The organism is Rhodococcus sp. JCM 9793 (assembly GCF_055380405.1).
This window is the reverse complement of sequence record NZ_AP043721.1, coordinates 6028013-6084379: the sequence shown is the minus strand read 5'-3', so window position 1 is coordinate 6084379 and position 56367 is coordinate 6028013. Positions and strand designations below refer to the sequence as shown.

Genomic DNA, 56367 nt, shown 5'->3' with positions numbered 1-56367 from the left:
GACATTCCCTGGGACTCGATCGGGATCTCCAGGTCGTCGTCGGTGACGAGCGCCGTGTAGTGCGAGAACGGATACGGTCCGAACAGTCGCGTGAAGACTTCGATCATCTGCGGCTGACGCCCGAAGTCCTTGTCGAACTTGGCGCGCAACCGCGGAGGATGCACTGCGTACTGCGGCACGGGCGACGACGCGACCTTGCGGACCTCGTAGTTCCCGATCTGCACGCTGGCGAGATAGGTCGACATCGGTTCGGGCTGCTCGTACACCCATGTGGTGCGGCTGGCCTTCGTCGTCTTACGGAGCAACGTGCCGTTGGAGATCGCGTGGAACGGTGCATCCGTAGTGATCGACACGCGGTAGGTGGCCTTCGAGCCGGGATGGTCGTCGCACGGAAACCACGTAGGCGCGCCGTTCGGCTGGCTGGCAACCAGCGAGCCCTCGTCGAGTTCTTCCCAGCCGACCTCACCCCACATGGTCTGCCGCGGGGCCGGCGTTCCGGAGTACTGGATGGCGAACGTGAGAACCGCCCCGACCGGGACGGTCTGCGACGATGTAACCGTCAGCTTGTCGTTGCGGTGGGTGAACTTCGCGGGGCGGCGCCCGTTGATCGCCACCTTCGTCACGCGCATCGCCTGCGTGAGGTCGAGTGTGTACTTCGCGCGCACATCGGTCGTGGTGGCGATGATGGTGGCGCGACCGTCGAGGCGGTTGGCGGTCACCTTGTACGTCAGGTCCAGTTCGTACCGCGACACCCGATACCCACGGTTCCCGCTCTGAGGAAGATAGGGGTCGAGTGGACGATCGGGTCCGGCCGGGGCGACAGGCTTCGCTGCTTTGAGGGGCTTCACCGCGGCGACCAATCGCCTGGTCGGGACCACGGCGCGATCGGATTTCCCTGCCACCGGGTGGAGGCGGGAACCACGTCGCCGCGCATCACGAGGGACGCTGGACCGACTGTGGCGCCGGCGCCGATCCCCGATGCGGGCAACGCGACACATTGCGGGCCGAGCGTGGCGCCGGCATCGAGGGTCACGGTGTCCATGGACATGATCCGATCATGGAACAGGTGGGTCTGAACCACGCACCCCCTCTCCACGGTCGCGCCGGGACCCAAAGTGACGAGGTCGGCCTCCGGCAACCAGTAGCTCTCGCACCACACGCCGCGGCCGATCTTCGCGCCGAGACCACGCAACCACAGGTTCATCACGGCGGTACCGGGAGTCGCCTGGCCGAACCATGGCGCGGCGACCATCTCGACGAAGGTGTCGGACACCTCGTTGCGCCACACGAACGAACTCCACAGCGGGTGCTCTTCGCGTCCGATACGGCCGACGATGAGCCACTTCGCCGCGATGGTGATGATGCACGCGACCGCGCCGGCGATCATCAGCACGAGTCCACTGACCAGTGCGGCAAACCAGTAGCCGAGGTTGACGGCCAGGGCGTTGAGCGAGAACAGCACCAACAGTCCGATGCCGAATGTGACGATCATCGGAACGAGACGGAAGGTTTCGACCACACCACGTGCGATTTTCAGTTTCGAGTTCGGCTCGAACGTCCGGCTCGAATCGCCGTCGCCCGAAGCTCGTCGCAACCGCACCGGGGGGCTACCGAGCCATGACGACCCGGACTTCGCCTTCTCGGGTGCCGCGGACAGAACCGCGACGAGGCCGTGCTTGGGCACCCGACGACCCGGTGCGGCCATGCCCGAATTCCCGAGGAAGGCTCGCTTTCCGATCTTGGCCCGCGAAATGTAGAGCCAGCCGCCGCCCAGTTCGTACGAGGCGACCATGGTGTCGTCGGCGAGGAACGCGCCGTCGGCGACCTTGGTGAACTTGGGAACCATGAGAACCGTGGATGCCTCGACGTCCTTGCCGATGTCGGCGCCGAGCAGCCGCAACCAGATGGGGGTGAGCATCGACGCGTAGAGCGGGAACAGGAACGTGCGCGACGAATCCATCAGGCGTTCGGTGGCCCAGACCTGCCATCCGACACGGCTTCGGACCGGGTGCCATCCTTCGGTCATGCCGATCGACAACAGTCGCACGGTGATCAGGGTGAGGACAGCGAACACGGCCATGGTGAGAATTCCGCCGGCCGGGAGCATCGCAAGAGAACGGACCACGGCCTCGGGCACGCTCGTGGTGTCCTTCACCCACCAGACGAGCAGAGCGACACCGGCGCCGATCGACATGATCGGAAGTCCCGCGAGGAGGATCGACGTCACGCCGAAGACGGGAACCCAACGGGCTCCGCGGGGTGGGTCCTCGGACGGCCACTGGGGTTCGGCCTTTCCCGTCTTCTGCGCGGGTGAACCGGCCCAGTGCTGACTCGCCTTGACCCGGCCGAACACCGCGGAGCCGGCCTCGACCTCGGCGTTCTTGCCGACGCGTGAACCAGGGGCGAGGAACGAGCGCGCACCGATCGACGCACCCGCCCCGATCCGGATACTCCCGATGTGGACGATGTCACCGTCCACCCAGTACCCCGACAGGTCCACTTCGGGTTCGATCGAGCAGCCGTCGCCGAGTTCGAGCATGCCGGTGACCGGGGGGAGGGTGTGCAGGTCGACACCATGACCGATCTTCGCCCCCAGCGCCCGCGCATACTGACGCATCCAGGGCGCTCCTGACAGATTGGTCGCACCGGACGCCTCCGACAGTCGCTGCGCTGTCCACAGACGTAGGTGGATCGAGCCGCCGCGGGGATAGCTGCCCGGTGTCAGCCCGCGGAGGAGGATCCGGGCGCCCAGGACCGCGGTGCTCATCCGGCCGAGCGGAGTAAGGAACACGACGATGCCGACGGCGACCCACCACCATGACAGAGTCGCGGTCCACGGCACATCGGTGACGAGCGCGATGACGTTGTTCAGGATCGCGAGCCACGTGATCCATTGGAGACCGGTCAACGTCGTCAGAGGCACGGTCGCGGCGAGCTGGAGGAACTGCGCCCATCGGGAGACCGGGGCGACCTCGCGTGGGGCTGCGGTCGCGGTGGGGGCCAGTTCGTCGAGGTAGACCGCGAGAGACCCGAGCCGGGGACGGTCGTAGAGCTCCGCGACCGTCATCTCGGGGTACCGCTCACGCAGTGCTGTGACGAGCTGTGCGGCAGAGAGGGAACCGCCGCCGAGTTCGAAGAAGTCGTCGTCGAGCCCCTCGATGTGGGCGCCGAGCAGTGACGACCACAGTCCCGCGACCCATTCCGCCGTCGGGGGCAGCCCGAGCGCTTCGACCGAGTCGGCGTCGGCGCCGGGCAGCGGCCACGGCAGTGCGTTGCGATCGACCTTCCCGGACGTGCGCGTGGGCAGCTCGTCGACGAGAGCGAGACGTGGCACGAGTGCAGCAGGAAGCTGCTCGGACAGCAGGTCGTGTGCCGACGCGACGTCGAAGTCGGGATCGGTAGAGGCGATGTAGCCGACGAGAATCGAGCTCCCGGCGGCGGTCTTGCGGACCGCGCACGCACCCCCGGCGACACCGGGCAGATTCTGCAGTGCGTTGTCGACCTCGCCGAGCTCGATGCGGCGCCCGCCGATCTTGACCTGGTCGTCGGCGCGGCCTTGGAAGAGGAGTCCGGCACTGTCGAGCACGACGAGGTCGCCGCTGCGGTAGGCGCGGTCCCAGCCGAGGGTCGGCATGGGCGCATATTTCTCGGCGTCCTTCGCCGGATCCAGGTAGCGGGCAAGCCCGACACCACCGATCACGAGCTCGCCGGTCTGCCCTTCGGCGACGGGATTGCCCTCGGCGTCGACGACCGCAAGATCCCAGCCGTCGAGTGGGAGGCCGATGCGGATGGGGCCGGTGCCGTCCATGATGGCTGCGCACGCGACCACGGTCGCTTCGGTGGGGCCGTAGGTGTTCCACACTTCGCGGCCGGGCACGGCGAGACGCTCGGCGAGGTCGGGCGGGCATGCTTCACCGCCGAAGATGAGCAGGCGCACCGCTTCGAGGGCTTCGCCGGGCCACATCGCCGCGAGGGTCGGGACCGTGGAGACGACGTTGATGTTGCGGGAGACCAGCCACGGGCCGAGATCCATTCCGGAGCGCACCAGCGAACGCGGCGCCGGAACGAGGCACGCGCCGTGCCGCCAGGCCAGCCACATCTCTTCGCACGACGCGTCGAAGGCGACGGACAGGCCGGCGAGCACCCGGTCGCGGGGGCCGAGCGGTTCGTCCTGGCAGAACAGGTTCGCTTCGGCGTCGACGAAGGCTGCGGCGTTGCGGTGTGTGACGGCGACGCCCTTCGGGGTGCCGGTGGAACCGGAGGTGAAGATGATCCACGCGTCGTCGTCGAGGGCAGGCTCGCGTACCTCCGGTTCGTCGGCCGGTGGTGCGGTGCCGGGACCGATCCCCGCATCGGTGACGATCGCGGTGACTTTCGCCTCGGAGAAGACCAGCTCGGCGCGTTCGTCCGGATCGTCGGCGTCCACAGGGACGTAGGCCGCGCCCGCCGCGAGTACGGACAGGATGGTGACGTAGAGGTTCCTGGACCCGGACGACATGCGCACCCCGACGCGATCGCCGGCGCCCACACCTGCCTCCGCGAGTCCACGGGCTCCCGCGACCACCAGGTCGAGGAGTTCGGAGTATTCGAGCATCGTCGTGCCGTCGTCGATCGCGGGAGCGTGCGGGTGCGCTTCGGCGGTGGCGCGCAGTACGTCGACGAGTGTGCGCGGCGCGGGTGCATGCGATCCGCGCAGAAAGATCTCCGGTACGAGCGACGTGTCGTCGGCTGCGGGTGGGGGTTGAGCAGACAATCCGCTGTCCTTCTACTCGATTGGGCGATCCGGTTTATCTCACGTGAAGGTGGACAGCAGATGAACTTTCGGTGCGTCCGAAATCGGAGATCGTGCGGTGCTGCATCACGCAACAGAGCAAAGCACGACGGCGGCTCCTTTGCAGGTCAGAAGGAGAAATTTGCGTCTGCTCGAGATCGGTGCTCCGGCCTCGATCGGGGCATCGACTTGACACGAAGTGTGCCCGGTGTCATTGTCTTCGACAGGTCATGAGTACCAGCGTCAAGCCCCGGCTCGCTGGTCGGCAACCCTCCACCGCGGTGGGGTGCTCCGGGTGACGACCTGGCTGACGTTCCGAACCTGGGCGCAGCAAGCGCGGACTCCGCCGGCGAACGATTCGCCTCAGTTGTGGCGATCACCGACGGGTCCCTGATATACGAGGGAAATTCGTCATGACTGTTGCCACCGCCACCTGTATCGCTCCCTTTGCTCGCGTGTCGGGCTGTGACGTGCAGGTTCCTCTCGTACAGGGCGGCACCTGCTCCTACGCGAACTTCGATTATGCGGCCAGCGCACCGGCTCTGGCGAGTGTGACGGACCGGATTTCCGAACTGTTGCCGTTCTACGCCAGCGTGCATCGCGGCGCGGGCTATGCATCGCGTATCAGCACCACGAGCTACGAGGACTCTCGCGAGTCGGTCTCCCGGTTCGTCGGTGCCGATGAGGATCAGGTCGTGGTCTTCACCCGGAACACCACGGATTCGATCAATCTGCTCGCCGGTGCGGTCCCCGGTGATGTCGTGGTCCTCGACATCGAGCATCACGCGAACCTGTTGCCGTGGAAGAACACTCGTGTGGTCGAAGCTGCCGACTCGGTTTCGGAGACCGTGTGGCGGATCGCCGTCGAGCTCGAACGTGCACCGGCGGCACTGCTCGCCGTGACCGGAGCCTCCAATGTCACCGGCGAGGTTCTGCCGATCGCCGAACTCGCCGACCTCGCCCACGCGTGCGGTGCGCGGATCTTCGTCGACGGTGCCCAGCTGGTCCCGCATCGCCGCGTCGATCTCGCGGAGCTCGGTGTCGACTATCTCGCGTTCTCGGGCCACAAGTTGTACGCGCCGTTCGGTGCCGGTGTGCTCGTCGGGCGTCGTGACTGGCTCGATGAGGCGGAGCCGTATCTTGCCGGTGGTGGTGCGGTGCGTGAGGTCTCCCTCGATCACACCGAGTGGGCGTGCGCCCCTGCCCGTCACGAGGCCGGGTCCCCGAACGTGCTGGGGGTCGCGGCGATCGCTGCCGCGTGCGACACCCTCGCGTCGCACGACGCCGAGGCCGCGGCACGTCACGAGGAACTGTTGTGCGCGCAACTCGTCGACGGCCTGCGTGACATCCATGGCGTGGAAATTCTTCGCCTGTGGGATGATTCGGCGGACTGCGTCGGTATCGTCACCTTCGGCATCGACGGCTTCGAGCCCGGTGAGATCGCTGCGTACCTTTCGGCCGAACACGGCATCGGGGTTCGCGACGGCCGCTTCTGCGCCCACCCGTTGCTCGCCCGAGTCGGCCTTCCCGGCGGTGCGGTGCGCGCATCCCTGGGCCTGGGAAGTTCCTCTGCGGACGTCGATCGTCTGCTTGCGGCCCTTCGGCAGCTGGTTGCGGATGGGTCGTCGTGGTCCTATTCCAAGGCCGATGGAGCGTGGGGCCCGTCGCCGGAGACCCGGCCCGGTCTCACGCCGTCGGGCGACGGTGCGGCGGAATGCGTCTGATGATCGCGCTCGCGATCGACAATTCCCCACAGGATCAGTAGGATTTCCGGCATGGCAGTGTGGAGTTCGACAGAGGCAGCGGTGCAGTGGTGCCGTCGCCACGTCGATCTGTGCCGCACGGCCTCCTGTATCTGTTCGGACTGACGAGGTTCCCGCTCCCATTTTTCGATGCCTTATCAGGCATATCGAGAGGAATTCTCATGTCCTACAGCAACTTTCCTTCGGGCAGATCCCTGCGTGTCGCGGTCGAGTTCGTGGAGGGATCCGGCCCTGACGTCTGGGCCGATCTCACCGTCGATCGTGACGGCGGAGGGTCGCTCGACCTCAGTGCCGCTCCGCCTACCGTCGTGCGGGTACGCGCAGTCGATCTGCGGGAAGCGCGCAAGATCCGCGATCGGGTACGAGCCGATGCCGTCGCGGAAGTGCGCGATCCCGACACTCTCACCGTGCTGGTCGACCTCGAAGTGATCGTCGACGTCGAAGTGCGTGTGGCTCGTCGCCGCGCACAGGACGCGTGGCGCAGGGACGGTGGGGGAGCGGCCGGCCTCTCCTATGTCGGCACACCGAGCGGACTGGGTGGTCTGATCGCCGACATTCATGCAGTGAAGGTCGCCGACGGTGTCACGTTGATCCCGGTGGCCGGCGGCGCCACGGTCGACAACATCGTCGACGGAGCCCTGCCGTGGCTGCGGTCCCGAGGCCTGATCGAGATTTCACCGTCGTCGGTGGAGATCGGCCGCAGGTTCGCCGAAGGTCGAGGCATCGAGGCCGGCATCGGCCGAGGCGTTGCCCTCGCATCCTGACCTGCCGGGAATCGGTATCAGTCGACCACGACGTCGACCCCCGCGGTCACCCGCAGGAGTTCGGTGAACGATGTGCGGAAGAGGGTGTCCTGGCTCCCGCCCGACGCCCACAGTTCGGGGTACCCCGCCAGCGCACTGTCGACGTAGGTCGGCAGGTTGGTGGGGTGTCCGAGCGGAGCCACGCCGCCGAGTTGTTGCCCGGTGACCTCCTCGGCCAAGTCGTCGGGCGCGGGGGAGAGGATGCCACCCAACCGGCTGCCGGTGAGTTCGAGGGATACCCGATGGGCGCCCGAGACCAGAATCAGGACCGGCTCGTCGTCGAGAAGGAATACGAGAGACTCGACGATGGCGCCGATGTCGACCCGCACGGCCGCTGCCGCCTGTTCGGCGGTGCGCACGGGAGTCGACTGCGTGGTGATCAGGCCGTGATGTCCCCGGGCGATGAGCGTGTCGGCGACTCGAGCGGCATTCGGGTGCAGTGGCCTGGGCATGATGCCACCCTATGAAAACCGGTGACTGCTGTGACGGGAACGCAGGGACCGGATCCACAAGTATCGACGTGATCGGAAGCTCGGTGCGGTTTGCGCTCTCAGATATTACTCTCGAGTAATGACTGATTCATCCAGCTGGAAGGCGTTCACCGTCGAGCGCACCGAGCACGTAGCCCAGGTCACGCTCATCGGCCCGGGCAAAGGCAACGCGATGGGACCGGACTTCTGGTCGGAACTGCCGCAGATCTTCGCGCAACTCGACGCCGATCCCGAGGTGCGCGCCGTCGTCCTCACCGGAGCCGGCAAGCATTTCTCGTACGGCCTCGACCTCCCGGCCATGGCCGGCGATCTGGGGTCGGTGCTGGCCGACAAGGCACAGGCGAAGCCCCGCACCGACTTCCACGCGATGGTCAAGCGCATGCAGGCGGCCATCACGGCGGTCGCCGACTGCCGCAAGCCTGTGGTCGCCGCGATCTCGGGCTGGTGTATCGGCGGCGGCGTCGACCTCATCTCGGCAGCCGACATCCGCTATGCGAGTACCGACGCCCAGTTCAGCGTCCGTGAGGTCAAGGTCGGAATGGTCGCTGACGTCGGTAGCCTCGCTCGCCTTCCCCTGATCATCGGCGACGGTCACCTGCGTGAACTGGCGTTGACCGGCAAGGACATCGATGCCGCACGTGCCGAGAAGATCGGCCTCGTGGGCGACGTCTTCGACGATGCCGCATCTGCACTCGCCGCAGCGCACGCGACCGCCGCCGAGATCGCAGCCAACCCGCCCCTCGTGGTCCACGGCATCAAGGACGTCCTCGACCACACGCGCTCCGCGCAGGTCGACGACAGCCTCCGCTACGTCGCCGCGTGGAACTCGGCCTTCCTGCCGTCCGAAGATCTCACCGAGGCGATCACCGCCGTGATGCAGAAGCGCACACCAGTGTTCAAGGGGCGCTAGCAACGCGCAACCTCGCCTCGGACGAAGATCTCCCGGCCGGTTCGATGACCGGCCGGGAGATCCGTCGTATGCGGGGGACTCAGTGTCCGCCGTTGTCCTTCAGACGCGCGATCGACGCGGTGACCTCGGCCTCGGCGTCGGCCCGGCCGGTCCAATCCGCAGCCTCGACATGCTTGCCCGGCTCGAGGTCCTTGTAGTGCACGAAGAAGTGCTTGATCGCGTCGAGTTCGAACTGCGGCACATCGCTGATGTCCTGGATGTGATCCCACCGCGGATCGCCGGCAGGAACGGCCAGGACCTTGTCGTCGCCGCCGGCCTCGTCGACCATCTTGAACATGCCGACCGGGCGTGCATCGACGATCACGCCGGGGTACACGGACTCGGGCAGCAGGACCAGGCAGTCGAGCGGATCGCCGTCCTCACCGAGAGTGTTCTCGATGTAGCCGTAGTCGGCGGGGTACCCGAAGGAGGTGTAGAGGTAGCGGTCGAGCTTGACGCGGCCGGTCTCGTGATCGACCTCGTACTTGTTGCGCTGCCCCTTGGGGATCTCGATGGTGACCTCGAACTCCACGCCTTGCCTCACTTCGTCGATGTTTTGCCAGTCGATACGACGTCCGTATCTGCGGCGATGGTCCGAAGTGAGGATAACCGTCCCGGCGCTACGCTGTAGGTGCAGGTACCGGACCACCACGCGACCACCAGGGGCGCGAGTGTGTAGGGCCGAATGTGTTGGACACAGCGGAGGCGTGTTGGCGGGGCAAGGTAGGAGCAAGAAACAGGGTGGACTCGAGACCCGCAAGCGTCGGAGCTTTCGGATCCTGCTCGGCATCTGGATCGTGGGGTTCCTCGCGCTCGTGGTCGGTGGCGCCTTCGCGGTGTACGACGTGCGCAGCACCGCATCGGCCGCCGTGGTTCCCGCCCCGGCTCCCGTCATTGCTGCCCCGCAGGTCGCGGCCATCACCGAGTCGGCTCCCGCTCCCACTCCCACCGGGCTCGCCACTGCACTCGGCCCCGCCGTGACGAACCCCGGGCTCGGTGCATTCACCGGCTCGGTCACCGACGCTGCGACGGGCACGGTGCTCTGGTCACACGAGCCCGAACGCCCGATGACACCGGCGTCCACCACGAAACTGCTCACGACGGCGGCCGCCCTGATCGCACTGCCGAGCGACCATCGGGTCACGACGAAGGTGGTCTCCGGTTCTCGGCCCGGGGAGGTCGTGCTGGTCGCCGGCGGAGACCCGACACTGACGGCCCAGCCCGTCGGTCAGGATGGTTTCTATCCTGGAGCACCGCGCATCGCCGACCTCGCCGACCAGATCTCACGTTCCGGCACCGCCGTCGACACCGTGCTCGTCGACATCGGCGCGTACAGCGGGGACCTCCTCGCACCCGGGTGGTTCCCCGAAGATGTCCCCGACGGGTTCGTCACTCCGATGGAACCGGTGATGCTCGACGGTGGGCGATCCGACCCGCTCGAAGACGAATCGCCGCGCAGCACGACACCGGCGCTCGATGCGGGCCGGGCACTGGCCGTCGCGCTCGGTGCCGATCCCGCGTCCGTCGCGCTCGGTTCTGCGGCCCCGGGCGCCACACCCATGGCCTCGGTGCAATCGGCACCCCTGCGCGACCGCCTCGGCCAGATGGTGAGTCACTCCGACAATGTGCTCGCCGAGGCCATCGGCCGCGAGGTCGCCATCGACGCAGGGGCAGGGGCATCCTTCTCCGACGCCACCGGCGCCGTCCTGCGCGTGCTGCAGGGCGCAGGCTTCGACACCTCCGGTGTGACGCTCGCAGACCTCAGCGGCCTGTCGGTCGACGACCGGATCCCCGCCGGCCTGCTCGACTCCATCATGGCGGCCGCAGCGGCACCGGACCGTGAGGAACTGCGCCCGATACTCGACTACCTGCCTGTCGCCGGTGGTACCGGCACCCTCGCGGATCGCTACGGCGCGGTGAATCGCGCCGGAGCCGGGTGGGTTCGCGCCAAGACGGGCACACTGAATCTGGTGAGCGGACTTTCGGGATATGTAGTCGACGTCGACGGTCGCGTGCTCTCGTTTGCGCTGCTGTCCAACGATCGCTCCCCCGGGGAGGCCCGGCCCGCACTCGATGCGGTGGCCGCGGTCCTTCGAGAATGCGGATGCCGATGAGTGGCGCCGACCGCGCACTCGGCGACGCGATCGACTGGTCGTTCGCGGCGGGCGTCGGTGCGCGGCTGGCACGTCCGGCGCCGGCGATGTCGCGCTACACCTACGACACCGCGGCCGCCGAACTGGCGTCGGCCTCCGACCGGGCAGACGGCCCGGTCCGGGATCTGACCGGCCTCGACGCCGGTGCTGCGCCGTTGCCGGCGCTCGTCGTCGATCGTCCGGGGTGGGTACATGCAGCGGCCGCCTCGATGTCCGAACTGGTCGGGGCCGGAGAGAGCCGCTCGTGGGCCGCGAAACCTGCCGGTGCGCAGGCCGGTGCGATGCTCGCCTACCTGTCCTCGGCGGTGCTCGGACAGTACGACCCGTTCTCCCGCACGCTGCTGCTGGTCACCCCGAACGTCGTCGCCGTCGAACGTTCGTTGAAGGTACCCACATCGGACTTCCGACTGTGGGTGTGTCTGCACGAGGTCACGCATCGGGTGCAGTTCGCGGAGGCGCCCTGGATGGCCGACCTCATGCGGGACGCCGCCGGGCAACTGTCGGCCGCCGTCGACGAACCGATCGGTGACATCGCCGGACGCCTCGTCTCGGCAGTCCGAGACCTGCGCGAACCCGAGGGAAAACCGATGTCGCAGCGCGGCATGCTCGGCCTGATGCGTGCGCTTCAGGCCGAACCCCAACGCGAAAGTCTCGATCGCATGCTCGCGCTCGGCACCCTTCTCGAGGGGCACGCCGATCACGTCATGGATGCGGTCGGGCCGTCGGTGGTTCCCTCGGTGGTCCGCATCCGGCGCGCATTCGACAGCCGCCGACGGCGCAGCAGCAATCCGATCCACCGCGTAGTCCGCATACTTCTCGGGATGGACGCGAAGATCGCGCAGTACGTCCACGGCAAGAAATTCGTCGACGCGGTCGTGGCGAAGGTGGGGATGGCGCAGTTCAACGCGGTCTGGTCCGGGCCGGACGCTCTGCCGACGCTCGGCGAGATCGACAAGCCCGACGCCTGGATCGCGCGGGTGCTGGGCTGACCGTGGTCGCGGCATTGCCACCCTTGCTTCCCGAGACTCCCGCGATCCACGAGATCCGCCGGGCAGTGCGCGCATGGCTCGCCGAGTACGACGCGACCACCGTCGTCGTCGGGCTCTCCGGTGGTGCTGATTCGGCAGCCCTGACTGCCGCCGCCGTCGCGGAGGCCGACGCCGTGCATGCGGTGGTGGTGGACCATCGCCTGCAGACCGGCTCCGACGTGGTCGCCGCGCGGGCCGTCGAGTTCGCGGAGTCGGTCGGATGCGCTTCGGCGCGGGTGCAGGCGGTCGACGTGACCGGCCCGGGCGGCCTCGAAGCCGCCGCTCGTCACGCGCGCTATCGGGCGCTCGACGACGCGCGGCGCGGCCATCCGGTGCTGCTCGGCCACACTCTCGACGACCAGGCCGAGACCGTCCTGCTGGGCCTCGGTCGCGGCTCGGGTCTACGGTCGATCCGCGGCATGGCTCAGTTCGACGACCCATGGGGCCGCCCCCTCCTGGGGATCCGCCGCGACACCACCCGGCTGGCGTGCAAGGAACTCGGCTACCGCCCGTACGAGGATCCGCACAACTCCGATCCGCGGTTCACTCGCGTGCGGCTGCGGAGCGAGGTCCTGCCGCTGCTCGAGGACGTTCTCGGTGGCGGAGTGGCCGCGGCACTCGCGCGAACTGCGGCGCAGTTGCGTGAGGACGGCGACGCGCTCGACGCGGCCGCGGCGCGCGTGCTCTCGGACGCGCTCGGGGAGCCGGACTCCTCGTCCATAGGGCGGCAACTCGATACCGCGACGCTCGCGTCGTCGCCACCGGCGGTTCGGCGTCGTGCGGTGCGGGCGTGGTTGATCGGAATGGGAGCCTCGTCACCGCCCGACCGGACCCTGCGTGCGGTGGATGCCCTGGTGGGGGAGTGGCATGGGCAGGGTCCGGTGGCCGTGGGCCGGGGCACTGAACGAGGGACCAGGTTGGTGGTGGCACGACGGCGTGGCAGGCTGAGCGTGGAGTTCGTCGACCAGCAACGGTGCGCGGACGACTGACGGAAGGTAGGTAGGGCCCGGTGTACGAAGGCGATATTGCGTCGGTGCTGATCTCGCAGGACGAGATCGGGAAGCGCACCGCAGAACTGGCAGAGTCGGTCGCCAAGCGGTATCCGCCGGGTGCTCCCGAAGGCGATCTGCTTCTCATCGGCGTGCTCAAGGGCGCGATCTTCTTCATGACCGATTTCGCTCGCGCGTTGCCGATCCCGACGCAGATGGAGTTCATGGCCGTCAGCTCGTACGGCTCGTCGACGTCGTCCTCCGGTGTGGTGCGCATCCTGAAGGACCTCGACAAGGACATCGCCGGCCGCCACGTGCTGATAGTCGAGGACATCATCGATTCGGGCCTGACCCTGTCGTGGCTGCTCCGCAACCTCAAGACCCGCAACCCCGCCTCGCTCGAGGTCGTCACGCTGCTACGCAAACCCGATGCCATCAAGATCGACATCGAGGTCGCGGACGTCGGCTTCGACATTCCCAACGAGTTCGTCGTCGGCTACGGACTGGACTACGACGAGCGGTACCGCGACCTGCCGTACATCGGGACGCTGGATCCGAAGGTGTACAGCAGCGAGCGCTGAGGATGACTACTGCGGCGGAAACCGACGGTCCGGACGGACCGCGACGGATCGCTGCAGGGCCTCCAGATCCTGCTCCATGAGTCGGAACAGCCAGTACACGAAGACGAACGCGCCGATGCTGCCCACCGAGAGCACACGCACAGCGGGCTGAACTTGGGCGATCTCGTCGACCGTGAGAAATGTCGACCCCGCGACTGCGACGAGGGGCACTGCCGCAGCGACGGCGAGATAGCGAATGCTGCGGCGGTGCAGGCCTTCGAGTTCGCGGGCATCGGTGGTGTCGGTCGCTCCGTGCGGCAGGAACGCCGGGTAGATCGACCGCACCATGTAGAACGAGACGAAGAAGAACGGGTACGCCACGGCGATCGTTCCGCACACGACGATCGACGTGACGAAATGGGTGATCGCCCTGCTGTCGAGTGCCCCCGACACGGACTCCATGACAACCGGGAACAGGATTCCCGACAGCACCCAGAGCGTCATCACCACCGCCGTGATGCGATCGGCGATGAGCAGTGCGTCATGCCTGGCATGCGCGAGCTCGTCGGCGTCGTACTGCCGTCCGCGGAGCAGTCCGCGGGGCACGGTGATCAGTCGCCGCGCGAGATAGACGATCACCAGTGCGCCCAAGGGAAACACGGTCGCGTTGATGATCAGCGCGATGGTCTGGAACTGGAGTTGGGCGTCCGGCGACAGCTGTCCGACGATCAGATTCCGATTGTGCTGGAAGTTGTAGAGCGCACCCAGCACATTGGGAATGCCGACTGCGGCGATCATCAATGGGACGACCGGCCTGCGCAGCCGCGCCCGCCAGCTCTCCGGCGGTGGGTCCACGAGTTCGCGGGCACGCGAGTCGAGACACAGGTCGAACTGTTGCGCGAGTTCGGCGCCGGATGCCCACCGATCGGTGGATTCGGGTGCGAGACAACGCGTGAGCACACGCCGCAGGGTCTGCGGACAGTCGCTCGGCAACTGGGCGAGTGCGTCGCCGTCCGGAGGAGCACGGCGGCTGCGCAGCATCACGTCGAGCGCGTCCATTGTGGGCGCCTCCGCGACGTGGGCGCCGTGATCGTCGCCGGGTCTGCTTCCGGTGATCAACTCCCACAGCATCACACCGAGCGCGTAGATGTCGCTGCGGGTGTCGAGGTCGGCGGCACTGCGCGACAGATGGGGATGGCAGGCCTCGAGTTGTTCGGGGGACATGTATGCCAGCGAGCCGCCGAGATAGGCGACAGGTGAGCTGTCGTCCACCGATTCGGCGAAGCTGATGTTGAAATCGGCCAGTTTGGGCACGCCTTCGGCGGTGAGCAATACGTTCGCCGGTTTGATATCGCGGTGGAGCACGCCGCGGCTTTCGGCGTAGTGAAGTGCCTCGGCGAGACGCCGTCCCAGCCACGCCACGGTTTCGGGCCACGTCAGGCCCGCGAGACGTTCCCGAACGGGTGATTCGGACGGTCTGATCTCGCCCTTTTCCTGGAGAGCTTCGTCGACGGAGTCGAGCAGCAGCCGGCCGGACCGTTGTTCGGGCGGTGTCTCCCGCACCTTGTGCAGCACGCGCAGCAGAGTTCCGCCGGGCATGTACTGCATATAGAGGAGGCGCAGCCCGTGGTCGGGCAGGATTCGCTGGTCGAAGACCCGCACGATGTAGTCGTGGTCGAGCTGAGCGAGCGTCTGTGCTTCGTTTCCGCTGTTCCGCGAGACCTTCACTGCAACGAGACGCTGCATCGACTGCTGCCGTGCGAGGAACACGCGGCCGAATGCGCCGGTTCCCAGGGCAGTGAGCAGGTCGAAGTCGTCGATTCGTTGCCCGGCTTCCACGTCGTCGAGAGTGATGGGGTCGCCGGAGTCCAGGATGTCGGGGCGTGTCTGTGCCGTGACGGTGAGGTCGACGGTCGGGTCCGGATCCCGCGTGGCCATGCTCGATTTTCCCACATGCCGCTGCGTCGGATAAGGCACAACGCATTGCCGGACGGAGAGGGAACCCCGGCATGATCTCGCGCGTTGGCATAGCAGGCCGACCACGCAGGGGCGTCATGGCAGCGTCACGCGGTAACCTTGCGGTGCCCGATTGGTCACGGGTATGGGAAGAGCCACAACGACCACTTTGCTGACGTCACTATCGAAAGGACCGGCCGAACCGGCCGAACCTGTATGAACCGCAAGACAGTGTTTCGAAATCTGGGGATAGTCCTCGGCATCCTGTTGGTCATCTACGCCTTCAGTTACTTCGGCGACGACACGCGCGGCTTCACGAAGGTCGATACGTCCGTGGCGATTGCGCAGCTCGACGCGGGCAACGTCAAGGAAGCGCAGATCGACGACCGCGAGCAGCAGGTCCGGTTGTGGCTCGACAGCGGTAACGACTCGACCGAGGGCTCGACCGAGATCCTCGCCAAGTACCCGGCTTCGGCGTCCGAGCAGGTCTTCGACAAGGTCGCAGCGTCGGATGCCGAATCGTTCGACACGCAGGTCTCCCAGGAGAGCTGGCTGACGTCGATTCTCCTGTTCGTGTTGCCGATGATCATCCTTCTCGGCGTCTTCATCTTCGTGATGAGCAGGATGCAGGGTGGTGGCCGTGGCGGCATGATGGGCTTCGGCAAGTCGAAGGCCAAGCAGCTGTCCAAGGACATGCCCAAGACGACCTTCGCCGACGTAGCGGGTGCGAACGAAGCCGTCGAGGAACTCTACGAGATCAAGGACTTCCTGCAGAACCCCGCCCGTTATCAGGCGTTGGGCGCGAAGATCCCCAGAGGCGTGCTCCTGTACGGCCCGCCCGGCACCGGTAAGACCCTCCTCGCGCGCGCTGTCGCGGGTGAGGCAGGCGTGCCGTTCTTCACGATCTCCGGTTCCGACTTCGTCGAAATGTTCGTCGGTGTGGGCGCCTCGCGCGTGCGCGACCTGTTCGAGCAGGCCAAGCAGAATGCACCGTGCATCATCTTCGTGGACGAGATCGACGCGGTCGGCCGCCAGCGCGGTGCCGGGCTCGGCGGCGGACACGACGAGCGTGAGCAGACCCTCAATCAGCTGCTGGTGGAGATGGACGGCTTCGGAGACCGCCAGAGCGTCATCCTCATCGCGGCGACCAACCGTCCCGATATCCTCGATCCCGCACTGCTGCGCCCCGGTCGCTTCGACCGGCAGATCCCCGTCAGCAACCCCGACCTCGCCGGGCGGCGCGCGATCCTCCAGGTGCATTCCAAGGGCAAGCCGATCGATCAGCACGCCGACCTCGAAGGCCTGGCGAAGCGCACCGTCGGTATGTCCGGTGCGGATCTCGCGAACGTCGTCAACGAGGCCGCATTGCTGACCGCCCGTGAGAACGGCACCGTCATCACCGAGGCGATCCTCGAAGAATCCGTGGACCGCGTGATCGGTGGCCCGCGTCGCAAGAGCCGGATCATCAGCGAGCACGAGAAGAAGATCACCGCATACCACGAGGGTGGTCACACCCTTGCTGCTTGGGCGATGCCCGACATCGAACCCGTCTACAAGGTCACGATCCTCGCGCGTGGCCGAACCGGCGGACACGCTATGACGGTGCCCGAGGACGACAAGGGCCTGATGACCCGCTCCGAGATGATCGCGCGTCTCGTCATGGCGATGGGTGGCCGCGCCGCCGAAGAACTGGTGTTCCGCGAGCCCACGACCGGTGCGTCGTCCGATATCGATCAGGCGACCAAGATCGCGCGTGCCATGGTCACCGAATACGGCATGAGCGCGAAGCTGGGCGCGGTTCGTTACGGCCAGGAGCAGGGAGATCCGTTCCTGGGACGGTCCATGGGTGTGCAGTCGGACTACTCGCACGAGGTCGCGCGGGAGATCGACGAGGAGGTGCGCAACCTGATCGAGGCAGCGCACACGGAAGCCTGGTCGATTCTCAACCAGTATCGCGACGCGCTCGACCTGATTGCAGGTGAACTGCTCGAGCACGAGACGCTCACCCGCAAGGACCTCGAGCGGATCCTGGCTTCGGTGGAGAAACGTCCCCGGATCACGGCGTTCAACGATTTCGGTGATCGTGTCCCGTCGGACAAGCCGCCGATCAAGACCCCCGGTGAACTCGCCAAGGAACGCGGCGAACCGTGGCCGCCGGAACCGCCGTCGCTGACCAAGCCTGCGCAGCAGGATCAGCCGCAGCAACAGCAATTCCCACCGCAGCAACAGCAGCCGTACCAGCAGCAGCCCGCAGGTCAGGCGCCGCACCTCGCCGGTCCGGCTCCGACACAGCAGATGTTCGGGCAGCCGCCTGCGGGTCAGGCTCCGCAGCCCCCCGGTCCGGCACCGCAGCCTCCCGTTGCGGCACCGCAGCAACAGCCGTCCGGTCCGGGCAACGGCTACCAGGCTCCGCAGCCGGTACCGGCGTCGGAGCCGATGCCGGGCTTCCCGCCGGCCGCCGGCCAGTATCCGGGCGGACCGCGACACGCGACCCGGCCCGATTACGGCGCCCCCGCGGGTTGGTCGGCACCCGGATGGCCCCCGCAGGAGCAGCCGAACCAGCCGCAGGACCAACCGAACCAGCAGGACCACGCCGGCGGCGTCTATCAGCGGGGATACCCCGACTGGACGCAGCAGGGCAACGCAGAAGGCGTCAACGGTGCAGGTGGTGATACCGGCCCGCAGCGTGACGACGATGGTCGGACACCACCTGAGCCTCCTCCCACGCAACCGTGGGACGGCCCGGCAAACCACCGCTGAGATCGTCGGTAGCAGCGTAGTTCCCAGTACACATCAGAAAGTGGAGGACGTCGGGTGTCGGTGAATCACCTCAATACGGAGGCGAGTTCTGCCTCGGACAGCCATGACGGCACTGAGTCGTTGAGCCTGTCGTCGGGTCGACCCTTCGATCAGGCCCGGGCCGAGGCAGCCGTACGGGAACTGCTCATCGCCGTCGGCGAGGACCCCGAGCGTGAAGGGCTGCGCGACACCCCCGCGCGTGTCGCGCGTGCCTACCGCGAGGTGTTCAGCGGACTGTTCACCGTTCCCGACGAGGTGCTCAACACCACCTTCGACGAAGGGCACCAGGAACTCGTCCTGGTGCGCGACATCCCGATGTACTCGACGTGTGAGCACCACCTGGTCTCCTTCCACGGTGTCGCCCACGTCGGTTACATCCCCGGGTCCACCGGGCGCGTGACGGGGCTGTCCAAGCTCGCACGGCTCGTCGACCTCTACGCGAAGCGGCCGCAGGTGCAGGAACGCCTGACTAGCCAGATCGCGGACGCGCTCGTGCGCAAGCTCGAGCCGCGCGGAGCCATTGTCGTCGTGGAGGCCGAACACTTGTGCATGGCGATGCGCGGTATTCGCAAGCCCGGCGCGAGCACCACGACGTCCGCGGTGCGCGGGTTGTTCCAGACGAGCTCGGCATCTCGCGCAGAAGCCCTGGATCTCATTCTGCGCCGGTGAGCATCCCTTCGGACACTCAGTGGCCCATCGTGCGCGACGCACAGTGGCCCATCGTGATGGGTGTACTGAACGTCACCAGCGACTCTTTCTCTGACGGAGGGCGCTACCTCGATCGTGACACCGCGATCGCCCGCGGACTCGAACTTCGCGAACTCGGAGTCGACATCGTCGACGTCGGCGGCGAATCGACTCGTCCGGGTGCGGCACGGGTCGATCCCGAGATCGAGGCTGCGCGGGTCGCACCGGTCATCAGGGCGCTCACCGCGGCAGGGATCGCCACCAGTGTCGACACGATGCGCGCGTCCGTCGCTGAAGCTGCCATCGAGGCCGGGGTGACGATCATCAACGACGTATCGGGTGGTCGTGCGGATCCGAACATGGCGTCGGTGGTGGCGTCGGCGCGGCTCCCGTGGATCCTGATGCATTGGCGACCCACCGGCGAGTTCGTGCACGCCGGTGGGAGCACCCACTACGACGATGTGGTGCGCGAAGTTCGCGACGAACTCCTCACGCAGGTCGATGCCGCCCTCGCGGCGGGCGTCGCCCGTGAGAACCTCATCCTCGACCCCGGTCTGGGATTTGTGAAGGAACCCGATCACAACTGGGAACTCCTGCAGCGGTTGTCCGAACTCACCGCACTCGGATTCCCGGTGCTGATCGGTGCGTCGCGTAAACGATTCCTGGGGTCGCTGCTCGCCGCACCCGACGGAACCGTGCGCTCGCCGGACGGACGGGAAGTCGCCACCGCAGTGGTCTCGGCCCTCGCCGCGACACACGGTGCGTGGGGTGTGCGAGTACACGATGTGCAGGCGAGTCGCGATGCACTCGCCGTCGTCCGGGCATGGCAACGAGGCAGTGCGGAAGGTAGACACGATGGGTGATCGCATCGAGCTGCGCGGCCTGAAGGTCCGCGGCAACCACGGGGTGTTCGACCACGAGAAACGTGACGGACAGGACTTCCTCATCGACATCGTCGCGTGGCTAGATCTGGCGCCGGCCGGAGCCAGCGACGATCTCGTCGACACTCTCGACTACGGGGGGCTCGCCGAGCGGGCCGCCGCGATCGTCGCCGGTCCCACGCACGACCTCATCGAAACCGTGGCCGGCCGGATCGCCGACGGAGTCCTGGCCGATGGCCGGGTTTCGCGGGTGGAGGTGACCGTGCACAAGCCGTCCGCGCCGATTCCCCTGACGTTCGCCGACGTGGCGGTGGTGGTGGACCGGACCCGGAGCGCCGGATGAGTCGTGCGGTGCTGTCGATCGGCTCCAACCTCGGAGACCGGCTCGCGCATCTGAAATCCGTCGTCGACGCGCTCGGTCCGCGCGTGCGCGCTGTGTCGAGCGTGTATTCCACGGCGCCGTGGGGTGGTGTCGAGCAACAAGATTTCCTCAACGCCGTGGTGGTGGCCGAAGACGAGCGCTTCGGTGAGTACGACTGGCTGACGCTGGGCCGTGAACTCGAAGCTGCTGCCGCCCGCGTGCGAGTCCAGCATTGGGGGCCGCGCAGCCTCGATGTCGACGTCGTCGTCTGTCGGACGAGTGCGGGGGAGGTGCGCAGCGACGATCCGGAGCTGCTCCTGCCGCATCCGCGCGCACACGAGCGTGCGTTCGTCCTGGTGCCGTGGATAGACGTCGAGCCGCACGCGGGTCTCACGGCGAACGGGCACACTCGACCGATCTCGGACTGGCTCGCGGACCTCGGTGAAGCCGAACGTGACGGAGTGCACCGAACCGACCTCGCACTCGTCGATCACGCGCCGGGCGCGGAAGCCGACCCCGGCGGCCGCCCGTGATGAAAGCGACCCGGATCCGCGACCTGCTCGCTCTTGCGATGCTCGCCGCGGTCGTAGCGTGGCTGCTGATCCGCACCATGTACGGTTCGCTGCCGCCGATTCCCGTCTATGCCGGCGCCTCGCTGTATCCGGTGGCTGCGCTCGAAGTGGTCCTCGCATTCATGATTCGCTCGCGTGTGAACAGCCATCAGCTCGGCGACGGACCTCGCCAGCTGCACCCGATCACTGCAGCCCGCTCGGTCGCGCTGGCGAAGGCGTCTGCGCTCGTCGGTGCGGCGAGTACCGGGGTGTGGGTGGGCTTTCTGCTGTATCTGCTGCCGCAGCGGGGCACGGTGCAGGCAGCGTCCGAGGACATTTCTGGAGTGGTTGTCGGTGCGATCGCAGGTGTGGTGCTCGTCGCAGCCGCATTGTGGCTCGAACATTGTTGCCGGACTCCTGAGGATCCGGATGAACCGTCCGAGCCTGCGACCTGACAGCGCGCGTGTCGCGGTGATGCCTGCCCAGGCGGGGCGTTGGCCAGTACGCTGGTAACCATGGTGTTTCGGGGGCGGGAGAGTAAGGATCGGCGGCCGTGGCGCAGTTCCGGCTCGGTCATCGTCGCCGGGCTGCTTGCGCTGGCGATGGTCGCCTCGTTGCTGCTCGTGTTCAGCGACAGTGTCCAAATGCTCCGGATCGCCGTGGTCGTCGCCCTGTGGTGCGCAGTGGTCGGAGCTATCGCGATGACGAAATATCGCCGCGAATCGGCACTCGACAAGGCCAAGGCGGAAGACCTCAAGACCGTGTACGAGTTGCAGCTCGACCGAGAGATCTCGGCGCGCCGCGAGTACGAGCTGGGAGTCGAGGAGAAGGTCCGATCCGAGCTCCGGATCGACACCGACGAGATGACCGCACTGCGGGCCGAACTTGCAGCGCTGCGCCACAGCCTCGAAGCATTGTTCGATGGGAAACTCCCCGATGACGCCCCCGCGCTGAAGGGCACCTTCACCCGTGAACTCGACAGTGCGCCTCGGGTGAACGCGCCACGACCCTCCGGCCCGGCGTTCGCATCGCCCGGCGACGAGCCGCTGACTGCGGAAACAGAAATCGTGACTGCCGGTGCCGAACAGTCGGATGCGGAGACGGACCCCGACCCCGATGCCGACGAAACAGCGGACGGAAAGTCGGGCACTCCGGGTGTACCCGCAGGTCGACGGGCCCGTCGACGCCTCGATGCGGAGGCGTCCGGCAGCCATACGCAGGGCCGTTCCGTCGCCGACATCCTGGCGAATCTGTCGTCGGATCGCTGAGACCGGAACCCGCCGGTCATGCCGGTGAGGTGTAGATCACGCCGTTTCTCCATGGCCTGTCACAAAGGCCGCACGCTATTCTCGTGCAGAACGTCTGGTACCCGCTGCGCGGGACTGGAACGAACGAGAGGACTCCCGTGACTTCCTTCGGGATCACAAACGCGCCTGCACCTGCCCGGTTGTCCGTGGGCATCGTCTCCGCGGGGCGTGTCGGAACCGCACTGGGGGCGGCGCTCGAATGTGCCGGCCACGTGGTCGTCGCGTGCTCGGCAGTGTCCGAAGCATCCAAACATCGCGCCCACACGCGTCTGCCGGATTCACTGATCCTGCCCGTCGACGAGGTCGCGGGCAGATGCGACCTGCTCCTGCTCGCTGTGCCCGACTCGGAGCTCGCCGGCCTGGTCGCGGGCCTCGCAGCCACCGGAGTCGTGCGCCGCGGAACGTTGGTCGTGCACACTTCCGGTGCCCACGGCATCGAGATCCTCGCGCCGCTCACCGCAGTCGGCGCAACTCCGCTCGCGATCCATCCTGCGATGACTTTCACCGGCCACGACGAGGACACCGCACGCCTGTCGTCGACGTGTTTCGGGATCACCGCTGCCGACGAGATCGGTTACGCGATCGCGCAGGCACTCGTCATCGAGATCGGTGGTGAACCGGTCCGGGTCTCCGAGGCGATGCGCCCGCTTTACCACGCAGCGCTCGCCCACGGCAGCAACCACCTGGTCACGCTCGTATCCGACGCTGTCGAGGCCCTCCGGGTCGCGCTCGAGGGAGACGAACTTCTCGGCCAGCAACTCGTCGACGCCGATCCCGGTGGTGTCGCCGAGCGCGTCATCGCACCGCTGCTCACTGCAGCCCTCGACAACGTGCTGCGGCGCGGCCCATCGGCCCTGACCGGTCCGGTGGCGCGCGGTGATGCCGATGCGGTGGCCACACACCTGCGTGTGCTGGACGCGGTCGATCCGAAGATCGCCGCCGGATACCGCGCACTGTCGCTGCGATCGGCGCAGCGTACCGGTTCGAAACCGGAACTCATGGAAATCCTCGAAGGGGCTGATCACGGTGAGTGAAACGGAACAGCGCGGATACGTGCGCGGTGAGCTGACCGTGCACCACGACCCGGCTACCTTGACGAAGGTCAGCAAGGCATTGCGCGGTGTCGGTCGCACTGTCGCTCTGGTTCCGACGATGGGTGCGCTCCACACCGGGCACCTCGAACTCGTGCGGCAGGCGAAGTTGACCGGCGCGGTCGTGGTGGTGTCGATCTTCGTCAATCCACTGCAGTTCGGTGCGAACGAAGACCTCGACGCGTACCCACGCACTGTCGACGCGGACCTCGAGCTACTGCGCGAGGCCGGCGTGGAACTCGCGTTCGTCCCGTCCGCCGCCGCGATGTACCCGGCCGGCCCTCGCACCATGATCCACCCGGGCCCGCTCGGCGCCGAACTCGAAGGCGGATCCCGTCCGACGCATTTCGCGGGCATGCTCACCGTCGTTGCCAAGTTGCTGCAGATCGTCGGACCGAACAGTGCGTTCTTCGGTGAGAAGGACTATCAGCAACTCACGCTGATCCGCCAGATGGCGACCGACCTGAACTTCGACGTGCGGATCATCGGTGTGCCCACCATCCGTGAATCCGACGGTTTGGCGTTGTCGTCGCGCAACCGCTACCTGGACGCCGAGCAACGTGAGATCGCCACCGTCCTGTCTGCGGCGCTCGTTGCAGGCGCGCATGCTGCTGCCGGCGGTGCCGACGCGATCCTGTCGGCAGCCCGCGATGTGCTGGCCTCCGCACCTGCGATCGAAGTGGACTACTTGGAGTTGCGCGGCGCCGACCTCGGCGAAGCGCCGGAGCGCGGCGACGGCCGGTTGCTGGTGGCCGCACGCTTGGGCTCCACCCGTTTGATCGACAATGTCGGTGTCGCAGTCGGAACCGGCTTCCTGGAACGGGCGACCGGTCCTGTCGACCCCGATGTCGCAGACGACCTGCTTGCTCGCTGACGCGAGTTCACGACGAGAAGAAAGAAACAGAGGACCGACATGTTTCGCACCATGATGAAGTCGAAGATCCACCGCGCAACGGTGACGCACGCCGACCTGCATTACGTCGGTTCGGTGACGGTCGACCAGGATCTGATGGACGCGGCAGATCTGCTCGAAGGTGAGCAGGTGTGCATCGTCGACATCGACAACGGCAATCGTCTCGAGACGTATGTCATCGCCGGCGAGCGTGGCTCGGGTGTCATCGGGATCAACGGCGCTGCAGCACATCTCGTGAAGCCCGGCGACTTGGTCATCCTCATTGCCTACGGGGTGATGAACGAGCAGGAATGCAAGGATTACGCGCCGCGCGTCGTGTTCGTCGACGCGGAGAACCGTCAGGTCGAACTCGGCAGCGACCCGGCGCACGCACCCGAAGGATCCGGTCTGATCACCCCGCGGATGCTGTCGACTCTCGACGCATCGATGGTGTAACGGTGCTACTGGCTGTCGATGTCCGGAACTCCAACATCGTTCTGGGCCTGTTCACCGGCAGCGGTTCGCACGCAAAACTGCTGCGGGATTGGCGTATTCGTACCGACTCGAGGATGACCGCCGACGAGCTCGCATTCGCGTTCCGAGGATTGCTGGGTGATCACGTCGAGCAGATCACCGGTGTCGCTGCACTGTCGACGGTCCCGTCGGTGCTGCGAGAACTGAGGGTGATGCTCGCTCGGTACTGGGATCAGGTACCCCACGTGGTGGTGGAACCCGGTGTGCGCACAGGTGTTCCGCTGCTCGTTGACAATCCCAAGGAAGTCGGAGCAGACCGGATCGTCAACAGCCTTGCCGCTCACCATTTCTACGGTGGCCCCTGCATCGTCGTGGACTTCGGTACGTCGACCTGTGTCGATGTGGTGTCCGCCAAGGGTGAGTTCCTCGGGGGATGTATCGCTCCGGGCGTGGAGATCTCGATGGACGCGTTGGCGTCGCAATCGGCGGCGTTGCGCATGGTCGAACTCGTGCGTCCGCGCGCGGTGCTCGGCAAGAACACGGTCGAATGCATGCAGTCCGGAGCGGTTTTCGGCTTCGCCGGCATGGTCGACGGGCTCGTCGGCCGTGTATGTGCGGAGGTCCCTGGATTCAGCGGTGACGACGTCGTCGTGATAGCCACCGGCGACAGCGCGCCGTTGATCATGGAGGAATCACGCCTGCTCGAGCATCACGAACCGGACCTGACCCTCGAAGGGTTGAGGCTGGTCTACGAGCGGAATCAGGAACGACGTGCGTCGCGGCGGGGAGCCGTAGAGGCTTCCGCGCGGCGTGATTCTGTGTAAGAATGTCTTCCGTGATCCGCCGCATGTGTGCCCAGGAGTGTTGTCGAGGCTGACGTCCGCCCCGACCGATAACACATTCCTGGGAGTTCTTTCATGCGTGCTGCGCTTGTTTCGTCTGTCTCTGCATCTGTCTCCGCTCCGGTTGCGCTTCTGCCGCTGGCCGTCGAGCGCACCTATCCCACCGAGTTGGCTGCTGCTGTTGCTCGCGGTGCGGTCGTCATCGATGTCCGTACCAACGCTCAGCGTGATTTTCAGGGCACCTTGCCGGGTGCCCTCGCGATCTCCGCGGAGTTGGTCGCTGACAGGCTCGACCCTTCGAATCCCGGTCGCCTGGCCGTCGCCGTCGACCTGGATGTCGAATGGATCCTGGTGTCCGCCGAGGGCACCGACTCGCACCGCCTCGTCACAGGCCTGCAGCAGCAGGGGCTTCGGCGTGTCACCCACATGGTGGGCGGGTACGCCGCAATCGAGGCGGCGCACATGGTTCGGGCCGTCACGCAGGCTCAGCACATCCTCGCCGACGTGGAGCGCGTCACCGCGCACTGACGATCCGCACTGATGTGGAGCGCTCCGCCACAGAAGGAACTGCACGGCTGCGAGGTTGTGACGCGGCGCTCTCGGATAGTCTGGTTTCCCGTGAGTGATGCCAACGTTCAGCAGCCCGACGATACCCCCGAGCAGATCCGGGTCCGCCGCGAAAAGCGCGAACGACTCCTCGCCGAAGGCAAGGATGCGTACCCCGTCGTCGTGCCGCGCACGCACACGCTCGCGGCGATCCGTGCCGAGTACCCCGACCTCGAACCGGACACTGCGACCGGTACGCATGTCGGGGTGGTCGGGCGCGTGATCTTCATGCGCAACACCGGCAAGCTGTGCTTCGCGACGCTGCAGGAAGGCGACGGAACCCAGCTGCAGGTGATGGTCAGCCTCGCCTCGGTGGGGGAGGAGTCCCTCGCCGAGTGGAAGGCACTCGTCGACCTGGGTGATTTCGTGTTCGTGCACGGTGAGGTGATCAGCTCACGACGCGGCGAGCTCAGCGTCATGGCGGATTCCTGGACGATGGCGTCGAAGGCGCTGCGCCCGCTCCCGGTCGCGCACAAGGAGATGAACGAGGAGTCGCGGGTCCGGCAGCGCTACATCGACCTGATCGTCCGCCCGGAGGCCCGCAAGAACGCCCGGATGCGCGCCGAGGTCGTGCGTGAGCTGCGTAACGCACTCGAACGCCGAGGATTCCTCGAGGTCGAGACACCGATGCTGCAGACGCTGCACGGTGGTGCTGCGGCACGCCCGTTCGTGACGCATTCGAATGCGCTCGACATGGACCTGTATCTGCGTATTGCGCCCGAACTGTTCCTCAAGCGATGTGTCGTCGGTGGCATCGACAAGGTCTTCGAAGTCAACCGCAATTTCCGGAACGAGGGTGCCGACTCCACTCATTCGCCGGAATTCGCGATGCTCGAGACCTACGAGGCCTACGGTACGTACGACGATTCCGCGAAGATGATTCGCGAGACGATCCAGGAGATCGCGCTCGCCGTGTTCGGCAGCCACGTCGTCACTCTGGCGGACGGCACCGAATACGACTTCGGCGGGGAATGGAAAGTCCTCGAAATGTACCCGTCGTTGTCGCAGGCGATCGGTACCGAAGTCACACCCGATACCACGATCGAAGAATTGACGGCCCTGGCAGGCAAGGTCGGGCTCGAAATCCCCGAGGGTAAGGGATGGGGCCACGGTAAGCTCGTCGAAGAGCTGTGGGAGCACATGTGCAGCGACCAATTGAACGAGCCGACTTTCGTCCGTGATTTCCCGGTCGAGACGTCGCCGCTCACCCGTGATCACCGCACTGTGCGCGGAGTCACCGAGAAGTGGGATCTCTATGTGCGGGGGTTCGAGCTTGCCACTGGCTATTCGGAACTCGTCGATCCTGTGATCCAGCGTGAGCGGTTCGTCGATCAGGCGCGTCTCGCGTCCGAGGGCGATGACGAGGCGATGGCCCTCGACGAGGATTTCCTCGCCGCTATGGAACAGGGAATGCCGCCTACCACGGGAACCGGCATGGGAATCGACCGGTTGTTGATGGCGCTGACCGGCCTGGGAATCAGGGAAACTATCCTCTTCCCCATTGTTCGCCCGACCACTCGCTGAATAGGCCGGAAAGCTCTCGGTATAGACATGCGTTAATTGCGGGGTATTGTGGTCTCGTCCCGTGGGGGGAAAGCGCATTTCTTGATGGAGAGGGTTTCCAGCACATGGCAAAGAAGGTCACCGTCACACTTATCGACGATGTCGACCAGGAATCGGCGGCAGACGAGTCGGTAGAGTTCGGACTCGACGGCGTGACCTACGAGATCGATCTGTCGGAAGACAATGCGGCAGCGTTGCGGGAACAGTTGGATTACTGGATTCAGCACGCGCGCAAGGTCGGCGGCCGTAAGCGCGGCAAAGCCGTTCAGAGTGCACCGGTGGCAAGCAAGTCGTCGCGGGGAACTACGGATCGCGAGCAAACTGCGGCAATCCGTGAATGGGCGCGAAACAACGATCTCCAGGTCTCTGCTCGTGGTCGGATCTCGGCCGACATTATCGAGCAGTACAACAACGCGCACTGAGTTTCTTTCCCACCTCAGCCGAACAGCACCGTCGGGGTCCGCTATTGCGGATGCCGACGGTGCTGTCGTATTCCGTTCGCGCGCACTGATTTGGGTAGAGGGGTATCGCCCGGCGTAACATTTCTGCTCATGGTCGAACGCGTGCTGGTGCCGGGGAAGACGTGCTGGCGGACGGACCACGCCCAGCGGCTCACCTTCATCGTCGACGCGGCAGACTATTTTCGACACGCGAAATCGGCGATGTTGCAGGCGCGTCGACGCATCATGCTGATCGGGTGGGATTTCGATACCCGGATCAAGTTCGAACCCGACGGCCGCACGCTGGACGGACCCAACCGGCTCGGTGCGTTTCTGAAATGGCTCCTCGAACAGAATCCCGACCTCGACATTCACCTTCTCAAATGGAATATCGGCGCGCTCACTGCGATCGGGAGGGGCATGACGCCGGTATTCGTCCTCGACTGGCTCAGTGACCCACGCCTGCATTTCGAGATGGACGCCGCACACCCGATCGGCGCTGCCCATCATCAGAAGATCATCGTCATCGACGACGCGATCGCATTCTGCGGCGGTATCGACATGACAGTCGACCGGTGGGACACATCCGATCATTCCGACCGCAGCCGATTTCGGCGCGAACCGAGCGGGCGACGCTACGGCCCGTGGCACGACGTCACCACCGCGGTGGACGGCGCGGCCGCCCGAGCACTCGGCGACCAGGCGCGGGCGCGATGGAAGTCGGCAACGGGGACGGATCTCGACCCGGTCGGTCCCTGCGACGCGATCTGGCCCGACGGACTCACCCCCACGCTCACCGACATCGACGTGTCGATCGCCAGAACTCTGCCGGAGTACGACGGGCGCGAGGACGTCCGCGAGATCGAGGCCCTCTACCTCGCGGTGATCGAGAGCGCCCGGCACATCCTGTACCTCGAGAGCCAGTATCTGGCGTCCCGCACGCTCGCGGAGGCGATCGCCGCGCGTCTACGCGAGGACGACGGTCCCGAGGTCGTGCTCGTGATTCCGCGCAATGCGGACGGCTGGCTCGAGCAGCAGGCGATGGACGGTGCCCGGCGCTCTCTGTTGCGCATGCTGTGGGACGCCGACGTCCACGGCAGGTTCGAGGCCTACTACCCGGTGACCGAGGCCGGGAGACCGATCTATGTCCACGCGAAGGTCGTCGTCATGGACGACACCCTGGTGCGGATCGGATCGTCGAACCTCAACAACCGGTCCATGGGTTTCGACACCGAATGCGACCTCGCGCTCGAGTCCACAGAATCGGGCGACCCGGTCTCCTGTGCGGCGGCGGAACTGCGCAGCACGCTCCTCGCCGAGCATCTCGGCGTCGCCGTGGAGACGTTGGACCGGGCGGTCGACGACGAGGGTTCGTTGCTCGCAGCGATCGAGCGCTTGCGGCATTCGGGTCGTTCCCTGCGTCCGTTCGAACCGGGTACGGTGGGGAACGAGAACAGTCCCCTCGCGGAGAACGCGCTCATGGATCCGGAGCGGGCACCGAAGAGTGCCGCTCGGCGGATCCAACAGGTTCTCACTCGCTGACCGCCTGTTCGCTTCTGGCGTACAGGTTGCGGAAACGTATGCGTCACGTGCAGCGTTATCTCTTGTAGCCGTGTTTTCCGCTACCACCTTCCAGGGTGGAGGGGGAGCGAGTGGAATTCAGGCCAACTAGAGTGTCGAGTGGGATCGTGGAACCTTCGCTGGTTCGATGTGAACGACTCGAGTGCCGGAGCGAAGAGCGGCTGCCGGGGTCCGGGACAACCTCGTACCGGATCCGTCGGCCGAGAGTGTGAGGGAGTGCGATGTTCGAAAGGTTCACCGATCGCGCGCGGCGCGTCGTTGTCCTGGCTCAAGAAGAAGCCAGGATGCTCAACCACAACTACATCGGCACGGAGCACATCCTCCTGGGCCTCATCCACGAGGGTGAGGGCGTGGCGGCGAAGTCGCTCGAGTCGTTGGGGATCTCCCTGGAAGGCGTCCGTAGTCAGGTCGAGGAAATCATCGGCCAAGGACAGCAGGCCCCGTCCGGGCACATCCCGTTCACTCCCCGTGCCAAGAAGGTGCTCGAGCTCAGCCTCCGTGAGGCGCTGCAGCTCGGTCACAACTACATCGGCACCGAGCACATCCTCCTGGGTCTCATCCGCGAGGGTGAAGGTGTGGCAGCTCAGGTGCTCGTCAAGCTCGGCGCCGACCTGAATCGGGTCCGTCAGCAGGTCATCCAGCTGCTTTCGGGTTACCAGGGCAAGGAACCGCAGGAAGCCGGCACCAGCCGCGGCGAGGCCGGCACCCCGTCGACGTCGCTCGTGCTCGACCAGTTCGGCCGGAACCTCACGCAGGCCGCTCTCGAAGGCAAGCTCGATCCGGTCATCGGTCGTGCGAAGGAAATCGAGCGGGTCATGCAGGTGCTGTCCCGTCGTACCAAGAACAACCCGGTCCTCATCGGTGAGCCGGGCGTCGGTAAGACCGCAGTGGTCGAGGGCCTGGCTCAGGCCATCGTCAACGGCGAGGTCCCGGAAACCCTCAAGGACAAGCAGCTCTACACGCTCGACCTGGGTTCTCTCGTGGCAGGCAGCCGGTACCGCGGCGACTTCGAGGAACGCCTCAAGAAGGTCCTCAAGGAGATCAACAGCCGCGGCGACATCATCCTGTTCATCGACGAGCTGCACACGCTCGTCGGCGCGGGTGCGGCCGAAGGCGCGATCGACGCAGCGTCGATCCTCAAGCCGAAGCTCGCACGCGGTGAACTGCAGACGATCGGCGCGACCACCCTCGACGAGTACCGCAAGTACATCGAGAAGGACGCCGCGCTCGAACGCCGCTTCCAGCCCGTCCAGGTCGGTGAGCCGACGGTCGAGCACACCATCGAGATCCTCAAGGGTCTGCGCGACCGCTACGAGGCGCACCACCGCGTGTCGATCTCCGACAAGGCGCTCGTGGCTGCGGCAACTCTGGCCGACCGCTACATCAACGACCGCTTCCTGCCGGACAAGGCGATCGACCTCATCGACGAGGCGGGTGCCCGGATGCGCATCCGCCGGATGACCGCGCCGCCGGACCTGCGCGAGTTCGACGACAAGATCGCCGACGCACGTCGCGAGAAGGAATCTGCGATCGACGCGCAGGACTTCGAGAAGGCCGCGAGCCTTCGCGACAAGGAGAAACAGCTCGTCGCTCAGCGCTCCGAGCGGGAGAAGCAGTGGCGAGCAGGTGACCTCGACGTCGTTGCAGAGGTCGACGAAGAGCAGATCGCCGAGGTTCTCGCGAACTGGACCGGTATTCCGGTGTTCAAGCTCACCGAGGAGGAGACCACCCGTCTGCTCCGTATGGAGGAGGAGCTGCACAAGCGGATCATCGGCCAGGAGGACGCCGTCAAGGCGGTCGCCAAGGCGATCCGTCGTACGCGTGCCGGCCTCAAGGATCCGAAGCGTCCCTCGGGCTCGTTCATCTTCGCCGGCCCGTCCGGTGTCGGTAAGACCGAGTTGTCGAAGGCGCTCGCGAACTTCCTGTTCGGCGAGGACGACGCGCTCATCCAGATCGACATGGGTGAGTTCCACGACCGGTTCACCGCGTCGCGTCTGTTCGGTGCACCTCCCGGATACGTGGGATACGAAGAGGGTGGCCAGCTCACCGAGAAGGTCCGTCGCAAGCCGTTCTCCGTCGTGCTGTTCGACGAGATCGAGAAGGCTCACCAGGAGATCTACAACACGCTCCTGCAGGTCCTCGAAGACGGGCGCCTGACCGATGGCCAGGGCCGCACGGTGGACTTCAAGAACACGGTGCTGATCTTCACGTCGAACCTCGGTACGTCCGACATCTCCAAGGCCGTCGGTCTGGGCTTCACCTCAGGCAAGGGCGACCAGTCGAACTACGAGCGGATGAAGAACAAGGTCAACGACGAGCTCAAGAAGCACTTCCGCCCGGAGTTCCTCAACCGTATCGACGACATCATCGTCTTCCACCAGTTGACGAAGGATCAGATCATCCAGATGGTCGACCTGATGATCGGTCGCGTCGAGGTGCAGTTGAAGAACAAGGACATGGGGATCGAGGTCACCGAGAAGGCGAAGTCGCTGCTTGCCAAGCGCGGATTCGACCCGGTGCTCGGTGCTCGTCCGTTGCGCCGCACCATTCAGCGCGAGATCGAGGATCAGCTCTCCGAGAAGATCCTGTTCGGCGAGGTCGGCGCAGGCCACATCGTTCTGGTCGACGTCGAGGGCTGGGACGGCGAAGGGGCCGGCGAGAACGCGAAGTTCACGTTCACACCGAGCGAGAAGCCGGCCGAGGTGCCCGACACCCCGGCGGTCGTGCTCGCCAAGAGTGAGGGCGAAGCAGAAGCTCAGTAACAACACGCATACGCCGAGGGGCGGCACTCCGACATGGAGTGCCGCCCCTCGGCGTCGAGGGATCCCTGCTCCGCGTGGGCGGGAGTTCAGTTCTTCCAGGGAGCGGTCATACGTCCGGACCAATTGGCAAGGCGTTCGGTCGCCCCCGCGGTCGGTGAGGATTCCACCACCGGGCCGAACGGGATGGGGCCGCCACGCGGGGTCTCGGGGAGCGCATGCTGCATGATGCCGAGCGCAGCGTTCGCCAGGGTCGGGTCGGTCTCCGCGGGCTGCCCCGTTGCGGCCGCCAGGTCCCAACCGTGCACGAGTGCTTCGTTGAGTGAGAAGAGGACCGAGGCGCGCCCCGGGAAGGTGCCCCAGGGGGCGGTGACGACGGTGTCCAACATCGCGTCGTCACCCCATACCTCCCAGTAGCGGTCGGCGCTCGTGCGCAGTGCGGCGACCCATCCGTCGTCCGGTGCAGTGAGCACTTCGGGAACGGTGTGTACGTCGCCGCCCGCGCCGATGATGCGTCCTACGTGGACGGTGGACACCAAGTGTCCGATCAAGGAGCGCACGTCGAACTCAGGGCACGGGGTCGGATCGGTGAACTGGGCCGGCCGGACTCCGTCGATGAGTCCGGCCACCCAGTCGAGGGCGTCACGGAACAGGGGGCGCGGGTCTGTCTGCATTGTCGTCATGACACACAGCATGGACCCGAAACACGACACCCTCTGTCAGGTATTTTCGGCGTCGTCGATGCCACCTGTGTGGCAGTGCGATTCGGAAGTGTGGATCACCCCGCCGTCACGGAATCCTTGTGCTTGGCCTCGTAGAGCTTCGCCCACTCGGCCCGGGACCGGATCGACACGTCCACGTCGGTCGCCTTCGCCCGCAACGCTCCGACGGTCGCGTCCTCGCGCTCGATCTTCGAGAACGGGTCCCAGTTGAAGAAACGGCAGGAGTTCTGCCAGGTGATCTTGTCGATTTCGGCGTCTGTCGCACCCGCGGCGTCGAGCTCACCGAGCACTTTCTCCGGCGCATCGGGCCAGAAGCAGTCGGAGTGGGGGTAGTCGCACTCCCACGCGATGATGTCGATGCCGATCTCGTGGCGCAGCTTCAGTGCCGTGGGATCGGTGACGTAGCAGGCGAGAGAATGCTCTTTGAAGACCTCGCTGGGCAGCTTGCCGCCGAAGTCTCGACGGAGCCAACGCTGGTTGGTGTAGTGCCGGTCGCAGCGGTCCAGGAAGAATGGGATCCAGCCGATGCCGCCTTCGGAGAAGGCGAACTTCAGATCGGGATAGGAACGCATGGCCGGACCCCACAGGAGGTCCTGTGCGGCGATGGCGGAGATCTGGGTGGCGAGCACGATCAGATTGTCGATCGGTGCGTCCTTCGCCATCGAGATCGCGCCGAATCCGGAACCGATGTGCAGGCACATCACGACGTCTTCGTCGGACAGGGTCTGGAACACCGGGCCCCAGTACTCGATGTCGTGGTAGCTGGGCAGTCCCTCGAGGTGCGGGAGTTCCGGCATGGTGACGGCGCGGCAGCCCTTCGCCGCGACACGTCGGATCTCATCGCACATCGCCGGCACGTTCCACGTGGGCAGGAGGGCGAGCGGCAGGAATCGGTCGGGGTAGGTGCCGCACCATTCGTCGATGTGCCAGTCGTTGTAGGCCTGCACCATCACGATGGTCACCTCGGCCTGGTGCTGGTTCAGGTGGCGGGCGGAGAAACCGGTGAACGTGGGAAAGCACATGGAACCGACGATGCCGTTGCGGTCCATGTCTCGTACGCGCTCGTGGATGTCGTACACGCCGGGGCGCATCTCGGCGAAGCGGGCGGGATCGCGCCCCCATTCTTCTGCGGGCCACGACACCACCGCGTTGAGTCCGCTGACTCCGGTCGGTTTCCCCTGGTAGACCCACTGGTCGATGCCTTGCTCGGTAACGATGACCTTGGGTGCCTCGTCCCTGTACTTGGCCGGAACATGGCGGGCGAACATGTCGGGTGGTTCGACTACGTGGTCATCGATACTCACGAGAATCATGTCGTCGAGTTGCATATTCACTCCAGGGTGCTGCTTGTCACATTGTGGTTACTCCTGTTGTACCGTTCATAGTCATGACCGTCTCCACGCAATCGGCCATGCATCGTGCAGGATCGGACAACCTCAAGAGTCTGCGTCGTAGTGCGGCGGTGACCGCCGGAAGTTACCTCTACGAGGGCGGAAGCCTCGTGACGGACTGGCACAGCCACGACATGCATCAGATCGAGTACGCCGTGGGTGGCGTGGTCGAAGTGGAGACCGCGACCACCCATTATCTGCTGCCTCCTCAGCAAGCGGTGTGGATACCCGCGGGACTGCGGCATCAGGCGACCATGAGCCCCAGGGTGCGCTCGATCGCAGTGATGTTCGATCCGGAACTGGTGCAGTTCCACGGTGAACGAGCCGCCGTCCTCGACGTCTCCCCGGTGATCCGGGAAATGATCATCTACGCGCAGCGGTGGCCCGTCGGCAGGCTCACCGACGATGCCACAGCGGAGCGCTTCTTCGAGACCCTCGGCGGACTCGTCCTCGACTCCATCGACTCCGACGAAGCGCTGCTCAGCCTTCCGATGTCGGACCATCCCGTGGTGCACAACGCGATGGCGTTCACGAAGGCGAATCTCCACGACGTCACCATCGGTGAGGTCGGCCGCGCAGTGTCGGTATCGGATCGCACCCTGCGTCGACTGTTCGACGAGCACGTGGGGATGTCGTGGCGCACTTATCTGCTCCAGGCCCGGATGCTGCGCGCGATGGCACTCCTCGCATCGCCCGAGCAATCGGTGCAGGAAACCGCCCGTGCCGTCGGGTTCGACAACGGAAGTTCGTTCGCGCGGGCGTTCAGCGACTTCTGCGGACAGTCCCCGTCGTCGTATCGGCACCGCAGTGCAATCGAACGGTCCTGACCTCGGGCAGCAAACACGACACTTCGTGTCAGGTTTCGGTGCCATGATTCGGTGATGCGCGCTGAACGACTGCTGTCGCTGGTGTTGATGCTCAGAAACCGGGGGAGAATGACTGCCCCGGCGATTGCCCGCGAACTCGAGGTATCGGTGCGGACAGTCCTGCGCGACGTCGAGGCACTGTCGTCGGCCGGTATCCCTGTGTATGCGGAACGAGGCCGCGACGGAGGGTTCGCTTTGCTGCCGGGATTCACCACGGATCTCACCGGGCTGACGATCGACGAGGCAACCGCGCTACTCGCAGCGAGCACCTCCGCCGACACTGCGGCACTCGGCATGGCTCCCGCGTTTGCGGCCGCGATGCGGAAGGTCACCGATGCACTACCCGAGGCGGGGCGCACGGCGGCGATCCGAGCATCGGAACGGATCCTGGTCACCGGGTCGGGATGGATCACGGAGGCAGCGGTCGATCCGCACCTCGGTGCGGTGCAACAGGCGGTGTTCGACGGCGTACGTCTACGAATCCGGTACCGCCCGCGCGGACGAGACTCCGGGTGGCGGACCGTCGATCCGATCGGTCTCGTCAGTGCCGCTGGGCGGTGGTACCTGGTGGCCGTGCACCGCGGTGAGGAACGTACGTACCGGCTCTCGCGTATCGACGAAGTGAAGGTGCTGGACGTGCCGGCCGAGCGCCCCGCCGACGTCGACCTCGCCGAGACCTGGAATCGCACACGGGCACAATTCCGTGCGGGAATGTCCACAGTCTCCGCGACCGTGCGGGTACGCGAGAGCCGCCGAGACGAACTCGCTGCGGTCGCGATTTCCCTCACCGAATGTCATGGGGACGGCCGTCATAGGGACGGTGAGGGATGGTTGCGCGCCGAGGTGGAATTCGGCGGTTCAGGTCACGCAGGAGCGGTGATGTGGCAGTTCGGCGACGACGTCGAACTCCTGTCGCCGCCCGAACTACGCGACGAAATCCGCACGCAGGCGCTGCGGCTTTCGGCGCGCCACGGATGACCGGGTGGTGCACCTTCGGTCGATTGTCCGCGAACCGGAGACCGCGGCGCAGCCGACGGCGTAGTTTCGGGCCAGACTGTAGTTTCGGGCCAGATGGAGGGAGTTACTATGCCGACACGGAGTGCACGGACCGCATGGAACGGTGGACTCGAAGACGGGTCGGGTCAGGTCGAACTGACCAGCTCGGGGCGCGGCACATTCGATGTGTCGTTCCCGAAGCGAGCGGCCGACAACGCCGACGGTACGACGAGCCCCGAGGAGTTGATCGCCGCGGCCCACTCGACGTGTTTTGCGATGCAGTTGTCCGCGGTGATCGCCGAATCCGGGGGCACCCCGCAGAGTCTCGAGGTCAAAGCCGACGTGTCGCTCGGCCCGCACCCCGAGGTGGGGTTCCGGCTCACCGGTATCAAGCTGACGGTCCGCGGTGAAGTCGAGGGCCTCGACGCCGCCGGCTTCGAGAAGGCCGCGCAGACCGCGAAGGAGACCTGCCCGGTGAGCCGAGCTCTGACGGGTGTGGAGATCACTCTCGACGCCGCGCTCGAATCCTGACCCGAATGCCGCTGCCGAGAACGGAACCCTCGGCAGCGGCACGGTGACTCTGTCGGGTCGGAACTGGCCGATCTGAGCATTGTCGGCGGCCTGCGACAGCTGCGGGAGCAGCTCGTCCAGCAGCCACGGCATGCTGAGCACGTTCGGTGTGCTCGACGCGTACACCAGCGGTGGGGCGGTCAGAGCCGTGTAGGTGTCGTCGCGCACTGCCTTGATGCCGGTGAACAGCGGGAGGGTCGAGGCACGCCTCCACCGATGAGGGAACAATCCGACGCCACCACGCTGTTGTTCGACTCGTGAGCACACCTGCCGACATCGCCCTACCCACAGCCCAAATCGAGATCTGGTCGGACATCGCGTGCCCGTGGTGTTACATCGGCAAGCGTCGATTCGCCGACACCCTCGCCGCCTTCCCACAGCGTGATCGGATCGTGGTGACGTGGCGGTCGTACCAGCTCGCACCCGACACCCCCGCGGGTCTGAAGAAGCCCGAGATCGAGGCGCTGGTCGAGATGAAGGGCATGCCCGCCGACCAGGTGCGGCAGATGTTCTCCCAGGTGTCCGCCACCGCCGCGCAAGTCGGGCTGGACATCGACTTCGACACGGTGATCGCGGCGAACACCTTCGACGCGCATCGGCTCCTGCACCTCGCCGGCGACAAGCGCGACGAACTGCTCGAGGCATTGTTCCGTGCGCATTTCGTCGGCGGTGCGATCGTGGACGATCGTGAGGCGCTTGTGCGCATCGCCGTCTCGGTGGGGCTGGATGCAGATCAGATCCGCGCGGATCTCGACTCCGACGCCGCTGCGGATGCTGTGCGTGCCGACCTCCTCGAAGCCCGGCAGCTGGGTGTCACGGGAGTGCCGTTCTTCGTCGCCAACCGCGCGGTCGCGGTGTCGGGTGCCCAGACGAAGGACGTGTTTCTCGCATTGCTGGAACGCGCGATTTCCGACGCAGACAGCGCCGAGCCCGTCGTAGATCCGGTTGCCGATGACGCCGACGGGTGCGGGGGAGACACCTGCGCGGTGTGAGCGTCACATCGTAGACGCTACGCGGCGTGACGATATTTCCGGACCGTGCTCCGGAAGGTGTAGATCCGCACGCTCATCGCCGGCCGTCAGCGATTCCGTCGAGGTAGCGCTGCGTGATCCGGCGTTGCATCAGGCGACCGAGCGGCCCCGCGATCCGGGTGTACCAGCGTGCCGGGCGGGAGAAGGCAGTGATTCGAGCGGTGGTGCGTCCGTCGCCGTCGCGCTCGACGACGAAGGTCTCCTCGCCGCTCTCGGGATGCCCGGTCAGTGTGCCGTACGAGAAACCTCGACGGTCGGGTTCGTCGATGACGTCGACGACCCGGCACCAGGCTGCCGAGCGGATCGGCCCGATGCCCCATTCGAGACACACGTCGAGTCCGGGAGCAGGCGCGGGGGTTCCGGGCGCTACTCGGATACCGGCGGCCCGATGCATATGCCAGCCGAACAATCGGGCGGTCGCGGTGTCGAAGACCTCGTCGTCGGTACCGAGCTCACGCAGCATCTCCAACGACCGGTAGCCGGCCGGGGACACATCTCCCCGGCCGGCGCCCACATGGGGATAGGTGAACTCGCGCCCGGATCCACCGGGCACGGGCATCAGGACTTCTTGACGTCGAGAACGACCTCGAACTCGAGCAGCGATGCGCCCGACGCAACAGGCTTCTTGGCTTCGCCCGCGTGGGCGGCACGGGCGTCGCCGTCTCGCCATGCAGCGAAGTCTTCTTCGGTCTCCCACTGGGTGACGACGAAGTATCGGGTCTCGCCCGCCGTGGGGCGGAGGAGCTGGAATCCGAGGAAGCCCTTGGAATTGTCGACGGTGTGCGCGCGATTGGCGAACCGCTTCTCCAGTTCGGGGCCTGCACCCTCGGGGATTTCGATTGCGTTGATCTTCACGACTGCCATGCGCGCGAGCGTACTCCGCTACCTTGGGCGACTGTGTTGCACGACGAGGGTGGTACCGGACGGCCGATCCTGCTGTTGCACGGATTGATGGGAAGCGCGCGCACATGGGGTGGCCACGTGCCGTGGCTACGCGAGCACGGCCACGTCCACACGTTCGATGCGGCGGGGCACGGACGACCCGCGCCCCCGGAGTTGACCACCGACGCGTTCGTGGCGGATCTGGTGGCCCATCTCGACGGGTTCGACGAGCCGCTCGTGGTCATCGGACATTCGATGGGCGCACTGCACGCGTGGTGCCTCGCCTCCGCGCATCCCGACCGTGTGGCGGCGCTGGTGCTCGAGGACATGGCCCCGGACTTCCGGGGCCGTACGGCAGCGAACTGGGCCGCGATGATCGAGCAGTGGCCGCAGCCGTTCCCCACCGAGCAGGCGATGATCGACTTCTTCGGTCCGGTGGCCGGGCAATATTTCCTCGACTCGTTCGAACGCCGCGCAGACGGCTGGCACCTGCACGGCGAGGTCTCGACCTTCCGCGACATCTCGGAGGAATGGGGCACCCGCGACTTCTGGAACGAGTGGCGTTCGATCCGGGTGCCGGTGCTGCTCGTCGAGGGCGAGTACACCATCACCCCGGAAGGGCAGATGCGTCGGATGAGCGACCGGCCCGATACCGAATACGTGCGTATCGCAGGCGCCGGACATCTTGTTCACGACGACAAGCCCGACGAGTACCGCGTGGAAGTGGAGCGGTTCCTGAAATCTCTCGACCGACCGGAGTCGAAGAACAGCTAGCGCGTGCCCTCCCCAGCGAGGGCGAAGCGCCCGTCGTCGGTCTGTTCGACCAGGCCGTCGACGAGCAACGAATGCAGTGCCCGGTCGCGCTGCCCCGGGTCCGTGAGCCACACCTGATCGAGTGTCGGACGCTCGACGGGTGTGTCGCTCTCGCGGAGGACGGCCATCAGTTTTCCGCGCACCTGACGGTCGGTTCCGGCGAACTTCTGCACCCGCCGGGCAGGGCCGTCGTGGGCCGGACGACCGGCCTGCACCCAGGCGCATTCGGGGAGCGGACACCGATCGCACTCCGGGTTGCGTGCGGTGCACACCGTCGCGCCGAGTTCCATCAGCGCGGCCGAGAACGTCGCGGCTCGCGAGCGGGTACGAGGCAGCAGAACCTCGACGTCCGCGAGGTCCCTTCGGGTGGAAGGGTTCCCGGGTTCGGCCTTACCGTGGACAGCGCGCGCGACGACGCGCCGCACATTGGTGTCGACCACGGGAACACGCTGACCATACGCAAAACATGCGACTGCTCGGGCCGTGTACGCCCCGATCCCCGGCAGCGACAGCAGGACGTCGACGTCGTCGGGGACCCGGTCGTCGTGCTCGGCGGCGAGGACCCCCGCGCACTCGTGCAAGCGCAGTGCCCGACGCGGATACCCGAGCTTGCCCCACGCCCGCAGCACCTCGGCCTGACTCGACGCGGCCATCGCCGACGGGACCGGCCACCGCCGGACCCACTCTTCCCAGATGGGCGCGACCCGCACGACAGGAGTCTGCTGCAACATGACCTCCGACATCAGGATCTGCCAGCCCGTCACACCTTCGTGGCGCCACGGAAGATCCCGTGCTTCGGCGGCGTACCAACGCAGCATCACGGCCGAATCGACCGGCATCTCATCTCCTTCTGTAGCAATACGCGGTGTTGTTCACCGGGTCGGAACATATCCGCGTGAGTCCGTTCACAAGCGCGGGTGAATAATGTGCGTATGCCGAACTCGAACCCCATCTCAGCGTGGAAGGCCCTGACCGAGGGTAATCAGCGATTCGTCAGCGACACCCCGCTGCATCCCAGTCAGGGCATCGACCGCCGCGCGGAACTCGTCAACGGCCAGCATCCCACCGCCGTGCTCTTCGGATGCGGCGACTCCCGCGTCGCCGCCGAGATCATCTTCGACCAGGGCCTGGGCGACATGTTCGTCGTCCGAACCGCAGGTCATGTCATCGACAGCTCCGTGTTGGGCTCGATCGAGTACGCGGTCGAGATCCTCAACGTGCCCCTCATCGTCGTGCTGGGACACGACAGCTGCGGTGCTGTCGGCGCGACGCTCTCCGCGCTCGACGGCGGCGAGGTTCCGTCGGGCTTCATCCGCAGCATCATCGAGCGGGTCGCTCCGTCGATCCTCCTCGGACGTCGGGAAGGGCTCAGCACCGTCGACGAACTCGAGGCACGACACGTGGTGGAAACGGGCAAGGTGCTCACCGAACGATCGCAGATCATCGCGGAGCGCATCGCCGACGGCCGGTGCGCTGTTGCGGGTGTGACATACAAGCTCGACGACGGTCACGTACAGCTGCAGGGCCACATCGGCGACATCGGTGTGACCTCGGACTGACGCGACACGCCGCCGATCATGTGGCTATCGCCCGAGCTGACACATACCGTGTGAAGCGTGCTTGAACCCAACGGCCCACTTCCCCCCGAGATCTACTGGCGTCGCCGCGTCCTCGCGATCGTCGTCGCGGTGGTCGTGCTGGCGTTGGTGATCTGGGCAGTCCTGGCCTTCACCAGCGGCGATGACCCGGAAACGGAACCTGCGGCCTCCGAGACCACGATGTCCGAGACCACTCCGACAACACCGGACGGCTCCGGCGTAGAAGCCGGTGCCGAGACCGGTTCGAGTGGTGGTGGCTCGGGCACCGGTGGCTCCGGCGGCACAGATTCCTCGAACACTTCCTCCGGTTCGGAGTCCTCCGCGTCGTCCACCTCGGCGGATGCTGCCGAGTCGGGTTCGGAGGCGGGCACCACGCCGGCGTCGGCGTCGACTGCGCCCGGGCAGTGTTCCGATCAATCGCTCGCAGTGCGTGTGACGGCCGGTGAGCCGAACTATCAGGTCGGAACCGAACCGGAGTTCACGATCGTCATCACCAACATCGGAACGTCGTCGTGCGAGCGCGATCTCGGTGCGGGACTCCAGCAGGTCCTCGTGTACACCCTCGACGGTAACCAGCGCGTGTGGGCGAACACCGACTGTTTCCCCGACTCGACCGCCGACGTGCGTTCACTCGCACCCGGCGATCAGGCGGCATTCTCGGTGCAGTGGTCGGGTACGACCTCCGAGCCCGGATGTGCAACGCCTCGGGAACCGGTCCAGCCGGGTGCATACACGGTCATCGGGCAACTCGGTGGCCTGCGCAGCACGCCGGAGCCGTTCAACGTGACCGCCTGAGCCGAATCGCGCCCTGAGCAGACAAATGCTAGTCGTAGTGGTTGATCGACGCCTCGGCCAGGCGTGAGAGGCCCTCGCGGATGTACCGCGCCCACAGAGCGCCGATCCCTTCGACTGCCTGGAGATCCGCGGCCGTCGCGGCGAGCAGACCCTGCAATGTTCCGAAAGCGCTCACCAGCCGGTCGATCTGACGTGCCCGAAGCCGCGGAACACGATTGAGGACGCGGTATCCGCGCGGGCTCATCGCGGTGTCGAGCGCTTCGATGGTGTTCGGATATCCGAAGGCCCGCGCGAGTGTCGTCAGGTCGAGCAGATCGACGTCGGTCAGGCCCCCCAGCGCATCGAGCGCCTGCTCCACGTCGAGGACCGACGGTGAATCGGTACCGGCCAGGTAGTCCAGCACAAGCAGCTGCCGGGCGAGCTGATTGTCGCCGACGAGCTCCTCGAGCTGCAGTGCGAGCTGACGCCCGTCGGTTCCTAGCTCGAGCACATCCTGCTCGATCTCCACCGACAGGCGGTGCATCATCTCGAGTCGCTGTGCGACCGTGAGCGCATCGCGCAACGTCACGATGTCTTCGATCTCCACTATCGAGAGCTGGCGGGTGACCTCGTCGAGCCGGGCCTTGTAGCGCTCGAGTGTCGCGACGGCCTGGTTGGCCCTGGAGAGAATCATCGCCGAATCGTCGATGACGTGCCGACGCCCTTCGACATACACACTGACGATGCTCATCGACTGGCTCACCGAGACCACGGGATACCCGGTCTCGATGGCGGTGCGTTCGGCCGCGCGATGCCGCGTGCCGGATTCGACGGTGGGAATGCGGTGATCGGGTACGAGTTGCACGTTCGCGCGCACGATCCGGGTGCCGTCGGAGGACACCACCACCGCGCCGTCCATCTTCGACAGCTCGCGCAACCGGGTCGGGGCGAACTCGACATCGAGTTCGAAGCCACCGTCGCAGATCGAGGCGACGTGCTCGTCGAAGCCGAGCACGATCAGACCCCCTGTGCGGCCTCTCAGGATGCGTTCGAGGCCGTCGCGCAAAGCTGTGCCGGGTGCCAGACGCGCGATCGTCTCGTTCAACGTCGCAGCGTCGGCCGACTCGGTCATGTGCGAAGTCCTCCTGGCGGCGCGTGCGTTTCTCGTCACATTCGCGCAGGCCACGGAAAAGTCGCAAGCGAGCGCGCAACTACATTACTTGCTCATGAGTAGTCTCTGGACCTTGCCCGACGACCTCGTCGTTCCTGATCTTCGCGAGGATCATCCCGGTCCGGGTGCGCCGATACCCCAGCACTGGTCCAAGTGTCTCGGTTGCGGCGACGATCAGCCGACAGGCCTCGCGATGCAGTGCACGGTCGGAGAGGGACTCTCCGTCAAGGGCCGTTTCGAGGTCGCCACGCGCTTCCAGGGCGGGCCGGGGTTCATCCACGGCGGCATTCTCATGACGGCGTTCGACGAGATCCAGGGTTTCGCCTGTAACGCAGTGTTCCGTAAGCCCGTGGTCACCGGGCACATGGGCACCGATTTCAAGCGACCCATCCCGCTGGGTGCGGTCCTCGAATTCACTGCTCGGGTCGACGGGACGGTGCGCCGCAAGGTGTACACGAGCGCCGATGTGCGCATCGTCGACGGACCGTTCGCCGACCCCGACGTGATCGTGGGGAGCTCGCACGGATTGTTCGTGCTTGTCGGCCACGAGCATTTCGAGAAGGGGAAGGATTTCGTCGACGGACTGCCCGGATCCGAAGACATTTCATCGATCTGAGGGTGCTTCCAGGCTGTGGAGTACTGCTCAATCGGGGAGCATCGGAACGCCCTGCCTGTGGTCGCGGCCCAGCAGCGTCGCGGAGGTGAGTGCCCCGGCTCCGAACCGGTTGTGGACGTCGTCGAGGACCGTGTCGAGAGCGTGCCGGTCGATCGGGCGATGGGTCGTGGGGATTTCGCTTGATGCCGGATCGGGTGACGATACCGGTTCGTCGAAGGGAAGCTCGAGTTGCTCGATGCCCTCGCCGTTCAGGTTCGTCACCGCGACACCGATCAGGGTGAGCCCGCGGTCGGCGACCAGCGGCCCCGCTGATTCGAGCAGGGCGCGCGCGGTGTCGCTGAGAATGTCGGTGCGTGCGGTAGGGACGCCGAGTGTGTGCGACCGCGTGACACGCGTGTAGTCGGCGAAACGAAGCCTCAGCACCACCGTGCGGCCGATCCGGTGGGCGCGGCGCATCCGGCCTGCGACCTTGTCGGCAAGCAGTTGCAGCGTCGCGTCGACAGACTCGATGCTGTGGGCTCCCCGGCCGAGTGCGTGCTGGGCACCCATCGAACGTCGGCGTTGCCGGTGAACCGGCCGGGGGTCGTGTCCGGTCGCGAGTGCGTGCAGGTGTCGGCCTGTTGCCCGGCCGAGCAGCGCGACGAGGTCGGATTCGGATTCGTTCGCGATATCGGAGACCGCCCGCAGGCCATGCGCGTGCAGGGTCGCGGCGGTGACCTTGCCGACGCCCCATAGGCGTTCGACGGGCAACGGGTGGAGGAACTCGAGTTCCCGGTCGGGTGGGACGACGAGCAGCCCGTCCGGTTTCGCGACGCCGCTCGCGACCTTTGCGATGAATTTCGTTCGGGCCACACTGACGGTGATCGGCAGGCCGACCTCGGCCATGACCGTGGCGCGCAGACGCGCCGCGATGTCGGCCGGCTCGCCCGAGATGCGACGCAGCCCCGACACGTCCAGGAATGCCTCGTCGATGGAGACACCTTCGACGACGGGCGAGACCCGATCGAAAATCGCGAACACCTCTTTCGAGGCCCGCGAATAGGCGTCCATCCGGGGCGGCATCGAGATCACGTGCGGACACAGAGCACGTGCAGCACGGCCGGGCATGGGTGTCTTGATTCCGTAGGCCTTCGCCTCGTAGCTTGCGGCCAGGACGACCGCACCGCCGACCACCACAGGCTTGCCTCGAAGCCACGGATCGTCGCGTTGCTCGACCGACGCGTAGAACGCGTCGAGGTCGGCGTGGAGGATCGCTGCGCGGGCGGACACGAACATATGTTCGCATGCGGGCCCGACAGAAAGCCCGATACGGCAGAACCACAGCCTCGGCGGTGTTAGAAACGATCCATGTCTGTCCCCGACGTCGTGGTCGAACGCGACGGTGCCGTCACCACCATCGTGCTCAACCGTCCCGATCGCAGAAATGCGGTGGACGGACCGATGGCCGCGCAGCTCCGCGAGGCCTTCGAACAGTTCGACGCCGACGACGAGCAACGTGTCGCGGTGCTCTGGGGTGCCGGTGGTCATTTCTGCGCCGGTGCCGACCTCACAGCTGTGGATGATCCGCAGCGGCGGCACGAACTCGACCCGCAGGGCGGCGGAACGGGTCCGATGGGACCGTCCCGGTTGGCACTGACCAAACCGCTCGTTGCGGCAGTGAGCGGCTACGCGGTCGCCGGTGGGCTCGAACTCGCACTCCTCGCAGACCTGCGGGTGTGCGAAGCCGACGCGGTCTTCGGGGTGTTCTGCCGCCGCTGGGGTGTACCGCTCATCGACGGCGGTACGGTGCGACTGCCGCGGATCATCGGGCAGGGCAGAGCGCTCGACATGATCCTCACGGGCCGTGCGGTGGAGGCAGACGAAGCTCTGTCGTTCGGTCTGGTCAACCGAGTCGTCGACGTGGGAACGTCACTGACTACGGCACGAGAGATCGCGCAGCAACTGGCGGGGTTTCCACAGGGATGCATGGCCGTGGACCGGGCGTCGGCGTACCGGTCGTTCGACCTGCCGCTCGACGAGGCCTTGCGCGCCGAGGGCGCCCACGGTGTGCCGATCGTCGAACGGGAAGGCATCGCCGGTGCCGCGCGGTTCGCGTCCGGGGAAGGCAGGCACGGCACCTTCGATTAGCTGATGATCAGGTCAGCCGATGGTCATGAGAGCCTGTCCGAGGTTCGTCACCTCGTGGACCTTCATGTCGGTGGGGGCGCCGTCGGTGTTGCGAGGGACCACACCGCGGGTGAACCCAAGACGGTGTGCTTCTGTGAGGCGTCGACCGGCCCCGGCCACGCGCCGGACCTCGCCTGCCAACCCCACCTCGCCGAGCAGGACGGTACCGGGCGGGACCGGCTGATCTCGCACCGCAGACACGATTGCCAGCGCCAACGCGAGGTCGGCGGACGGATCGGTGATCCGCATTCCTCCGACCGTCGACGCGTACACGTCGCATTTCCCGAGATCGCGGATGTTGCAGCGCCGTTCGAGCACGGCGAGAACCATCGCGACGCGCGCCGAATCCAGGCCGCTCACCGCCCGCCGCGGCGACGGATTCTGGGTGTGGACGACGAGTGCCTGCACTTCGCCGAGCAGTGGGCGTTTGCCGTCCATGGTGACGGTCACCGCAGTTCCCGAGACCTCCTCGTTCCGGTGCTGGAGGAACAATCCAGACGGGTCGGACACCTCGACGATGCCACCCTCGGTGAGTTCGAAGCAGCCCACCTCCTCGGCCGCGCCGAACCGGTTCTTGACCCCGCGCACCATGCGTAGCGTCGAATGCTTGTCGCCTTCGAAGTGCAACACGACATCGACGAGATGTTCGAGCGAGCGCGGACCCGCGACTGCGCCGTCCTTGGTGACGTGACCGATCAGCAACACCGGGATCCCGCTCGCCTTCGCGAGCGAAGTCAGAGCGCTCGTGACGGCCTTGACCTGGGTCACGCCGCCGGACACGCCATCGACATCGGCGGCGAGCATCGTCTGCACCGAGTCGACGACGAGCAGCGTCGGCTTGACCTGCTCGACGTGGCCGAAGATCGTTGCCAGATCGGATTCGGCCGCCAGATAGACCCGCTCGTGGACGGATCCGGTGCGGTCGGCGCGGAGCCGGACCTGACCGGCGGATTCCTCACCTGTCACGTACAGAGATCGGTCGTCGGCGCCGCGCTGAGCCCAGCGGTGCACGACCTCGAGGAGCAGCGTCGACTTGCCGACGCCCGGCTCACCCGCGAGCAGGACGACGGACCCGGGCACGATGCCGCCGCCGAGGACCCGGTCGAGTTCGGAGATGCCGGTGGACTTGGCCGCGGTTTCCTTCCCGTCGATCCGGGTCAGGGGAGTGGCAGGGGTGGTCGGGAGTACGGCTGCGGCGCCCACACGCGCGAGCGAGGTGCCCGGCCGCGCTGCGACGGCTGCGGGCTGCACCGGCGCCTCGTCCAGCGACCCCCACGTTCCGCATTCCGGGCAGCGCCCGACCCACTTGGCGACGGTGTGCGAGCAGTCGGAGCAGCGATAGATCGATCTGGTTCTGGCCACGGCCGGAGGATATGCGAACGCGGTGACAGAACGCCGGAAGGCTCGGACGAGAATGTTCTCGTCCGAGCCTTCCGGAAGTGTTCTGCGTGGTCGTGCGGGTCAGTGCGATTCGCCGATGATCGGCGACATCTCCGACTCGTGACGTTCGAGCACGGGCCCTGCGTCGACGGGGACGGACAATGTCACGTCGCCGGCTTCCTTGAAGGAGAAGGTGAAGGGGATGGTCAGGCCGGGCCGGACCCCTTCCTTCAGGTCGATGAGTTCGACGGTCTCGACCGCCGCGGGCACGATCGGGGTGTCCTCCGGCGAGGTGGGCTGCGGAGATTCGTCGACGGTCTCGAGGAGGTCCGTCGTCTCCGGGGAGACGCCCGCGACGACCGAACCCAGAGCCGGGATCGCGATGTCGTCCGCGCCGGTCACCGAACCGGCGAATTCGGTCTCGATGCCGGTGAGGACATCGTCCCGGTAGCCGTCGAGATTCGCGATGGTGAAGCCCAGCAGGGCGGTGCCGCCCGGCTCGATGCTGTACTCCTCGGAATCCGGGTAGATGATGTGCACATTGCGCAGCGCAATGGTACCGGCGTCGGTGCTGGTGCCGTTGATCGCAGCCACCTGGTCGGAGGTCTGGGTGATCTGACCGGCGCCGCACGCGGACAGCGCCAGCGTCGCACCCGCGGCCAGGGCGACAGCGGTCGCGACTCGACGAGTCGACGTGTTGAGAGCAGTCACTTTTCCTCCACTCGGGGTAAGGCTCGCAATCCACTAGGCAGAGTAGTAGTTGCCCGACGGGGAGTACGCGTCGGGTCATCGATATTGCCATTCTGTGCACCACGACGAGGCAAAACGCCTCGACAGGACGAGTGTGTCGCATATCACTTGATGCACGTAACCGGTTGCCTGTCAAGTCCTACGCTCACGTGTCGATGCCCCTGACCTGCGCTGTTGATGAGAGGGCGATGTGGTCACGTGTTAAACTCGAAGAATCGAAAGGGGCACGGGACACATGATTTTCAAGGTCGGAGACACCGTCGTATACTCCCATCACGGTGCGGCGCTGATCGAAGCAATCGAAACACGCACCATCAAGGGGGAGCAGAAGGAATATCTGGTTCTGAAAGTCGCGCAGGGCGACCTTACGGTGCGGGTACCTGCTGAGAATGCCGAATACGTCGGAGTTCGCGACGTCGTGGGGCAAGAAGGACTCGACAAGGTTTTCCAGGTGCTGCGCGCACCGCATACAGAAGAACCGACCAACTGGTCACGGCGGTACAAGGCCAACATCGAGAAGTTGGCCTCCGGTGATGTCAACAAGGTCGCAGAGGTAGTGCGCGACCTGTGGCGCCGGGAACAGGACCGCGGCCTTTCTGCAGGTGAGAAGCGAATGCTGGCGAAGGCTCGGCAGATTCTCGTGGGTGAGCTCGCGCTCGCCGAGGGAACCGACCAGGTCAAGGCAGACAGCATGCTCGACGAGGTTCTCGCCGCCGCATCCTGATAGGCGACGCGACACTCGAATCAACATCAAGTGAATCGAATACAGCAAGTACACGATCGCAGCGGGCCGGTCGTCGGAATCATTCCGGCGGCCGGCCGCGGCGTCCGTCTGGGGGAATCACTCCCCAAGGCGTTCGTCGAATTGGGCGGGCGCACCATGCTCGACCGGGCTGTCGAGTCGATGCTCGGCTCCGGCGCGGTCGACCGCATAGTGGTGGTGGCGCCCCCCGAACTCGCCGCGACACCTCCGGCGGAGCTCGTACTCGAGGAGTACGCCGATCGGGTCGTGGTCACCGCGGGCGGCGCGGAGCGCGCCGACTCCGTGCGGGCCGGTCTGCGGGCGGCAGCGGGCGCGCAGTTCGTCCTCGTGCACGACGCGGCGAGGGCGCTGACTCCGTCGGAGCTGTTCACCCGGGTGGTCCGCGAACTGCGGGCCGGACGACGCGCGGTGATTCCGGTCCTGCCGGTCACCGACACCATCAAGAGCGTCGGCTCCGGCGGTGTCGTCACCGGGACCCCGGACCGCGCGGCCCTGCGCGCGGTGCAGACGCCGCAGGGGTTCGACGCAGACCTGCTCGACCGGGCCAATCGTGATGCGGGCGACGCGACCGACGATGCCGGGCTGGTCGAACGGCTCGGCGAGTCCGTGCAGACTGTGGCGGGCGACCCGCTCGCCTTCAAGATCACCACACCGTTGGATCTGGTGCTGGCCCGAGCTCTGCTCGCCGACCGGACCGAAGAGGGGAACTGAACACACGTGCGTGTCGGAATAGGAACGGACGTGCACCCGGTGGAGCCGGGGCGCCCGTGCTGGATGGCCGGTCTGCTGTTCGACGATGCGGACGGTTGCTCGGGGCACTCCGACGGCGACGTCGCCGCGCATGCATTGTGTGACGCGCTCCTGTCGGCGTCCGGCCTCGGCGACCTGGGCTCGGTGTTCGGGACCGATCGGCCCGAGATGGTGGGAGCGTCGGGAGCCTCGATGCTCACCGAGGTGCGGCGACTGCTGGCCGAGGAGGGCTGGACCATCGGCAACGCTGCGGTGCAGGTGATCGGGAACCGTCCGAAGATCGGCCCGCGCCGCGACGAGGCGGTGCGCGTGCTGTCCGATCTGCTCGGCGCGCCCGTGTCGGTGTCTGCAACAACCACCGACGGCCTCGGACTGACCGGCCGTGGGGAAGGTGTGGCGGCGATCGCTACCGCACTCGTACTACCCGACGTCGATCAACGGTAGGATGGTCTGTCGTGACTTTGCGCCTTTTCGACACCGAAACACGAGCCGTGCGGGATTTCGAACCGCTGGTGCCCGGACACGCCTCGGTGTATCTGTGTGGCGCCACTGTTCAGGGTGAGCCGCACATCGGCCACGTGCGCAGCGGCGTCGCATTCGACGTGCTGCGTCGGTGGCTCGAAGCGAAAGCGTTCGATGTCGCATTTGTGAGAAACGTCACAGACATCGACGACAAGATCCTCCGGAAGGCCGGCGAAGCGGGTCGCCCCTGGTGGGAATGGAAGACGACGTACGAGCGCGCCTTCACTCGCGCCTACGACGCACTCGGTGTGCTGCCGCCCTCTGTGGAGCCGCGCGCGACCGGGCATATCACCCAGATGGTCGATCTCATGCAGCGCCTCATCGACGCGGGACATGCATACGCATCCGACGGCAACGTCTATTTCGACGTCATGAGCTTCCCCGAGTACGGCGCACTGTCGGGTCACAAACTCGACGACGTCCACCAGGGCGAGAGCGTCGGGCAGGGCAAGCGCGACCCCCGCGACTTCACGTTGTGGAAGGCAGAGAAGGCGGGCGAACCGTCGTGGCCGACCCCGTGGGGTCGTGGCCGCCCGGGCTGGCATCTCGAATGCTCCGCGATGGCCGAGTTCTACCTCGGTGGCACCTTCGACATCCATTGCGGCGGTATGGATCTGGTGTTCCCGCACCATGAGAACGAGATCGCGCAGGCCCGTGCCGCGGGCGACGGCTTCGCCCGCTACTGGCTGCACAACGGCTGGGTGACCATGGGCGGCGAGAAGATGTCCAAGTCGCTCGGCAATGTGCTGTCCATCCCCAACGTCCTCACCCGGGTGCGGGCCCAGGAATTGCGCTACTACCTCGGCAGCGCCCACTACCGGTCGATGCTCGAATACTCCGACACGGCGCTGGCCGAGGCGGCCGCAGCCTACCGGGGACTCGAGTCGTTCGTGCTCAAGACACGTGACCGGGCCGGCGACGTTCCCATCGGAACGTGGACCGACGCGTTCGCCGACGCACTCGACGACGATCTCGGGGTGCCCAAGGCGCTCGCCGAGATCCACGGCCGGCGCAGTGAGGGCAACAAAGCACTCGACAACGGAGACCTGACCGAAGCGGTACGCATCGCTTCTCAGGTCCGTGCGATGCTTTCCGTCCTCGGCGTCGACCCACTCGATGCACACTGGCAGGAGAGCTCCGGCGACGAGTCGGGTGCGCTCGCCGCCCTCGATGTGCTGGTGGGAGCAGAACTCGATCGTCGACAGAGCGCCCGCGCCGAGAAGAACTGGGCGGTCGCCGACGAAGTACGTGACCGGCTGACAGCGGCGGGGATCGAAGTAACGGATACGCCGAACGGACCCGAGTGGTCCCTGAAAGCAGGGCAGTGATGGCAGGCAATTCCCAGCGTCGCGGAGCAATCCGCAAGGGCGGAACGAAGAAAGGTCAGGTCGTCGGCTCTGGCGGTCAGCGTCGGCGCGGTCTCGAAGCCCGCGGTGCGACCCCGAAGGCGGAGGATCGTTCGTACCATCCCGCTGCACGGCGCGCCCGTGCAGCGGCGAAGGCTGCTGACACCCGAGGTCGCCGTCCAGGCGGACGCAAGCCGGAGGACGGGCCGGAAATGGTCCTCGGCCGCAACCCCGTCGTGGAATGCCTGCGCGCCGAGGTGCCCGCGACCGCGCTCTACGTCGCAGTCGGTGCGGAAGCCGACGATCGGCTCAAAGAGTCCGTGCAGCGGGCCGCGGACGCCGGTATCTCGATACTCGAGGTGCCGCGCTCCGAACTCGACCGGCTCACCGCGAACGGCATGCATCAGGGCATCGGCCTGCAGGTGCCGCCGTACCGCTACATGCATCCCGACGATCTGATCGTGCGCGCCAAAGAGAAGCACGAGCGGCCCATGCTGGTGGCGCTCGACAACATCTCCGACCCGCGCAACCTCGGTGCGATCATCCGTTCCGTGGCCGCGTTCGGTGGTCACGGCGTCGTGATTCCGCAGCGTCGCAGCGCGTCGGTCACCGCCGTTGCATGGCGTACCAGCGCGGGTGCCGCGGCGCGGCTTCCCGTCGCGCGGGCGACCAACCTGACCCGCACACTCAAGGACTGGCAGTCCCAGGGTATTCGTGTCGTCGGCCTCGATGCGGGCGGCGACACCGATCTCGATGATTTCGACGGTACCGATCCCGTCGTCGTGGTGGTGGGCTCCGAAGGCAAGGGACTCTCGCGGCTCGTTCGCGAGACCTGCGACTCGATCCTGTCCATCCCGATGGCAGGTGACGTGGAGTCGCTCAACGCATCCGTCGCGGCAGGCGTTGTGCTCGCAGATATCGCGCGTCGTCGTCGTTCCTGACGCTTCCGGCGCTCACACGGGAACCGATCGGGCCCCCGCTGCGTCTTATCCATCGGTAGGACCGGACGGGAGCGGGGGCAACGAGTTGGCGTACACGACGGTGTTCGACGGGCGATTCCAGATCACACCGCCGTTGAACCGGGACGAGATCGAGTTCCTCACCGGTTTCGCGGGGCCGGCGAGCGGTCCGCACAACGCGGGCCGCGACGGTCTGCCCACCGATGGGCGGCCGCTGTCATGGTGTCAGTGGGTCCCGAGCAGTGACGGCAGTGCCCTCGAGTGGGACGGCGACCCGGTCTTCTACCGCTACACCGAATGGCTGGAGTATCTGATCGCCGCGTTCCTGGAGCCCCGGGGTCACGTGGTGTCCGGAACGGTGGAGGTGCGCACGAGCGCCGGTGATCTCGGCCGGATCGCTGTGCGTGACAACGAAGCTGCGGCTCAGGTCAGTCGGACGAACCGCACGCGCCGACCGGGTCGCAGCTGCGCCGCAGCAGGAAGGTCCGCTGTCCTCACCACGGCGATCACCGGATATCCGCCGGTGACGGGATGATCCGCGAGGAACAACACAGGGTGTCCCTCCGGCGGCACCTGGATCGAACCCGCAACCATGCCCTCGCTGGGAAGTTCGTCGTGGCGTGAGCGGTGCAGTGGGCCGGGGCCCTGGAGCCGGATCCCCACCCGATCGAGTTGGGGCGTCACCGTCCACGTTTCGTGCAGGAATGCGCGGACCGAGGCGGGGGTGAACCAGTCGTCGCGGGGTCCGATCCGCACATGGAGTTCGACGGGATCACCGGTCGGGGCGGGCGGAGGGATCTGTTCCTCGCCGGGGAGTTCGTCGGCGAGCGCCCCCACCAGCAACCGATCGCCGGTGTGCACCGGTGCGGGGCCCGTACCCGACAGTGTGTCGGTCGAGCGGCTTCCCAGTACCTCCGGGACATCGATGCCGCCGCGGACCGCCAGATACGACCGCAATCCCTCGGACGGCGCTCCGACCGAGACGATGTCCTGGTCGTGGAGCAGCACTCTCGCGTAATCGCCCACCGGCCGGCCGTTGACCGTCACGTCGACACGGGCTCCGGTGATCGCGATGATCGTGTCGCCGATACTGCGGATGGAAAGTCCACCGCCCGTTGTCTCGAGCCCGGCGGCATCCGGGTGATTGCCGACGAGTCGGTTCGCGGTGTCGTGCGCCGTGCGGTCGGCAGCACCGGATACGGTCACGCCGTCGGCCCCGTGTCCGACCCGTCCGCGGTCCTGCACGGTCGTGAAGAGTCCACCGGTGACGACCTCGAGCCATGCCATGGCTCCATGGTCTCGCACTGCGGCGTCGGCCGTGAGAACAGTTCGGTGGGCGCACCCGGAGCACGTTAGGTTGGGGTGCCGCAGTTCGAGGGAGACGTGATGAGCCGGGACGATCCGATCACCCGTATCGAGGCCACCCGGGTCGAGATGACCCGGGTGGTCGAGCGTGCATTGGACGACGGCGATCTGGCCGCGGCGCACGATGCGGTTGCCGACCTGAGCGTGGAACTGCTCGTCGACGTGCTGGAGCGGTTGGACCCCACCGACCGCGCAGTGCTCTACCGGTTGCTTCCCAAAGACCAGGCGATGGAGGTGTTCGAGCAGCTGGATCCGAGTCTGCAGAGTGCCCTCGTCGGGGGTCTGCAGGACGATCACGTCGCATCGATTTTCGCCGATCTCGAGCCCGACGATCGAGTCGAGTTGCTCGACGAGTTGCCGGCCACCGTTGCCGCGAAGCTCATGCGCGGACTTCCGTACGACGAGCGTGAGTTGACGGCAGCCATCCTCGGTTACCGGCAGGGTGCTCTGGGTCGACGCATGAGCCCGGAGTTCGTCTCGTTGCGCCTCGACATGCCGATCGACCGAGCGCTCGCGATTGTCCGGAGCCGCCTCCACGATGCGGAGACGGTCTACACGCTGCCGGTCGTCGACCGGCAGCGGATCCTCGTGGGTGTGGTGGGGCTGCGAGAGCTGATGGGCGCGCCGTCGGGCAGTGTCGTCGGCGACATCATGAACGAACCGTATTTCGCGCGGGCCACCGATGACGCAGAGGAAGCGGCGCGCCGCTGTGCCGAGCTCAAATTGCTGGCGCTGATCGTCGTGGACAGCGAGACACGGCTGGTGGGCATTCTCACCGTCGACGACGCGTTGCGCATCCTGGAATCGGCCGAGAGTGAGGACCAGGCCCGTATCGGTGGCACTGAGCCCCTGCGGCAGCCGTATCTTGCTACTCCGGTGGGGCAACTGGTGCGCTCACGGGTCGTGTGGTTGCTGGTGCTGGCGGTCGGGGCGACGCTGACCGTGCAGGTGCTCGAGGTGTTCGAATCGACCTTGGAGCAGGCCGTGACACTGGCGTTGTTCGTGCCGCTGCTGATCGGTACCGGCGGCAACACCGGCAATCAGGCGGCGACCACCGTCACGCGCGCGTTGGCCCTCGACGACGTGAGTCCCCGCGACATCGGTCGGGTCGTCGTCCGTGAGAGTCGGGTGGGGCTGTCGCTCGGGGTGCTGCTCGGGTCCGTGGCGTTCGTACTTGCGACCCTCGTCTACGACATGTCGGTGGGAGCGGTGATCGGGCTGACACTGGTCACCGTATGTACGCTCGCGGCCACCGTCGGTGGGGTGATGCCGTTGGCTGCCAAGGCGATCCGGGCGGATCCTGCGGTCTTCTCCAACCCGTTCATCACGACGTTCGTCGATGCGACGGGATTGGTGTTGTACTTCCTCATCGCGAAGGCCGTACTGGGGATCTGACGAAATTGTCTGCGTTTCAGACGGATTCGAATCGAACTGTGGCGCCGGGACGCAACAATGCGGGTGGGGTCCGATCCGGTTGCCACAGGACTTGTCCGGTGGTTCCGATCAGCTGCCAGCCTCCGGGGGAACTTCTCGGATAGACGCCGGAGAACTCGCCTGCCAACCCGACGGCACCCGCGGGCACCGAGGTGCGCGGAGAGTCGCGGCGTGGCACCTGCAGGCGACTGTCGCCGCCCGTGAGATACGCGAAGCCGGGGGCGAAACCGCCGAACGCCACCGTCCAGACGCGGCCGGTGTGTGCGGCGATCACACCGTCGGCACCCAGTCCGGTCCGTTCCCCGACCTCGTCGAGATCGGGTCCGTCATACCGGACCTCGATCACCACTTCCGTATCGGGGGTGGTGTCGGCACGCATCGGCTGTGTTTCGGCGAGCCAGCGGCGTACCGCGCCGGCGTGGGTCGTCCCGGTGTCGAAACGGACCAGGAGTGTGCGGGCTGCGGGAATCAGATCGACGACACCGTGCATTCGCTCCGCGTCGAGTGCGCGGAAATGCGCGAGTACGTCGTCGAGCGAATCGAACTCCGCGAGCATCGCGGAGTCGCCGTTGCGAAGAATTCTCACGCGCCGTCGTCCTGGACGAATGGGAGGATGTCGATGTTCTCGGCATCCAGCAGCGCCCGGACGGCCACGGCCATTGCGGTGGCGTCGGGAGAGTCGCCGTGGATGCACACGGACTGTGCGTCCACGCGCACATCGGTGCCGTCGATGGCCGTGACCACGCCCTCGGTGACCATGCGCAACACGCGCTGGGCCACCACATCCGGGTCGTGCAGCACAGCACCCGGTTCTCGTCGCGACACCAGGGTGCCCTCGGGTGTGTACGCGCGGTCGGCGAATGCCTCGGTCACCACGATCAACCCCCCGCTCTCGGCCTCTTCGAGGAACACCGATCCGGGAAGCCCGAGAACAGGGAGTGAGGTGTTGTACGAGCGGATCGCCTCCACCACCGCGCGGGCCTGCTCGCGGTGGTGCACGATCGCGTTGTACAGGGCGCCGTGCGGTTTGACGTAACTGACCGCCGAACCTGCCGCTCGGGCAAGACCGTCGAGGGCGCCGATCTGATAGATGACCTCGGCGGTGAGCTCGGCCGGTTCGACGTCGATGAATCGTCGACCGAATCCCGTGAGATCGTGGTACCCCACCTGCGCTCCGATGCGAACGCTGTGACCCGCTGCACCCC

At 66.3% G+C, this 56367-nt stretch carries 57 protein-coding genes and 1 riboswitch (2 of these 58 only partly in view); of the genes, 40 read left to right on the top strand and 17 right to left on the bottom strand.

All coding sequences use genetic code 11. From position 1 onward, the window contains the following. Both ACZ46K_RS30350 and ACZ46K_RS30345 read right to left on the bottom strand, forming a co-directional pair. On the bottom strand, positions 1-860 hold the 5' portion of the coding sequence (locus ACZ46K_RS30350; RefSeq protein ID WP_054805651.1) for a M1 family aminopeptidase. It extends 511 nt beyond the left edge of the window; only the first 860 of its 1371 coding nucleotides appear in the window; its start codon is at positions 858-860; its stop codon lies beyond the left edge, outside the window. Then, positions 845-4753, bottom strand: coding sequence for a Pls/PosA family non-ribosomal peptide synthetase (locus ACZ46K_RS30345; protein ID WP_464746384.1), 3909 nt, complete (start codon positions 4751-4753; stop codon positions 845-847). The genes ACZ46K_RS30350 and ACZ46K_RS30345 overlap by 16 nt, the downstream gene beginning before the upstream one ends. Before the next feature lie 244 nt (positions 4754-4997). After that, a riboswitch (SAM riboswitch) is annotated at positions 4998-5114 on the top strand. A gap of 70 nt (positions 5115-5184) precedes the next feature. Here ACZ46K_RS30345 and ACZ46K_RS30340 point away from each other — a divergent pair. From ACZ46K_RS30340 to ACZ46K_RS30330, 3 genes are read left to right on the top strand one after another with little or no spacing between them, the layout of a single operon-like run. Continuing rightward, positions 5185-6495, top strand: a complete 1311-nt coding sequence (locus tag ACZ46K_RS30340; protein ID WP_464746382.1) for an aminotransferase class V-fold PLP-dependent enzyme — start codon at positions 5185-5187, stop codon at positions 6493-6495. Positions 6496-6546: 51 nt separating this feature from the next. Then, complete coding sequence (locus ACZ46K_RS30335) at positions 6547-6639, top strand: putative leader peptide (RefSeq protein ID WP_464746380.1); 93 nt, start codon at positions 6547-6549, stop codon at positions 6637-6639. Between the two features lie 56 nt (positions 6640-6695). Then, positions 6696-7298: a hypothetical protein gene (locus ACZ46K_RS30330; RefSeq protein WP_464746379.1), complete on the top strand. Its 603-nt coding sequence runs from the start codon at positions 6696-6698 to the stop codon at positions 7296-7298. Positions 7299-7315: 17 nt separating this feature from the next. Here the strand turns inward: ACZ46K_RS30330 and ACZ46K_RS30325 are convergent, their stop codons facing one another. Further along, a complete protein-coding gene (locus tag ACZ46K_RS30325) occupies positions 7316-7789 on the bottom strand; it encodes a YbaK/EbsC family protein (RefSeq protein ID WP_054805649.1) in 474 nt (157 codons plus the stop codon). Between the two features lie 118 nt (positions 7790-7907). Between ACZ46K_RS30325 and ACZ46K_RS30320 the strand changes: the two genes are divergently transcribed. Then, positions 7908-8738 carry a crotonase/enoyl-CoA hydratase family protein gene (locus ACZ46K_RS30320; protein ID WP_464746377.1) on the top strand — a complete coding sequence of 277 codons (831 nt, stop codon included), beginning with the start codon at positions 7908-7910 and terminating at the stop codon, positions 8736-8738. Positions 8739-8817: 79 nt separating this feature from the next. Here ACZ46K_RS30320 and ACZ46K_RS30315 read toward each other — a convergent pair whose 3' ends face one another. Next, the gene (locus ACZ46K_RS30315) at positions 8818-9309 is read right to left on the bottom strand and encodes an inorganic diphosphatase (RefSeq protein WP_054805650.1); all 492 of its coding nucleotides are present in this window, start codon (positions 9307-9309) and stop codon (positions 8818-8820) included. 175 nt (positions 9310-9484) lie between these two features. Between ACZ46K_RS30315 and dacB the strand changes: the two genes are divergently transcribed. Genes dacB through hpt form a run of 4 tightly spaced genes read left to right on the top strand, consistent with a single transcriptional unit; the run spans position 9485 to position 13528 of the window. Further along, entirely contained in the window at positions 9485-10891 is a 1407-nt protein-coding gene (dacB, locus tag ACZ46K_RS30310; RefSeq protein WP_464746375.1) for a D-alanyl-D-alanine carboxypeptidase/D-alanyl-D-alanine endopeptidase, read from the top strand. Further along, positions 10888-11919 (top strand): zinc-dependent metalloprotease, encoded by a 1032-nt coding sequence (locus tag ACZ46K_RS30305; RefSeq protein WP_464746373.1) that lies wholly within the window; start codon positions 10888-10890, stop codon positions 11917-11919. The genes dacB and ACZ46K_RS30305 overlap by 4 nt, the downstream gene beginning before the upstream one ends. After that, the gene (gene tilS / locus ACZ46K_RS30300) at positions 11895-12947 is read left to right on the top strand and encodes a tRNA lysidine(34) synthetase TilS (RefSeq protein WP_464749511.1); all 1053 of its coding nucleotides are present in this window, start codon (positions 11895-11897) and stop codon (positions 12945-12947) included. The genes ACZ46K_RS30305 and tilS overlap by 25 nt, the downstream gene beginning before the upstream one ends. Before the next feature lie 20 nt (positions 12948-12967). Continuing rightward, the gene (gene hpt / locus ACZ46K_RS30295) at positions 12968-13528 is read left to right on the top strand and encodes a hypoxanthine phosphoribosyltransferase (RefSeq protein ID WP_054807448.1); all 561 of its coding nucleotides are present in this window, start codon (positions 12968-12970) and stop codon (positions 13526-13528) included. A gap of 6 nt (positions 13529-13534) precedes the next feature. Here hpt and ACZ46K_RS30290 read toward each other — a convergent pair whose 3' ends face one another. Then, positions 13535-15445 carry a serine/threonine-protein kinase gene (locus ACZ46K_RS30290; protein ID WP_464746371.1) on the bottom strand — a complete coding sequence of 637 codons (1911 nt, stop codon included), beginning with the start codon at positions 15443-15445 and terminating at the stop codon, positions 13535-13537. 234 nt (positions 15446-15679) lie between these two features. Here ACZ46K_RS30290 and ftsH point away from each other — a divergent pair, with 234 nt between their 5' ends. From ftsH to ACZ46K_RS30210, 16 genes are all read left to right on the top strand, one after another. Next, on the top strand, positions 15680-18223 hold the full coding sequence (ftsH, locus tag ACZ46K_RS30285) for an ATP-dependent zinc metalloprotease FtsH (RefSeq protein ID WP_464746369.1): 2544 nt from the start codon (positions 15680-15682) through the stop codon (positions 18221-18223). A gap of 54 nt (positions 18224-18277) precedes the next feature. Continuing rightward, positions 18278-18931: a GTP cyclohydrolase I FolE gene (gene folE / locus ACZ46K_RS30280; RefSeq protein ID WP_054806722.1), complete on the top strand. Its 654-nt coding sequence runs from the start codon at positions 18278-18280 to the stop codon at positions 18929-18931. A gap of 56 nt (positions 18932-18987) precedes the next feature. Further along, entirely contained in the window at positions 18988-19812 is an 825-nt protein-coding gene (folP, locus tag ACZ46K_RS30275; protein WP_054810985.1) for a dihydropteroate synthase, read from the top strand. Continuing rightward, entirely contained in the window at positions 19805-20173 is a 369-nt protein-coding gene (gene folB, locus ACZ46K_RS30270; protein WP_464746367.1) for a dihydroneopterin aldolase, read from the top strand. Before folP ends, folB begins: the two co-directional genes overlap by 8 nt. Beyond that, complete coding sequence (gene folK, locus ACZ46K_RS30265) at positions 20170-20724, top strand: 2-amino-4-hydroxy-6-hydroxymethyldihydropteridine diphosphokinase (RefSeq protein ID WP_054810398.1); 555 nt, start codon at positions 20170-20172, stop codon at positions 20722-20724. The genes folB and folK overlap by 4 nt, the downstream gene beginning before the upstream one ends. Beyond that, positions 20724-21197, top strand: coding sequence for a DUF3180 family protein (locus ACZ46K_RS30260; RefSeq protein WP_054806723.1), 474 nt, complete (start codon positions 20724-20726; stop codon positions 21195-21197). Before folK ends, ACZ46K_RS30260 begins: the two co-directional genes overlap by 1 nt. Positions 21198-21257: 60 nt before the next feature. Further along, complete coding sequence (locus ACZ46K_RS30255; protein WP_464746365.1) at positions 21258-22010, top strand: DUF6779 domain-containing protein; 753 nt, start codon at positions 21258-21260, stop codon at positions 22008-22010. A 137-nt stretch (positions 22011-22147) separates the two neighbouring features. Next, positions 22148-23083 carry a Rossmann-like and DUF2520 domain-containing protein gene (locus tag ACZ46K_RS30250; protein WP_464746363.1) on the top strand — a complete coding sequence of 312 codons (936 nt, stop codon included), beginning with the start codon at positions 22148-22150 and terminating at the stop codon, positions 23081-23083. Next, positions 23076-24014 carry a pantoate--beta-alanine ligase gene (gene panC / locus ACZ46K_RS30245; protein WP_054806729.1) on the top strand — a complete coding sequence of 313 codons (939 nt, stop codon included), beginning with the start codon at positions 23076-23078 and terminating at the stop codon, positions 24012-24014. The genes ACZ46K_RS30250 and panC overlap by 8 nt, the downstream gene beginning before the upstream one ends. A 39-nt stretch (positions 24015-24053) precedes the next feature. Then, positions 24054-24488 carry an aspartate 1-decarboxylase gene (gene panD, locus ACZ46K_RS30240; RefSeq protein WP_054806725.1) on the top strand — a complete coding sequence of 145 codons (435 nt, stop codon included), beginning with the start codon at positions 24054-24056 and terminating at the stop codon, positions 24486-24488. Positions 24489-24490: 2 nt separating this feature from the next. Then, on the top strand, positions 24491-25330 hold the full coding sequence (locus ACZ46K_RS30235; protein WP_054810399.1) for a type III pantothenate kinase: 840 nt from the start codon (positions 24491-24493) through the stop codon (positions 25328-25330). A gap of 93 nt (positions 25331-25423) precedes the next feature. Beyond that, positions 25424-25876, top strand: a complete 453-nt coding sequence (locus tag ACZ46K_RS30230) for a rhodanese-like domain-containing protein (RefSeq protein WP_054806726.1) — start codon at positions 25424-25426, stop codon at positions 25874-25876. Positions 25877-25966: 90 nt separating this feature from the next. Then, a complete protein-coding gene (lysS, locus tag ACZ46K_RS30225; protein ID WP_054806727.1) occupies positions 25967-27478 on the top strand; it encodes a lysine--tRNA ligase in 1512 nt (503 codons plus the stop codon). Positions 27479-27582: 104 nt separating this feature from the next. Continuing rightward, the gene (locus ACZ46K_RS30220) at positions 27583-27939 is read left to right on the top strand and encodes a histone-like nucleoid-structuring protein Lsr2 (protein WP_054806728.1); all 357 of its coding nucleotides are present in this window, start codon (positions 27583-27585) and stop codon (positions 27937-27939) included. Between the two features lie 129 nt (positions 27940-28068). Further along, entirely contained in the window at positions 28069-29499 is a 1431-nt protein-coding gene (locus ACZ46K_RS30215) for a phospholipase D-like domain-containing protein (protein WP_464746360.1), read from the top strand. 260 nt (positions 29500-29759) lie between these two features. Continuing rightward, positions 29760-32300 (top strand): ATP-dependent Clp protease ATP-binding subunit, encoded by a 2541-nt coding sequence (locus ACZ46K_RS30210; protein ID WP_464746357.1) that lies wholly within the window; start codon positions 29760-29762, stop codon positions 32298-32300. 86 nt (positions 32301-32386) lie between these two features. Here ACZ46K_RS30210 and ACZ46K_RS30205 read toward each other — a convergent pair whose 3' ends face one another. Together ACZ46K_RS30205 and ACZ46K_RS30200 are read right to left on the bottom strand one after the other, a co-directional pair. After that, positions 32387-32980, bottom strand: coding sequence for a TIGR03086 family metal-binding protein (locus tag ACZ46K_RS30205; protein ID WP_054805997.1), 594 nt, complete (start codon positions 32978-32980; stop codon positions 32387-32389). A 95-nt stretch (positions 32981-33075) separates the two neighbouring features. Further along, a complete protein-coding gene (locus ACZ46K_RS30200) occupies positions 33076-34347 on the bottom strand; it encodes an amidohydrolase family protein (RefSeq protein ID WP_464746354.1) in 1272 nt (423 codons plus the stop codon). A 59-nt stretch (positions 34348-34406) separates the two neighbouring features. On the opposite strand from ACZ46K_RS30200, the gene ACZ46K_RS30195 reads away from it, so the two are divergent. The 4 genes from ACZ46K_RS30195 to ACZ46K_RS30180 all read left to right on the top strand — a co-directional run bounded on the left by ACZ46K_RS30195 (position 34407) and on the right by ACZ46K_RS30180 (position 37834). Continuing rightward, positions 34407-35237 carry an AraC family transcriptional regulator gene (locus tag ACZ46K_RS30195; protein ID WP_464746351.1) on the top strand — a complete coding sequence of 277 codons (831 nt, stop codon included), beginning with the start codon at positions 34407-34409 and terminating at the stop codon, positions 35235-35237. Between the two features lie 54 nt (positions 35238-35291). Beyond that, complete coding sequence (locus ACZ46K_RS30190) at positions 35292-36254, top strand: helix-turn-helix transcriptional regulator (RefSeq protein WP_054805989.1); 963 nt, start codon at positions 35292-35294, stop codon at positions 36252-36254. Between the two features lie 108 nt (positions 36255-36362). Then, positions 36363-36803, top strand: coding sequence for an OsmC family peroxiredoxin (locus ACZ46K_RS30185; RefSeq protein ID WP_054805990.1), 441 nt, complete (start codon positions 36363-36365; stop codon positions 36801-36803). Between the two features lie 296 nt (positions 36804-37099). Next, positions 37100-37834 carry a DsbA family oxidoreductase gene (locus ACZ46K_RS30180; RefSeq protein WP_054805991.1) on the top strand — a complete coding sequence of 245 codons (735 nt, stop codon included), beginning with the start codon at positions 37100-37102 and terminating at the stop codon, positions 37832-37834. 73 nt (positions 37835-37907) lie between these two features. On the opposite strand, the gene ACZ46K_RS30175 is transcribed toward ACZ46K_RS30180, so the two are convergent. Both ACZ46K_RS30175 and ACZ46K_RS30170 read right to left on the bottom strand, forming a co-directional pair. After that, a complete protein-coding gene (locus tag ACZ46K_RS30175; RefSeq protein ID WP_054805992.1) occupies positions 37908-38432 on the bottom strand; it encodes a DUF1990 family protein in 525 nt (174 codons plus the stop codon). After that, a complete protein-coding gene (locus tag ACZ46K_RS30170; RefSeq protein ID WP_054713867.1) occupies positions 38432-38737 on the bottom strand; it encodes an antibiotic biosynthesis monooxygenase family protein in 306 nt (101 codons plus the stop codon). The genes ACZ46K_RS30175 and ACZ46K_RS30170 overlap by 1 nt, the downstream gene beginning before the upstream one ends. Positions 38738-38770: 33 nt before the next feature. Here ACZ46K_RS30170 and ACZ46K_RS30165 point away from each other — a divergent pair, with 33 nt between their 5' ends. Continuing rightward, positions 38771-39529, top strand: coding sequence for an alpha/beta fold hydrolase (locus ACZ46K_RS30165; protein WP_464746349.1), 759 nt, complete (start codon positions 38771-38773; stop codon positions 39527-39529). On the opposite strand, the gene ACZ46K_RS30160 is transcribed toward ACZ46K_RS30165, so the two are convergent. Beyond that, positions 39526-40407, bottom strand: coding sequence for an HhH-GPD family protein (locus tag ACZ46K_RS30160; RefSeq protein WP_464746347.1), 882 nt, complete (start codon positions 40405-40407; stop codon positions 39526-39528). The genes ACZ46K_RS30165 and ACZ46K_RS30160 overlap by 4 nt on opposite strands. Positions 40408-40500: 93 nt before the next feature. Between ACZ46K_RS30160 and ACZ46K_RS30155 the strand changes: the two genes are divergently transcribed. Beyond that, a complete protein-coding gene (locus ACZ46K_RS30155) occupies positions 40501-41127 on the top strand; it encodes a carbonic anhydrase (protein WP_054805994.1) in 627 nt (208 codons plus the stop codon). Positions 41128-41184: 57 nt separating this feature from the next. Continuing rightward, positions 41185-41961: a hypothetical protein gene (locus ACZ46K_RS30150; protein ID WP_464746344.1), complete on the top strand. Its 777-nt coding sequence runs from the start codon at positions 41185-41187 to the stop codon at positions 41959-41961. Positions 41962-41989: 28 nt separating this feature from the next. On the opposite strand, the gene disA is transcribed toward ACZ46K_RS30150, so the two are convergent. Next, positions 41990-43072: a DNA integrity scanning diadenylate cyclase DisA gene (gene disA, locus ACZ46K_RS30145; protein WP_054805995.1), complete on the bottom strand. Its 1083-nt coding sequence runs from the start codon at positions 43070-43072 to the stop codon at positions 41990-41992. Between the two features lie 94 nt (positions 43073-43166). On the opposite strand from disA, the gene ACZ46K_RS30140 reads away from it, so the two are divergent. Next, on the top strand, positions 43167-43727 hold the full coding sequence (locus tag ACZ46K_RS30140; protein ID WP_464746342.1) for a PaaI family thioesterase: 561 nt from the start codon (positions 43167-43169) through the stop codon (positions 43725-43727). Positions 43728-43754: 27 nt separating this feature from the next. Here the strand turns inward: ACZ46K_RS30140 and dinB are convergent, their stop codons facing one another. Then, positions 43755-45002, bottom strand: a complete 1248-nt coding sequence (gene dinB, locus ACZ46K_RS30135; protein ID WP_464746340.1) for a DNA polymerase IV — start codon at positions 45000-45002, stop codon at positions 43755-43757. A 72-nt stretch (positions 45003-45074) separates the two neighbouring features. On the opposite strand from dinB, the gene ACZ46K_RS30130 reads away from it, so the two are divergent. Further along, positions 45075-45854 carry a crotonase/enoyl-CoA hydratase family protein gene (locus ACZ46K_RS30130; protein ID WP_054805996.1) on the top strand — a complete coding sequence of 260 codons (780 nt, stop codon included), beginning with the start codon at positions 45075-45077 and terminating at the stop codon, positions 45852-45854. 12 nt (positions 45855-45866) lie between these two features. On the opposite strand, the gene radA is transcribed toward ACZ46K_RS30130, so the two are convergent. Continuing rightward, entirely contained in the window at positions 45867-47255 is a 1389-nt protein-coding gene (gene radA, locus ACZ46K_RS30125) for a DNA repair protein RadA (RefSeq protein ID WP_464746338.1), read from the bottom strand. 99 nt (positions 47256-47354) lie between these two features. Further along, positions 47355-47984 carry a copper chaperone PCu(A)C domain-containing protein gene (locus ACZ46K_RS30120; protein WP_054807965.1) on the bottom strand — a complete coding sequence of 210 codons (630 nt, stop codon included), beginning with the start codon at positions 47982-47984 and terminating at the stop codon, positions 47355-47357. Between the two features lie 274 nt (positions 47985-48258). On the opposite strand from ACZ46K_RS30120, the gene ACZ46K_RS30115 reads away from it, so the two are divergent. The 6 genes from ACZ46K_RS30115 to ACZ46K_RS30090 all read left to right on the top strand — a co-directional run bounded on the left by ACZ46K_RS30115 (position 48259) and on the right by ACZ46K_RS30090 (position 52898). Continuing rightward, positions 48259-48747 (top strand): CarD family transcriptional regulator, encoded by a 489-nt coding sequence (locus ACZ46K_RS30115; RefSeq protein WP_464746336.1) that lies wholly within the window; start codon positions 48259-48261, stop codon positions 48745-48747. A 39-nt stretch (positions 48748-48786) separates the two neighbouring features. Next, positions 48787-49497 (top strand): 2-C-methyl-D-erythritol 4-phosphate cytidylyltransferase, encoded by a 711-nt coding sequence (gene ispD, locus ACZ46K_RS30110; protein WP_464749509.1) that lies wholly within the window; start codon positions 48787-48789, stop codon positions 49495-49497. Between the two features lie 6 nt (positions 49498-49503). Further along, on the top strand, positions 49504-49980 hold the full coding sequence (gene ispF, locus ACZ46K_RS30105; RefSeq protein ID WP_054806245.1) for a 2-C-methyl-D-erythritol 2,4-cyclodiphosphate synthase: 477 nt from the start codon (positions 49504-49506) through the stop codon (positions 49978-49980). An 11-nt stretch (positions 49981-49991) separates the two neighbouring features. Then, positions 49992-51386, top strand: a complete 1395-nt coding sequence (gene cysS, locus ACZ46K_RS30100; RefSeq protein ID WP_464746334.1) for a cysteine--tRNA ligase — start codon at positions 49992-49994, stop codon at positions 51384-51386. Beyond that, complete coding sequence (gene rlmB, locus ACZ46K_RS30095) at positions 51386-52345, top strand: 23S rRNA (guanosine(2251)-2'-O)-methyltransferase RlmB (protein WP_464746332.1); 960 nt, start codon at positions 51386-51388, stop codon at positions 52343-52345. The genes cysS and rlmB overlap by 1 nt, the downstream gene beginning before the upstream one ends. A gap of 85 nt (positions 52346-52430) precedes the next feature. Continuing rightward, positions 52431-52898, top strand: a complete 468-nt coding sequence (locus ACZ46K_RS30090) for a hypothetical protein (protein WP_054806246.1) — start codon at positions 52431-52433, stop codon at positions 52896-52898. Here ACZ46K_RS30090 and ACZ46K_RS30085 read toward each other — a convergent pair. After that, positions 52787-53650, bottom strand: coding sequence for a 5-oxoprolinase subunit C family protein (locus ACZ46K_RS30085; RefSeq protein ID WP_464746330.1), 864 nt, complete (start codon positions 53648-53650; stop codon positions 52787-52789). The two genes, ACZ46K_RS30090 and ACZ46K_RS30085, sit on opposite strands and share 112 nt — an antisense overlap. Positions 53651-53749: 99 nt before the next feature. On the opposite strand from ACZ46K_RS30085, the gene mgtE reads away from it, so the two are divergent. After that, positions 53750-55123, top strand: coding sequence for a magnesium transporter (gene mgtE, locus ACZ46K_RS30080; RefSeq protein WP_464746329.1), 1374 nt, complete (start codon positions 53750-53752; stop codon positions 55121-55123). A 16-nt stretch (positions 55124-55139) separates the two neighbouring features. On the opposite strand, the gene ACZ46K_RS30075 is transcribed toward mgtE, so the two are convergent. Both ACZ46K_RS30075 and ACZ46K_RS30070 read right to left on the bottom strand, forming a co-directional pair. Further along, entirely contained in the window at positions 55140-55748 is a 609-nt protein-coding gene (locus tag ACZ46K_RS30075) for a 5-oxoprolinase subunit B family protein (protein WP_054806247.1), read from the bottom strand. Next, positions 55745-56367, bottom strand: partial view of a LamB/YcsF family protein gene (locus ACZ46K_RS30070; protein WP_054806248.1) — the 3' portion only. It continues 151 nt past the right edge of the window; 623 of the gene's 774 nt are visible here — the last part of the coding sequence; its start codon lies beyond the right edge, outside the window — the gene reads right to left on this strand; the stop codon is at positions 55745-55747. The genes ACZ46K_RS30075 and ACZ46K_RS30070 overlap by 4 nt, the downstream gene beginning before the upstream one ends.

What these genes read in the sequence shown, in the direction of transcription:
- ACZ46K_RS30305 (WP_464746373.1), top strand. Translation starts at nt 10,888, where the DNA reads ATGAGTGGCGCCGACCGCGCACTCGGCGACGCGATCGACTGGTCGTTC.
- panD (WP_054806725.1), top strand. Translation starts at nt 24,054, where the DNA reads ATGTTTCGCACCATGATGAAGTCGAAGATCCACCGCGCAACGGTGACG.
- ftsH (WP_464746369.1), top strand. Translation starts at nt 15,680, where the DNA reads ATGAACCGCAAGACAGTGTTTCGAAATCTGGGGATAGTCCTCGGCATC.
- ACZ46K_RS30205 (WP_054805997.1), bottom strand. Translation starts at nt 32,980, where the DNA reads ATGACGACAATGCAGACAGACCCGCGCCCCCTGTTCCGTGACGCCCTC.
- ACZ46K_RS30140 (WP_464746342.1), top strand. Translation starts at nt 43,167, where the DNA reads ATGAGTAGTCTCTGGACCTTGCCCGACGACCTCGTCGTTCCTGATCTT.
- ACZ46K_RS30170 (WP_054713867.1), bottom strand. Translation starts at nt 38,737, where the DNA reads ATGGCAGTCGTGAAGATCAACGCAATCGAAATCCCCGAGGGTGCAGGC.
- ACZ46K_RS30230 (WP_054806726.1), top strand. Translation starts at nt 25,424, where the DNA reads ATGCGTGCTGCGCTTGTTTCGTCTGTCTCTGCATCTGTCTCCGCTCCG.
- ACZ46K_RS30155 (WP_054805994.1), top strand. Translation starts at nt 40,501, where the DNA reads ATGCCGAACTCGAACCCCATCTCAGCGTGGAAGGCCCTGACCGAGGGT.
- ACZ46K_RS30335 (WP_464746380.1), top strand. Translation starts at nt 6,547, where the DNA reads ATGGCAGTGTGGAGTTCGACAGAGGCAGCGGTGCAGTGGTGCCGTCGC.
- ACZ46K_RS30325 (WP_054805649.1), bottom strand. Translation starts at nt 7,789, where the DNA reads ATGCCCAGGCCACTGCACCCGAATGCCGCTCGAGTCGCCGACACGCTC.
- ACZ46K_RS30330 (WP_464746379.1), top strand. Translation starts at nt 6,696, where the DNA reads ATGTCCTACAGCAACTTTCCTTCGGGCAGATCCCTGCGTGTCGCGGTC.
- rlmB (WP_464746332.1), top strand. Translation starts at nt 51,386, where the DNA reads ATGGCAGGCAATTCCCAGCGTCGCGGAGCAATCCGCAAGGGCGGAACG.
- ACZ46K_RS30085 (WP_464746330.1), bottom strand. Translation starts at nt 53,650, where the DNA reads ATGGCATGGCTCGAGGTCGTCACCGGTGGACTCTTCACGACCGTGCAG.
- folP (WP_054810985.1), top strand. Translation starts at nt 18,988, where the DNA reads ATGGGTGTACTGAACGTCACCAGCGACTCTTTCTCTGACGGAGGGCGC.
- ACZ46K_RS30220 (WP_054806728.1), top strand. Translation starts at nt 27,583, where the DNA reads ATGGCAAAGAAGGTCACCGTCACACTTATCGACGATGTCGACCAGGAA.
- ACZ46K_RS30190 (WP_054805989.1), top strand. Translation starts at nt 35,292, where the DNA reads ATGCGCGCTGAACGACTGCTGTCGCTGGTGTTGATGCTCAGAAACCGG.
- ACZ46K_RS30160 (WP_464746347.1), bottom strand. Translation starts at nt 40,407, where the DNA reads ATGCCGGTCGATTCGGCCGTGATGCTGCGTTGGTACGCCGCCGAAGCA.
- ACZ46K_RS30185 (WP_054805990.1), top strand. Translation starts at nt 36,363, where the DNA reads ATGCCGACACGGAGTGCACGGACCGCATGGAACGGTGGACTCGAAGAC.
- ACZ46K_RS30130 (WP_054805996.1), top strand. Translation starts at nt 45,075, where the DNA reads ATGTCTGTCCCCGACGTCGTGGTCGAACGCGACGGTGCCGTCACCACC.
- ACZ46K_RS30215 (WP_464746360.1), top strand. Translation starts at nt 28,069, where the DNA reads ATGGTCGAACGCGTGCTGGTGCCGGGGAAGACGTGCTGGCGGACGGAC.
- ACZ46K_RS30200 (WP_464746354.1), bottom strand. Translation starts at nt 34,347, where the DNA reads ATGCAACTCGACGACATGATTCTCGTGAGTATCGATGACCACGTAGTC.
- ACZ46K_RS30255 (WP_464746365.1), top strand. Translation starts at nt 21,258, where the DNA reads ATGGTGTTTCGGGGGCGGGAGAGTAAGGATCGGCGGCCGTGGCGCAGT.
- folK (WP_054810398.1), top strand. Translation starts at nt 20,170, where the DNA reads ATGAGTCGTGCGGTGCTGTCGATCGGCTCCAACCTCGGAGACCGGCTC.
- ACZ46K_RS30195 (WP_464746351.1), top strand. Translation starts at nt 34,407, where the DNA reads ATGACCGTCTCCACGCAATCGGCCATGCATCGTGCAGGATCGGACAAC.
- ACZ46K_RS30320 (WP_464746377.1), top strand. Translation starts at nt 7,908, where the DNA reads ATGACTGATTCATCCAGCTGGAAGGCGTTCACCGTCGAGCGCACCGAG.
- ACZ46K_RS30210 (WP_464746357.1), top strand. Translation starts at nt 29,760, where the DNA reads ATGTTCGAAAGGTTCACCGATCGCGCGCGGCGCGTCGTTGTCCTGGCT.
- ACZ46K_RS30340 (WP_464746382.1), top strand. Translation starts at nt 5,185, where the DNA reads ATGACTGTTGCCACCGCCACCTGTATCGCTCCCTTTGCTCGCGTGTCG.
- dinB (WP_464746340.1), bottom strand. Translation starts at nt 45,002, where the DNA reads ATGTTCGTGTCCGCCCGCGCAGCGATCCTCCACGCCGACCTCGACGCG.
- mgtE (WP_464746329.1), top strand. Translation starts at nt 53,750, where the DNA reads ATGAGCCGGGACGATCCGATCACCCGTATCGAGGCCACCCGGGTCGAG.
- ACZ46K_RS30175 (WP_054805992.1), bottom strand. Translation starts at nt 38,432, where the DNA reads ATGCCCGTGCCCGGTGGATCCGGGCGCGAGTTCACCTATCCCCATGTG.
- disA (WP_054805995.1), bottom strand. Translation starts at nt 43,072, where the DNA reads ATGACCGAGTCGGCCGACGCTGCGACGTTGAACGAGACGATCGCGCGT.
- ACZ46K_RS30260 (WP_054806723.1), top strand. Translation starts at nt 20,724, where the DNA reads ATGAAAGCGACCCGGATCCGCGACCTGCTCGCTCTTGCGATGCTCGCC.
- folB (WP_464746367.1), top strand. Translation starts at nt 19,805, where the DNA reads ATGGGTGATCGCATCGAGCTGCGCGGCCTGAAGGTCCGCGGCAACCAC.
- ACZ46K_RS30290 (WP_464746371.1), bottom strand. Translation starts at nt 15,445, where the DNA reads ATGGCCACGCGGGATCCGGACCCGACCGTCGACCTCACCGTCACGGCA.
- ACZ46K_RS30115 (WP_464746336.1), top strand. Translation starts at nt 48,259, where the DNA reads ATGATTTTCAAGGTCGGAGACACCGTCGTATACTCCCATCACGGTGCG.